Source organism: Pseudomonas sp. B16(2017) (assembly GCF_002113205.1).
Taxonomy (GTDB): domain Bacteria; phylum Pseudomonadota; class Gammaproteobacteria; order Pseudomonadales; family Pseudomonadaceae; genus Aquipseudomonas; species Aquipseudomonas pharyngis.
This window is the reverse complement of the sequence record NZ_NEKA01000001.1, coordinates 510,909-566,815: the sequence shown is the minus strand read 5'-3', so window position 1 is coordinate 566,815 and position 55,907 is coordinate 510,909. Positions and strand designations below refer to the sequence as shown.

Below are 55,907 nucleotides of genomic sequence, written 5' to 3'. Positions count from 1 at the left end.
TGTACGCGCAACTCGACATCGTGCCGACCCTGCCGATCCGTGGCGCCAAGACCCTGCCGGCCAAGCTCGAAGAGCACAAGGAGATGGCCTTCCTCTCCTATCAACTGGCGACCATCAAGGTCGACGTGCCGCTGGACATCGGCCTCGACGACCTGCAAATGGGTCCGGAAGACCCGGCCAAACTTTACGAGCTGTACACCCTGCTGGAGTTCAAGAGCTGGCTGAATGACCTGGATCGCGATGCCAAGCGCCAGGAACTGAGCGCTGCCGCCGAGCCTGCGCCGGCCGGCGATCTGTTCAGCGCGCCAGAAGGCGAAGCGCCTGCAACATCCGCTGAAGCCGCTTACGAAACCATCCTCGACCAGGCGCGATTCGACGTCTGGCTGGAAAAGCTGAAGAACGCCAAGCTGTTCGCCTTCGACACCGAAACCACCGGCATCGACGCGCAGCAGGCGCAACTGGTCGGGCTTTCCTTCGCGGTACAGGCCAACGAAGCGGCGTACATCCCGCTGACCCATTCCTACATCGGCGTGCCGGAGCAGCTGGATCGCGACACCGTGCTGCGCGCACTCAAGCCGATCCTTGAAGATCCGAACAAACTCAAGGTCGGCCAGCACGCCAAGTTCGACATGAACATCCTGGCCAACTGCGCCATCGGTGGCGACCAGAACGAAGGCATCACCGTGCGCGGGATTGCCTTCGACACGATGCTTGAGTCCTACGTGCTCAACTCCACCGCCACCCGTCACGACATGGACAGCCTGGCGCAGAAATACCTGGACCACACCACCGTGAGCTTCCAGGACATCGCCGGCAAAGGCGCCAAGCAGCTGACCTTCGACCAGATCGCTCTGGAGCAGGCCGGGCCGTATGCCGCCGAAGATGCCGACGTGACCCTGCGCCTGCACCAGACCCTGTTCGAAAAACTCAGCGCCATCCCGAGCCTGGCCAGCGTGCTGACCGACATCGAGATCCCGCTGGTGCCGGTGCTCGCTCGCATCGAGCGCCAGGGCGCGTTCGTCGATGCTGACCTGCTCGGCATCCAGAGCATTGAGCTGGGCAACAAGATGGTCGCGCTGGAGCGTGAAGCCTTCGAGATTGCCGGTGAAGAGTTCAACCTCGGCTCGCCGAAGCAACTGGGCGTAATCCTCTACGAAAAGCTCGGCCTGCCGGTGCTGAAAAAAACCGCCAAGGGCCAGCCGTCCACCGCCGAAGAAGTGTTGGCGAAACTGGCCGAAGACGATCACCGCTTGCCGAAAGTGCTGATGGAGCACCGCTCCATGAGCAAGCTGAAAAGCACCTATACCGATCGCCTGCCGGAGCAGATCAACCCACGCACCGGGCGTATCCACACCTCGTACCATCAGGCCGTCGCGTCGACCGGTCGCCTGTCGTCGAGCGATCCGAATCTGCAGAACATCCCGGTGCGCACCGCCGAAGGCCGACGCATCCGTCAGGCGTTCGTCGCGCCGAAAGGCTACAAACTGCTGGCGGCGGACTACTCGCAAATTGAACTGCGAATCATGGCCCACCTGTCCCGCGACGAAGGGCTGATGAATGCGTTCCGCAACAATCTGGACGTGCACACCGCCACCGCGGCCGAAGTATTCAAGGTCGAGCTCAACGAAGTGACGTCCGACCAGCGCCGCAGCGCCAAGGCGATCAACTTCGGCCTGATCTACGGCATGGGCGCGCAGAAGCTGGGCAAGGACATCGGCGTCGACACCAAGACCGCCAAGGCCTACATCGACACCTACTTCGCGCGTTACCCGGGCGTTCGCGAGTACATGGATCGCACCCGCGCCCAGGCAGCAGACCAAGGCTTCGTGGAAACGATCTTCGGTCGTCGTCTGTATCTGCCGGAAATCAACTCCAACAAGCCGCAGGAACGCGCGGCCGCCGAACGCACGGCGATCAACGCGCCGATGCAGGGCACCGCAGCAGACATCATCAAGAAAGCCATGGTGGCGGTGGACAACTGGCTGAGCGCTTCAGGGCTGGACGCCAAAGTCATCCTGCAGGTGCACGACGAACTGGTGCTGGAGGTTCGCGAGGATCTGGTCGATCAGGTTCGCGAAGAGATTCGCGTGCACATGAGCGAAGCGGCAAAACTGGACGTGCCGTTGCTGGTGGAAGTGGGGGTTGGCAACAACTGGGACGAGGCGCACTGAGGCCTCTGGGGCGGGGTTTTGCCGCGACAGAGCGTCGCGGCAAGGCATCGAAAAACGCTTAGGTCTGATCGTTCTTGAGCTTATTCCAAAGTTTTTTGAAAAGATTCTGAACTAATCTTGCGCCAGGGCACTCAGAGATACTGAATGGCTGGTGAAGCCCTTCGATGCTCCTATGTTGTGTTAAGTGTTGGCAGATATCTGAACCCCGCCCTAGCGGTTCGGAACTTAAACCCCGGAACTTCTCCCTCCCCATACGAAGTCCGGGGCTTTTTTTTGCCTCAAAATTGGCTGTAGCGCGGTCATGCTGCGTTAAAAGCGTTAGTAAAAATGCTCATTTAGGTCCCCTAAACTCCGCTTTTTACTAACACTTTTGCCTTGCCTGACCGCACTACAGCCAATTTTCCATATCCTTATTATTCAGCCGCTGCTTCCGCGCCTTTATCGGCCAGTTCCATCCAGCCTGCCAACACAGTGTAGGCCTCTTCCAGACCCATGCGTTTTGGGGCGGAGAACAGCTGGATCGTCACTTGATCGCCCCAACCCTTACGGATTTCCGACTGCACCTTGAGCAGCGTGTTCTTGGCTGCGCCGTAGGTCAGTTTGTCGGCCTTGGTCAGCAGGATGTGCATCGGCATGCCGGCGGCAACGGCCCAGTCGAGCATCAGCAGGTCGAAGTCGGTCATTGGATGACGGATGTCCATCATCAGAATCAAACCCTTCAAACTCTCGCGGCCACCGAGGTAAGCCTCGAGGTGACGCTGCCAGTGCTGCTTGAGCGGGATCGGTACTTTTGCATAACCGTAGCCCGGGAGGTCGACCAGACGCCGTTCATCGTCTAGCTTGAAGAAGTTCAACAGCTGTGTGCGACCCGGTGTTTTCGAGGTGCGCGCCAGGCTGGCGTGAGTCAGGGTGTTCAGCGCGCTGGATTTACCGGCGTTGGAACGACCGGCGAACGCCACTTCGAAGCCTTCGTCGTCGGGGCACTGATCGACTTTGGCGGCACTGAGCATGAACGTGGACTGTTGGCACAGGCCGAGGATGGGATTCTTGAGTTGCATGGGATTTCCGATGTGGGCGGCGCCGGGATTAGGCGCGGAACGCGGTGTCGCTTCCGTTTCAGTGACGCCAGTATATAATGCCGCAGATTTTGTGTGTGCTTTGTCCCAGCGAAGGATGAAGTTCACGAGAGCGACAGACCTTGATTGCGCATTAGAACGCAGAACGCTCTCAACCCTGAAAAGGTCGTTTTATGACGAAATGGCTGCTGGCTGCCGGAGTCTTGATGCCGCTTTACAGCGCACAGGCTACACAGGATCCGGAAGCCGTGTACAACCGTGTTTGTGGAGCCTGTCATTCCGGCCAACTACCCATGGCGCCCAAAAGAGGCGATCAGGCAGCTTGGACGCCGAGGTTGGCGAAAGGTATGGAGACGCTGGTGCAACACGTGACCCAGGGTTTCAAGGCGATGCCGCCGCGTGGTTTGTGCATGGACTGCAGTGCCGAGGATTACCAGGCCCTCATCCTCTGGATGAGCGAGAGTAAGCCCGGTCCATAACTCTTAACCCTTAGCCGTAGTTGGATTAGCTGATGAACAAACTGATCGTGAGTCTGCTGTTGACCGTGGGAATCTCAGGCTTCGCCCATGCTGCCGGTGATGCAGCCGCAGGCCAGGCAAAAGCCGCCGTATGCGGCGCCTGCCATGGCCCGGATGGCAACAGCATGGCGCCAAACTTTCCAAAGCTGGCCGGACAGGGTGAACGCTACCTGACCAAGCAATTGCACGACATCAAGTCGGGCAAGCGCACCGTTCTGGAAATGACCGGCCTGCTGACCAACCTGAGCGATCAGGACCTGGCCGATATCGCCGCCTACTTCGCCAGCCAGAAAGGCAGCGTCGGCGCCGCCGATCCGAAGATCGTCGCTCGCGGTGAAGCCCTGTTCCGTGGCGGCAATATCGAGAAAGGCCTGCCAGCCTGCACCGGTTGCCACTCGCCGAACGGCGCCGGCAACGCAGCCGCCGGCTTCCCGCACCTGGGTGGCCAACACGCTCAGTACATCGCCAAGCAGCTGACCGATTTCCGCAAGGAAGAAGCCGGTCGCAACAACGACGGCGACGCAATGACCATGCGCACCATCGCCCGTAAGCTGAGCGACGAAGACATCGCGGCAGTCTCCAGCTACATTCAGGGCCTGCACTAAGACGCGCGATTCGAGCGTCGAGTGCGATGGCAAACGCCTGCCACGTTAACGCTCGATTAATCCGTTGCACGAAGTATAAAAAGGGTGGCTTTGGCCGCCCTTTTTTGTGGCCGCTGCCGTTACACTACAGAACTCATGCCCGCCAGGATCTGTCTGAAAACAGGTCGCGCGAGGCGACCAAAATTGTCCAGGAGTAAAGCATGCGTAATCTGATCATCAGCGCCGCCCTCGTCGCTGCCAGCCTGTTCGGCGTGACCGCCCAGGCCGCCGAAGCCCCTGCTGCCCCTTACGTCGAACTGAGCAACCCGGTACCGGTCGCCGTGCCTGGCAAGATCGAAGTGGTCGAGCTGTTCTGGTATGGCTGCCCGCACTGCTACGCGTTCGAGCCGGTGATCAATCCGTGGGTTGAAAAACTGCCGTCCGACGTCAACTTCGTGCGCATTCCTGCGATGTTCGGTGGCCCGTGGGACGCTCATGGCCAGATGTTCCTGACGCTGGAAGCCATGGGCGTCGAGCACAACGTGCACGCTGCCGTATTCAACGCCATCCAGAAAGAACACAAGAAGCTGACCGACAAGAACGACATGGCCGACTTCCTCGCCACTCAAGGCGTGGACAAGGATAAGTTCCTGGCGACCTTCGATTCGTTCGCCATCAAAGGGCAAATCGTGAAAGCCCGCGAACTGGCCAAGAAGTATGAAATCTCCGGTGTTCCAACCATGATCGTCAACGGTAAGTACCGCTTCGACATCGGCTCTGCCGGCGGTGCCGAACAGGCGCTGAAACTGGCTGACCAACTGGTGGCCAAAGAGCGAGCGACCAACAAGGCAGCTGCCAACTAAGCGCGGCAATCGCCATGCGCCGCTGGGGAACCGAACGCGTCGTTGGCCTGCATGAACCGCAGGTCAACGAGCATCACCTGGAATCGACGGGCCTGCCCGCAGACAGCCGTCTGCGCTTGCTCAGCTTCAATATTCAGGTCGGCATCAGCACCGAGCGCTATCGGCACTACCTGACCCGCAGCTGGCAGCATCTGCTGCCGCACCCCGGGCGCTCCAGCAATCTGCAAAAGATCGGCAATCTGCTCGGCGACTTCGATCTGGTCGCCCTGCAGGAAGCAGATGGCGGCAGCCTGCGTTCAGGCTACGTCAATCAGGTCGAACACCTGGCCCAGCTCGGCGCCTTCCCCTACTGGTATCAACAACTCAATCGCAACCTTGGCCGACTGGCCCAGCACAGCAATGGCGTGCTCAGTCGCCTGCGGCCGTGGGCGATTGAAGACCACCCGCTGCCGGGTCCGAAGGGACGCGGGGCGATTCTCGTGCGCTTCGGCGAGGGCCCGGAAGCGCTGGTGGTGGTGATGATGCACCTGGCGCTCGGCGCCCGGGTGCGCAGCATGCAACTGGCTTACATCCGCGAGCTGATCGGCGGCTACAAGCATCAGGTGCTGATGGGCGACATGAACACCCACGCCAGCGATCTGCTGCAACATTCGCCGTTGCGCGACCTCGGCCTGCTGGCCCCGCAACTCGAAGCGACATTCCCCAGCTGGCGCCCGCAGCGCTGCCTGGATCATATTCTGCTCAGCCCGACCCTGACCCTGGAAAAAGTCGAAGTGCTGGCACAACCGATTTCCGATCACCTGCCGGTCGCGGTAGAGATTCGTCTGCCGGGTTCGCTCACGGCCGATGCATTGCCCGCGTTGAGCACTGCCCTTCGCGGAACCCCTGAATGAGCGACGAAGCCCAGCGCTGGAAAGAGAAATACCTCAAAAGCATCGAACAACAGGAAAAGCTCGAACGTCGGTGGGACGCCCGGCTCGACCTGCTGCGCCGCGGCCTGGTGCGCAGCACCCTGGCGGCGGAAGGCACCGACCGCGTGGTCGATCAGTGCATGAAAGAGATGCGCGACGTAGTGCGCACCGACGACATGGACGCCGGCCTCGCCGCCCTGCTGCCGCGACTGGAAAAAGCCGTGCTCGATTCCGAGCAGCGCCGGGAAACCCGGATCGAACAGGTCAGCACCGCACTGACTGCGCTGGTCACTCAGTTGCAATCTCTCCCGCTGCCTCGCGATGTGGCCCAGCCGCTGAAGAAATTCGCCAAGCAGCTGGATGGCCGGGTGAGTCAGGCCAGAGAGATGCCGCTGCTGCTCAGCGAACTCAGCGGCCTGCAGGGCAAGGCCTTGAGCCAGCTGGCAACGCCGGCGGAACCGGGACGCCCGGGCTTGTTGCAGCGCCTGTTCGGCAGTCGCGACAGCGAGGAAACGCCTGTGACGGCGACCCAGCCTGCTGTGGCTGCACCACCCGCACAGCCAGAGCCAGAGCAACTGCCCGTCACTCATCAAACCGCGCCCTTGCAGGAAGCGCCTGTCACGACCGCCGAACCGGTCGCCCCTGCGCCCGTCAGCCAAGCGCCGATCGCCGCCCCCGTGGCCGAGCCCTTCAAAGCGCCAGAACCAATCCCCGAATATCTTGCGGAACTGGAGGTGGCGGCCTTTGAGCCTGCCAGAATCCTCACCGAATCCCCCTCCGCCCCCAGCGAACCAGAAACCGCCGAGCCAGAACCGGAGCCGCAGACCTTCACGCCTCCTCCGGTTTTCGCGCCGGCAGTGCCCACGGCCATCAACCCCGACGAACTGATCCACCCCGGCGATACCCCGCCGCCCGTGATCCTCGACAGCCTGCCCCTGCCCGAGCCCATCGCCCAGGCATTGGCCGCCATCGATCCGGAACAATCCGAGCACGACATCCTCTACGCCCTGCCGGACTCGCCGGAGCCGTCGTACAGTTCGGTCGCCAAACACATCGAAGACACGCTGATCGGGCTGCTGGATGACCTGACCTTGCCGGAGCGCCATCGCCCGCAAGCCGAGGCCATGCGCGATCGATTGAAAAACGGCCTGAACTGGTACGAATTGCTACCGATCCTCGACGATCTCGCGACCTTGATGCTGGCCATTACCGACAGTGGCCAGCACGAATTCGAAGCCTACCTGCAGCAACTCAACGAGCGCCTCGAAGCGTTCCAGAGCAACTTGCAGGCCGCCAGCGAAGGCCACGCTGACAACAGCTCTGCGGCGCGAGCGATGGACACGCAGATCCGCGAACAGGTCGACGGCCTGCAGAACAGCGTGCAGGAAGCGGCCGATCTGGATGATCTGAAGCAAGTGCTGGAAAACCACCTCGAAGGCCTGCTCGGCACCATGGATCAGCACCAGAAGCAACGTGACGCCCGGGAACAGGAAGTGGCTGGACGCCTGAAAAGCCTCGCTGAACGCGTCGCACACATGGAGCAGGAAGCGCAGGGATATCGCGAACACCTCGAAGAGCAACGCCAGAAAGCCCTGATCGATCCGCTCACCGGCCTGCCCAACCGCGCCGCCTGGACCGAACGGCTCGAATATGAAATCGCCCAATGGCAGCAGCACGGCAATACCTTGAGCCTGGCCATGCTCGACCTCGATCACTTCAAACGAATCAACGACAACTACGGGCATCTGGCCGGCGACAAGGTCTTGAAAATCATCGCCACGGTGCTGCGCAAGCGTCTGCGGGGCAGTGATTTCATCGCCCGTTTCGGCGGGGAAGAGTTTGTCCTTCTGCTCCCGGCCACCCCGCCGGCGGTCGGCGCCAAACTCCTGGAAACCCTGCGCGCCGCCATCGAAGCCTGCCCGTTTCACTTCAAGGGCGAGCGCGTCACGATTACCGTTTCCATGGGGCTGGCGGCGTTCAGGCCAGGAGAACACAGCGATCTGGTGCTCAAAAGAGCCGATCAGGCGCTTTACCGGGCGAAAAACGCAGGGCGTAACCGGGTAGAGCTGGGCTGAGGCAATTGTTCCATATTGTTTAAATCAGCCCTTTAAGCGTCGAAGCGCAAGGCGATACGTTACACTGTTGCATTATCGTCTTGCGTGTACTGCCCTCTGCCATGAAATTTTTCACCCTCCTCGCGTCGCTCCTCTTACTGGCCGGTTGTGCCAGCGGCCCGCGTTTTGACACCAGCCATCCTTCGGTCAATCACGACAGCCGTGTGCAGTTCGTGATCGTGCACTACACCTCCGCCTCGCTCGAACGCTCACTGCAATTGCTGACCCACGGCGAAGTCAGCAGCCATTACCTGATCGGCGATGACAAGAACGCCACCATCTACAAGCTGATGGACGAAAACCTGCGTGCCTGGCATGCCGGTGAAAGCGAATGGCAAGGTCGTACCTGGCTCAACTCCAGCTCGATCGGCATTGAAATCGTCAATCCGGGTTTCAAGGACACGCCGACCGGTCGCCTCTGGTATCCCTACAGCGAAGCCCAGGTGCAATCGTTGATCGTCCTGCTCAAGGACATCAGCAAACGCCAGGGCATCAGCCCGCGCCACATCATCGGCCACAGTGACATCGCCCCGTTGCGCAAGCTCGACCCGGGGCCGCTGTTCCCCTGGAAGCGACTGGCGGCCGAGGGGCTGGGGCTCTGGCCCGACGAGCAAGCCGTGGCACGCCAGCAAGCGCAGTTCGACGCCGAGCTGCCGAGCATCACCTGGTTCCAGAGCCAACTGGCACGCCTGGGCTACTCGACGCCGCAAACCGGTGAGCTGGATGTAGCGACCCGCCATGTGCTCGCGGCCTTCCAGATGCACTACCGCCCTGCGCGCTTTGACGGCACGCCGGATGCGCAAACGGCAGCGTTGCTGCTGGTGCTGAATCAGACAAAATAATGACGCCCGCCCGACGGTCAGGGCGAAATCGCAATCAGCAGCTATAACTCATTGGTAATTCTTCGGATATCCATGATGGTTGCTACCCGAGAGACGCTGCGTAGCTGGTTTTATCGCCCTTGGTTTCTGGCGATGATCGCGGCTGTCCTCAGTGCGAGCCTGCTGATCACCGGCGGGCTGTTCGTGGCCGTGCGGCAGGTCGAGCAAAGCGAAAGCCAGGAAATGAACGCCCAGGGCGAGCGGTTCCTGGCACGTCTGGAGCAACTCTTCGGCCAGTTGCGCGAAAGCCTCGACGACCTCGAAGCCCAGCCCTTGCGCAGCTGCGACGACGAAATGATCGCCACGTTGCAGCAAGTGACGTTCAACTACCGCTTCGTCTATGAAGCCGCCTACATGGACGCCACGCGGATTTGCTCCAACCGTCCGCGCCAGGAAGGCCTGTCGGTGATCCGTCCTCCGGACATCAAGGGCCCGACCTACAGCTACTGGCTGAACACCACCACCGAACCCGATGAAAACCGCGCAGCGCTGATGCTCGGGCGCGGCAACTTTCGCGTAGCCACCTCGCGCGGACATCTCACCGACATGGTCGACCTGTTGCCCGGCAGCAGCCTGTTGGTAGTGCTGGATCACGGGACCCGGGCGATTCCGGTGCTCGGCGTTCCACAGGTCTGGCCGCCCACCGAGCCCTGGCCGCCGAAAACCCCGAACGCACTGCAAGTCACCCAGTCACACCTGATCTACCGCATGCCCACTGACAACCCGGAATACCAACTGGTGCTGATCAGCCCGCGCACGGGCATGCACATTCCGGAGCTCTGGTGGTGGATGGTGCCTTTCTGTCTGGTGCTCGGTGCGCTGGTGGGCGTTCTGGTGTTCTGGGTCGTGCGCCAGCGCCAGTCGCTCGACGCCGAGCTGCACGGCGCCATCCGCCGTGGCGAGTTGCAGGTGCTTTATCAGCCGATCTTCGATCTCGACAGCCGCAACTGCGTCGGTGCCGAAGCCTTGCTGCGCTGGCGCCGGCCGGACGGCACGCTGACCAGCCCCGACCTGTTCATCCCGATGGCCGAGAACACCGGACAGATTCGCCAGATGACCGACTTCGTCCTGCAACGCCTGCTCGAGCAGTTGGGTCAGTTGCTGCGGGCCAATCCGCAGCTGTACATCTCGGTGAATCTGGCCGCCTGCGACGTGATGGTGCCGCGCATCGGCCAGGTCATGGCGCGGCTGCTGACCCTGCATCGGGTGGCGGCGCGGCAGATTGCTTTCGAGGTGACCGAGCGCGGCCTGATCGATGTGGTAGTAGCCCGGGAAAACCTGCAGGCGCTGCGCGATGTCGGGCATCAGGTGCTGATCGACGATTTCGGCACCGGCTATTGCAGCTTGGCGTACCTGCAAACCTTGCCGGTGGACTGCCTGAAGATCGACAAGGCCTTCATCGACGCCCTCGGTCATGACGCCGCCAGCAGCGGTGTCGCGCCGCACATCATTCACATGGCCCAGGCGTTGGACCTGAAGGTGATTGCCGAAGGAATCGAATTCGAGTCACAAGCGGCGCTGCTGAGCAGCGAAGGGGTGAAGTTCGGTCAGGGCTGGTTGTTCGCCCACGCCTTGAGCGCGGTGCAGTTCATCGAACTGATTACCCGTGGACGGCGACTCGCCGGCCGCCGGATCGACGACGAAGCCTAAACCGCCAGCGCCATATAGAACTGCGTGCCCTGCCCCGGCCGCGAGTAAACGCCCATCCGCCCACCGTGCAACTGGACGATTTCCTTGCACAGCGCCAGACCCAGCCCGGCCCCACCCTTCTTGCGGCCCACCTGAACGAAGGGTTCGAAAATCCGCCCTTGCTGACCGTAGGCAATCCCTTCGCCGTTGTCTTCGACGCTGATGATCACCCGTTCGCCATGGCGACGGGCCTGCAAGCGGATCAGCCCATCGCGCGCCGTGTGGCGTAAGGCGTTGTCGATCAGGTTGTCGAGGACTCGATCGAGCTGCGCCTGATCCGCCTGCAAGCGTGGCAGCGGGCTCTGCGCTTCGACGGTCAAGGTAACGCCCTTCTGCGCTGCGGAATCGGCGAAACGCAAACGCGCCTGTTCAAGCAGGTCCTCGATGGAACACGGCGCCAGTGTGAGTTTCTGCAAACCGCTCTGATAACGCGAAAAGTTGAGCAGATCGTTGATCAACTGCATCAGGCGCTGCATTTCTTCATTGACCGTGTCGAGCAGGTCGGACTCACGCGACTCCGGAGGAAACTTCGCCCGCTCGCGGAACAGTCCGAACGCCATGTGCATGCCCGTGACCGGTGTGCGCAATTCGTGGGAAGCACGCAACACGAACTCGCTGCGCACCCGTTCGAAGGCGCGCTGCTCGGTGACGTCGTGCAGGACCATCACGGCGCCGAGGATATGCCCCTGGGTATGGCTGACCGGCGTCAGGCTGTAGGTCAGCAGGCGCGTTTCGCCGTCGACCTCAATGCTCAAATCTTCCGGCGCCCGCTCAAGGTTGCCACCGCGCAACACCAGTTGCAGCTGTGCATCCAGCTCCGGTCGCTGAAGCGCCGTGCCGAGGCCCTCGCCGAAACGGTCGCTGTCCCAGCCCAGTTGTCGCTGGGCCACCGGGTTCAAGTGTTCCAGACGACCCTGACGGTCGATCATCAGCAAACCGTCATCGATGCTGTCGAGCACCGCTTGCAGGCGCTGCTGGCCGGCGAGCAATTCGTCGACATTGGTCGCCTGATGTTCGCGCAGGGCTTCGGCCATCAGCCCGAAGCGCCGGGTCAGCAGGTTGATTTCCATGGCCGAGGACACCGGCAGGGTCACCTCGAAATTGCCTTGGCCGATATTGTCCGCCGCTTTGGCCAGCGCTTCGATCGGCGCACCAAACCGCCGGGCAATGCCCTGGGCGGTAACGAAGCCAATGATCAGCACCGCCAGCCCCACCAGTCCCAACAGGCCAGCGATCAGCAACGCGCGGTCGCGGGCGGCATGCTGGACAGAATTGATATTGTCCAGTGCGTGCTTGTGCTCGGTAATCAATCCGTTGCGCAGGGTGTTGAAGCGCTCACGCAAGTCGCCACCGCCACTCAGGGCAGCAGCCGGGTCGCGGGAGATGTCGAACGCCTGGAGGAAGCTCAGGTAATCGGCTTTAGCCTGACTGAATCCATACTGGCGATCGTCGTCTTTCTGCTCCTGGGCGATGCCCTCTTCGAGCAACTGGAAGTAATGCTGTTTGGACGCCTCGAACGCCACGGGGTCGGGCTTTTCGGCGAGCATCATGATCAGTTGATCGCCGAGGGTCTGGCGCAGCTTGAGCCCCAGATCGAGGGTGACGAAGTTGTTGCGGATCAGCGCCTCCTGAGTGCCGGCCATCTGCATCACACTGACCAGCCCGAGCATCAGCCCGAGCAAGGCCACGGTGATCAGCGCGGAAATGCTCAGGAACAAGCGAGTCCGCAACTTCATCGCCAGTTTCATCCGCGGATGCTCACAGGTTGTACTGCTTGCGCTTGCGATACAGGGTCGAAGCGTCGATCCCCAAGGTCTTGGCGGCCTGATCGAGAGTTCCGGCGGTCGCCAGTACCGCGCCGATGTGGGCTTTCTCCAACTCGTCGAGGCTCAACGCAGCGCCGACCCGTGGCGCATTGTTCGCCGGTTGTTCGGCCATGCCGAGGTGGCTGATTTCCACACGCTCCTGCGGGCAAATGATGCTGGCCCGCTCGACCACGTTACGCAGCTCGCGGATGTTGCCCGGCCAGCGATAGCCCAGCAGCGCCTCGCGAGCCTCATCACTGAAGCCCCGGGCCGGACGCGCGTATTCCTTGACGAAGCGGGCGAGGAACCGGTCGGCCAAGGTCAGGATGTCTTCGGCCCGCTCGCGCAGCGGCGGCAAATGCAGGGTGATGACGTTCAGACGATAGAGCAGGTCTTCACGGAAACGGCCGTCGCGCACCATGTCCTCAAGATTGAGGTTGGTGGCGGCGAGGATGCGCACATCGGCGCGGCGGGTGACCGGATCGCCTACCCGCTCGTATTCCTTGTCCTGAATGAAACGCAGCAACTTGGGCTGCAATGTCAGCGGAAAATCGCCGATCTCGTCGAGAAACAGCGTACCGCCATCGGCCTGATTGACTCGACCCAGCGTGCTTTCACTGGCCCCGGTGAACGCGCCGCGACTGTGACCGAACAACTCGCTTTCCATCAGTTCGGCGGTCAGCGACGGGCAGTTGATGGTGACGCAGGATTTCTTCTCGCGCTTGCTCCAGCCGTGAATGGCTCGGGCCAGCTCACCTTTACCGGTGCCGGACTCACCGAGGATCAGGATGTTGGCGTCGGTGCCCGCCACTTGCCGCGCCGTTTCCAGGACGACTTTCATCGCCGGGCTGTGGGAATCGAGGCCGTCCTTGGGTTTGCGGATCTCGCCTTCGAGGGCTTCCAGACGCGCCGACAGCTGGCGCACTTCAAGCTGTTTGGCGGTCGCGAGGCGCAATTGATCCGGGCTGCACGGCTTGACCAGATAATCGGCAGCGCCGGCCTGAATGGCGTCCACCGCGGTGTCGACGGCCGAATGGGCGGTGACGATCACCACCCGCATCCACGGCGCCTGAATGCGCATCTGCGCCAATACATCCAGGCCGTTATCTTCGCCCAGACGCAAATCCAGAAAGCACAGATCGAACACCTGGCGTTGCAACAGCGCTTCAGCCTGGGCCGCACTGTTGGCAGTGGCGACAGAATAACCTTCGTCTTCGAGGCAATAACGAAAGGTTCGCAGGATGGCGGATTCATCATCCACCAGCAGAATGCGGCCTTGGTGCTCAGTGGCTGATTCCATTTTTCCTACGCTCCATAAATGAATGTCTTGGGTTAGTCCCGGAAAAATCGGGCAAGTTGCATGGTTGATTCTGATCGATTCCAGTCATAGCAGGGTAGCTCTCTCCTGCCCTCACGGCTAATCCACTGATTTTGTTGATTTTTTAAACATCGCACAGTTTCAGGACGGTTTCCTGCCTCCTTTTCTGACATCCGCACCCTGCTCTCAATTCAAAAAGAATGATTCCTCCTACGAAATAATCGTGCATTACGCACGACGCTGCGAGGGTCATCGTGCAGGATGCGTCGTCAGTAACTTTTGCAGCATCTATAACTAACTGATTTTATTAGATTTTTTTAAACAAAAAAGCTGGCATGCGGGCTGCAATACATCATTCAGCCCGGGCAGAAATGCACTGCCCCCACCGAACAAGAGTGAGGAACCCAGGATGACTCGCCAACGTGCCGCCCAAATGCGTATTTCGCCACTGCATCTGCAGCAGGCCCTGTTTGGCGCACTTGCGCTGCTGATCACTCTGATCGCCTGCCAGCAATATCTGCGCTGGGAGCAGAGCCAGCAGCCTGAGCCCCTGATTTCCATGCAACACGCGACGCAGACGCACTTCAGCGCCGTCAGCAGCAGCCAGGCCGACAACGGCGCGATGCGCATGATGGACGTCGACCAGCCACAACCGCTGGGCGACATGCCCCGTGAAGAACGCTGGGTTTTCTGATTCACGAATCTGGGCGCCCCTGCGCCGAGACCGGCAACATCCCTAAATAGAAGCAAGGAGAATCACCATGTTGAGCTGGGCAATCACATTCCTGATCATTGCCATCATCGCCGCAGTACTGGGCTTCGGTGGTATCGCGGGCACCGCCACGGGTATCGCCAAGATTCTGTTTGTCGTGTTCCTGGTGATGTTCATCGCTTCCTTCTTCTTTGGCCGTCGCGGTCGAGGTTGAACATGAAGGGGTTAAAGACACTGGCAGCCGCCCTGCTCCTGGGCGGTAGTGCCATGGCAATCGCGGCCAATGACGGCCAGGCGCGGGTCAACGAACTGTTGAGTTCCGACCCGCAATACAGGGAAACCTGGGAAGGCGTGGTGAAGAAGGAAGAGCGCCTGCCGGAATGGGTGATGAACCTGTCCGGCACGCCTGACCAGCAGATGAATGCCGTGACCGAAGATGGCGACAAGTATCTGGTCGGTCCGCTCTGCGAATCCGCAGACAAGTGCATGAACCATCGCTTGATCGTCGCGTTCAGTTTCGACAAGAAAGACGCTTACGCCATGCTTGTGGATGTGCCCGAAGGACTGCCGGCGGACAAGTCGCCAACGCGACATGCCACCTACCGCTTCCTCGGCAAACCCGATCAGGGCATGCAAAACCTTCTGATGGAAACGCTGAAGAAAGATCCGAACTGGTATTGAACACGAGGGCAGCCGAAAGGCTGTCCTCCATTGCGTCGGCCCGAGGAAGGCCGGTGCATGACCAGGGGGCCGGGACGTTCTGACTGTTGCAGGGTCGGAGTGACCTACGGGTACAGGGAGTGCCTGCGATGAGGGCCGGGTCAGGGTAAAAGCTGCGACGCAAGTTCGCCAACCGGAGTGGTTCGACGGACTTGCGCTGGGCTTTCAACGTGACAAAACGTTGATCCAGAGCGTTCTGCTCAACTTTTTTATCGCTCACACTGCATGCGAAAGCATTTCGCGGTGTTTCCTGGCGACCGTATATCGAGAAAGAGTCGATCGAGTAAGTCGGACATTTAGTATCCGAACGTAGGCTTTTTCCTAAATTTTTCGTCGAAATCACTCGTTCAAAAAATAACCAACCTACGCTGTAATGGCCGGTTCACGGCACTTATGCCTGCCGAAATGTCGTATTCGAACCGGTTGGGACGCCAGTTTCATAAAAAAAAGCTCATGCCGATTCGGCATAGGGTAGGCGTTTACGGCATTAGACGGCGCAACCTTGCATCGGAATAGTTGCGCCTTTTTTCGCCTGCCGGAGAGCCGTAAATACGCGCTTCGGGGCACCTTATACGGAGGCAGATGCACAGACTTTTCCGCTGATGAGCGTTCCAGTTCCTGCATGTGCCTGAGTCAAACGCAAGTAAGGGTAAAGATAATGAAGAAGGCAAAGCTTAGCCTCGCCTGGCAGATCCTCATCGGTCTGGTATTGGGGATTGCAATCGGCGCGTTGCTTAACCATTTCAGCGCCGAAAAGGCCTGGTGGATCAGCAACGTCCTGCAACCGGCAGGCGATATCTTTATCCGTCTGATCAAGATGATCGTGATCCCGATCGTCATCTCTTCCCTGATCGTCGGCATCGCCGGCGTGGGCGACGCCAAGAAACTCGGGCGCATCGGCCTGAAAACCATCATCTACTTCGAAATCGTCACCACCATCGCCATCGTCGTCGGCCTGCTGCTGGCCAACCTGTTCCATCCGGGTGCCGGCATCGACATGAGCACCCTGGGCACTGTGGACATCTCCAAGTACCAGGCGACCGCCGCCGAAGTGCAGCATGAACACGCGTTCATCGAGACCATCCTCAACCTGATCCCGTCGAACATCTTCGCGGCCATGGCACGCGGCGAAATGCTGCCGATCATCTTCTTCTCCGTGCTGTTCGGTCTCGGTCTGTCGAGCCTGCAGTCGGACCTGCGCGAGCCGCTGGTGAAGATGTTCCAGGGCGTATCGGAAAGCATGTTCAAAGTCACCCACATGATCATGAACTACGCGCCAATCGGCGTGTTCGCCCTGATCGCGGTGACCGTGGCCAACTTCGGTTTCGCCTCGCTGCTGCCGCTGGCCAAGCTGGTGATCCTGGTTTACGTCGCCATCGCCTTCTTCGCCTTTGTGGTATTGGGCCTGATCGCCAAGATGTTCGGTTTCTCGGTGATCAAGCTGATGCGCATCTTCAAGGATGAGCTGGTCCTGGCCTACTCCACCGCCTCCTCGGAAACCGTGCTGCCACGGGTGATCGAGAAGATGGAAGCCTACGGCGCACCAAAAGCCATCTGCAGTTTCGTAGTGCCGACCGGTTACTCGTTCAACCTCGACGGCTCGACCCTGTACCAGTCCATCGCGGCAATCTTCATCGCGCAGTTGTACGGCATCGACCTGTCGATCAGCCAGCAACTGCTGCTGGTCCTGACGCTGATGGTTACCTCCAAAGGTATCGCCGGCGTACCGGGCGTGTCCTTCGTGGTGCTGCTGGCCACCCTGGGCAGCGTGGGTATTCCGCTGGAAGGCCTGGCCTTCATCGCCGGTGTCGACCGTGTGATGGACATGGCGCGTACCGCCCTGAACGTGATCGGCAACGCCCTCGCCGTACTGGTCATCGCTCGTTGGGAAGGCATGTACGACGACGCCAAGGGCCAGCGCTACTGGAACTCGCTGCCGCACTGGCGCAGCAAGGAAAAACTGCCGGCCGGTGACGTTTCGAAAAACTGATCCCCGCCCGCAAGGCACCCTGACAAACCCCGGAGAAATCCGGGGTTTGTCGTTTCTGGCGACCCCGCTATCATTCGCCGCATCTTCCGGGGGATTTGACTGATGCTTAATGGCCTGTGGCTTGGCTTCTTCATCGTGGCAGCCGTTTCGGCGCTGGGGCAATGGCTGATCGGCGGCAACGCCGGGATCTTCGCGGCGATGGTGGAAAGCATTTTTGCCATGGCCAAGCTGTCGGTCGAAGTCATGGTGCTGCTGTTCGGCACGCTGACCCTGTGGCTGGGCTTCCTGCGCATCGCCGAGAAGGCCGGGATTGTCGAGTGGCTGGCCAAAGCGCTGGGCCCGCTGTTCCTGCGGCTGATGCCGGAAGTGCCGGCGGGCCACCCGGCCATCGGCCTGATTACCCTGAACTTCGCCGCCAACGGCCTGGGCCTGGATAACGCCGCCACGCCGATCGGCCTCAAGGCCATGAAGGCGCTGCAAGAGCTCAACCCCAGCTCGACCATCGCCAGCAACGCGCAAATCCTGTTCCTCGTACTGAATGCCTCGTCCCTGACCCTGCTGCCGGTGACGATCTTCATGTATCGCGCCCAGCAAGGCGCGCCGGACCCGACGCTGGTGTTCCTGCCGATCCTGCTGGCCACCAGTTGCTCGACCATCGTCGGCTTCCTGTCGGTGGCGTTCATGCAGCGCCTGCGGGTTTGGGACCCGGTGGTGCTGGCCTACCTGATTCCCGGCGCGCTGATCCTCGGCGGCTTCATGGCGTTGCTCGCGACAATGTCGGCCACCGCACTGGCGGGGCTTTCGTCGATTCTCGGCAACCTGACGCTGTTCGGCCTGATCATGCTGTTCCTGGTGATCGGCGCATTGCGCAAGGTGAAGGTCTACGAAGCGTTCGTCGAAGGTGCGAAGGAAGGTTTCGACGTTGCCAAGAACCTGCTGCCGTATCTGGTGGCGATGCTCTGCGCGATCGGCGTATTGCGCGCATCGGGCGCGCTGGACTTCGGCCTCGACGGCATCCGCCATCTGGTGGAGTGGGCAGGGTGGGACACGCGCTTCGTCGATGCGTTGCCGACCGCCATGGTCAAACCGTTCTCCGGCAGCGCCGCCCGGGCGATGCTGATCGAAACGATGAAGACCTCGGGCGTGGACAGCTTCCCGGCGCTGGTGGCCGCAACGATTCAGGGCAGCACCGAAACCACGTTCTACGTGCTGGCGGTGTACTTCGGCGCGGTGGGCATCCAGCGCGCCCGGCATGCCGTGGGTTGTGCGCTGCTGGCCGAGCTGGCGGGCGTGCTCGGCGCTATCGGCGTCTGCTACTGGTTCTTCGGTTAAGGCTCAAGGCCGGGCAGGTGGGGCAACTCTCTGCCCTTGCTCCACCGCCCACGCCACGACTTTCGCGGTGAGACGATCACTGGCCTGCCCGAACCCGGCCACCACCGCCGGAACCTTCACATCACTGAGCGGCTGACGTTCTTCGAAGCGGCGACTGGCGAGAATCCGCTGGTCGTATCCGCGAACCAGCAACGCATCGACCCGCACCACCACGCTGGCCTGATTGCCCTGATACTCGGTCTGAAACGCCTGCAGGCTGCCGCCCAATTCCAGGTCTGCCTGGAAGTTGCTGTCGTCGGTGCTCAACAGCGATACCCGGCCATCGCGCTGGAATCCATCAAGCAACCGATTACGCATCAGCACCGGTGCCGGATCGCTCCAGCGCGAGGCCTTGTAGCTGCTGATCACATCGCCCTGAGGAATCACCGCAATGCTCGGCCGGTTCAGCGCTTCGCTGGCCTGCAGTTTGTTCAGGCGCAGCGACCAGTGCTGAGCAGCCGCCGAACCGGCCGAGGCGGGTGCCTGTGCCGCCGGCAGGCGATAGACATCCGACGGTTCGGACTTGGGCAGGATCGAGCACGCGCTGATCAGCGTGAAGCCGGCGAAGAGGGCGAGGCGAGTCAGCTTCATGGCGTGAACTCCTTGTTCTTGTCACTGCCCAGCAGGTAACCGCTGGGGTTGGCCTCCAGGCGTTGGGAAATGGCGCGCAGCGAATTCAGAGTCTCCCTCAGTTCGCGGATCGCCGGGGCCAGGCCGTTGAGGCCCTGCATGCCGCTGTCGAGGGAATTCTGATTCTTGCTGAGCAGGCCGTTGATGGTGACGCTGCTTTGCTCCAGGGATTTCATCGCCTGTTCGGCACTGCCGAGCGCCTGTTTGCCCTGATCGTTGAGCAGGCCGTTGGCGTTGCGCATCAGCGCGGACGTCTGTTCGAGCATGTTGCCGGCCTGTTTGCCGACCGTCGCCAGTTGCTGCATGGCCTGACGCAGGTCGCCGCGCTGATCGTTGATCGAGCCGGTGGTCTGCTCCAGATGCTCGAGGGTCTTGCTCACGCGCTCGATGTTGTCGGCAGAGAACATCTGATTGGCATTACTGAGCAACGTCGTGACCCCGCTCATCAAATCGTTGCTGTCGCTGAGCAGCCGCGAGATGGGCGAGGGCGAGGCGACGATGGTCGGCAGGTTGCCGTCATGGCCCTTGAGTTTCGGACTTTGCGGCGTGCCTCCGCTGAGCTGGATGATCGAGGTGCCGGTGATCCCGGCCAGGGCCAGTTTGGCTTCGGTATCTTCCTTGACCGGCGTGTCGCCGGCCAGACGAATGCGTGCCAGCACCCGACGTGGGTCCTGCGGGTCGAGGCGCAGGCTGACCACGTCGCCGACCTTGATCCCGCTGTACTGCACCGGGCTGCCCCGGGACAGGCCGCTGACCGCCTCGTTGAACACGACTTCGTAATCCTTGAACTCGGTGTCGACACTGGACTTGGCGAGCCACAGACCGAAGAGCAGGGCGCCTGCCACCACAATCACCGTGAACAGGCCGATCAACACATGATGGGCTCGGGTTTCCATGTCAGACCTCGTTGAGCTGTTTGGCGGCGTCCAGCGCCGAGCGGCCGCGAGGGCCGTGGAAGTATTCGTGAATCCACGCGTCGTCGGTTTCCGAGACCACGTCGATGGGACCGGCCACCAGCACCTTCTTTTGCGCCAGTACCGCGACGCGGTCAGTGATGGTGTAGAGCGTGTCGAGGTCGTGAGTCACCAGAAACACGCTCAGGCCCAAGGCATCGCGCAGGGTCAGGATCAATTGGTCGAACTGCGCCGCGCCAATCGGATCGAGGCCGGCGGTGGGTTCGTCGAGAAACAGGATGTCCGGGTCCAGCGCCAGCGCCCGGGCCAGTGCCGCGCGCTTGATCATGCCGCCGGACAGCGAAGCCGGGTACTTGTCCGCTGCCGACAGCGGAAGACCGGCCAGCGCCAGCTTCACCGCCGCCAGATGCTCGGCGTCGTCGCGGCTCAGACCGGCGTGTTCGATCAGGGGCAGGGCGACGTTCTCGGTGACGGTCAGCGACGAAAACAGCGCGCCTTTCTGAAACAGCACGCCAAAGCGCCGCTCGATCAGCGAGCGCTCATGCTCCGGCAGGCTCGGCAGGTTCTGGCCGAACACCTTGACCATGCCTTCGCTGGGCTGGCGCAAGCCGACGATGCTGCGCAGCAACACCGACTTGCCGCTGCCGGAGCCGCCGACCACGGCCAGGATTTCGCCTTTGTACAAGTCGAGATCGAGGTTCTCGTGCACGCTCTGGCTGCCGAAGCGATTGCACAGGCCACGAACTTCGATCACCGCCTCGGAGGGCGCGCGGGGTAGACGACTCACCAGCCCATCTCCATGAAGAACAGCGCGGCGACCGCATCAAGCACGATCACCACGAAAATCGATTGCACCACGCTGGAGGTGGTGTGGGCGCCGACCGATTCGGCGCTGCCGCTGACCTTGAAGCCTTCCAGACAGCCGATGGCGGCGATCAGGAAAGCAAAGATCGGGGCTTTGACCAGGCCCACCAGGAAATGTTGAATCCCTATGTCGCTTTGCAGCAGCGACAGGAACATCGCCGGCGAGATATCCAGCGACACCGCGCAGACCACCGCGCCGCCGACGATCCCGCAAATCATCGCCAGAAAGGTCAGCATCGGCAGCGCCACCAGCAGCGCCAGCACCCGTGGTACCACCAGTAATTCCATGGGGTCGAGGCCAAGCGTGCGAATCGCGTCGATTTCCTCGTTGGCCTTCATCGAGCCGATCTGCGCGGTGAAGGCACTGGCCGTGCGGCCGGCCATCAGGATCGCTGTGAGCAACACGCCGAACTCGCGCAGGAAGGCGAAGCCCACCAGATCCACGGTGAATACGCTGGCACCGAAACTGGCCAGCACCGTCGCCCCGAGGAACGCCACCACCGCGCCCACCAGAAAGGTCAGCAACGCCACGATGGGCGCGGCGTCGAGGCCGGTCTGTTCGATGTGGGCGATCATCGGCGTGATCCGCCAGCGCTTGGGCCGGAACAGGCTGCGGGCGATGGTTTCGAGAATCAGGCCGACGAAGCCGAGCAATTGCAAGGTGTCTCGCCAGACCGTGTCGACAGCCCGACCGATGCGCGTCAGCAGTTGCACACTGACGCTGATTTCCGGTTCCTTGATCGGCACGCAGAAATCGGTCAGCGAGCGATACACGGTCTGCAGCAGGGCGCGGTCGGCGCTGGAAATCGTGCAGTCGGGGTGTTCGGCGGACTTGCCCAGCCGCTCCGAGCCGAGCAGTTCCACCAGCAGCGACGCACCGGCGGTGTCGAGGGCGCCGAGGCCGTTGAGGTCGATGGGAGTGTTGGCGTCGTACTGGCCGTGGAGCGTTTCGCTCAGTTGCTTGAGGTCGGCGTAATGGGCAAGCGTCCAGTCCCCGGTGACCCGCAGGCGGGCAGGGGTGATCGAGGTGTCCAGGCGGGCACTGCCGGTCATTGGGCTGCTGGTCATAAGCTCCGTGCTTGTTCGGCTATCGAGACGAACCTACGTAATAGCACGAACCCGGTTACTTTTCTTTGGTCGGTGTGCTGTCCGTGACCTCGAAGCGCAGCACGCCAATCACCTGACCGTCTTCGGTCAACACCCGCACCTGCCACTTGCCTGCCGGGTTGCCGGGGAAGTTCTGCTTGTGGGTCCAGGCCCGGTAGCCTTCCTTGCGCCCGCCGTGGATGTCGAGGGCGATGCGGTCGACCTCTTTGCCGTTGAACTGCCAGACGTGATAAATCCGCTCGTCGAGCCCGCGCGGCGCGTTGATCGCGGTGTAGGCGTAGAGCCCGCCGCCACGGATCTGTTCGGCGCTGACTTCCTTGAGGCTGGCCCCCGGCACCCGGTCCTGCACCTGGGTGCTGATCGCCACGTCGGTCATCCACAGCGTCGCCGGCGGCACCCACGAACGCAGGACCCAGCCCACGCCACCGATGCCGACCGTGATACACAGGATCGCCAAGGCATTGCGCACGGTGCGGATCGGGAAGATCGACGCCAGGCTCGGGAACGACAACACCACCGCAATCCCCAGCGCCCATTTGAAGCTCTGCGAAGTGGTCAGGTGCATGATCACCGGCAGCGCGGTGAGCAGGGCGGCGAACAGGGTCAGGGTGTGCAGCGCGAGGAACGCCCAGCGCCGTGGCGCCAGCCACTTGTAGTACAGCGGGTCGACGATCGAGATCAGCGCCGCGATGCACAGCAGCCCGGTGAAAAACAGCTGACCGCTGTTCCAGGTGGTGGTGATGAAGAAGAACGGCAGGACGAAAAACAGGCTTTCCTGGTGGATCATCTGCGTCGCGTAACGCAGCAGCGGCTGAGGGATTTCCCGTTTGAAGATGCGCGTGAACAGTTTGGTCAGGCTGTTTTCCAGCATCAGCCAGATCCAGCTCAGCAGCATGATCGTGGTGATCCAGCTCGCCAGCCCCTGCTGCCGGTCGACCAGAATGAAGCTGCCGACTCCGGAGATGAAACCACCGAGCGCAATGACCCCGGGGTAGCGCTTCATCAGTTCGAGAATGCGCTGGATCAGGAGGGTCAATTTAGACATGGGGGCGGTTCACGACTGGATAGGAAAAAAACCTCGACAGAGTACCGCCCGCCGGGCCGTGTGGCGAGGCTGCCGGTCAGTCTGGATGCACGGACTTGCGCCGATGCAGGCGCCAGCCGAGCAGAATCAGCACCAGCACGCCCAATCCGCCCGCCAGCAGCCACAACACCTGATCGTCGCTGAGCAGCGGTTTCTCGATCCGCAGATAGCCCGGTTGCAGCAACAACTCGCGCATGGCCTTGTTCGCCGCCTCCAGCGTCACGCCTTGCAGCTCCCGCGCAGGATCGGCAAAGCGGCCATCCTCGTAGTCGCCCAGCGCGCTCCAGTAATAGTCGGCCATGGCGCTGGTGCCTTGCACGGCCCAGGCCTGGTGGGCAATGGCGGCTTGTTTCAAGCGATTGAAGGTGTCGGCGTCGAGGCCGTTTTTCAGCAGGTCGGCCTTGAGGTCTTCCAGCACCTGCTCGGCTTCGGCGATATCGCCGCGATCCAGGTCGGCGTTGAGGCTCATGAAACCGACGCCGCCAAACACTTCGCGCTCGGCCCACGGCCCGTAGGACAAACCGTGGTTCAGGCGCAGTTGGCGGTACAACGCCCACTCCAGGTATTCCTTGAGCAGGTCGAAGGTTTCGTCGTACTGATCGTCCAGCACCGGCTCCGGCACCAGCCAGTGCAGCTTGGCGCTGTTGCCGATGAAACCGCGAGTGATCGTGCGTTCGTGAGCGGCGCTGGCGCGGATGTCCGGCAGCGGACGGTGTTCGCTCGGCTCGACCGCTTCCAGCGCGCCCCATGCCCGTTCCAGATAGGCCGGCAGCAGTTTGTCGAGGTCGCCGACGACAATCAGGGTCATGTTGTTCGGCGCGTACCAGGCCTTGCGCACCTTCTCCAGTTGTTCGCGAGTCAGGCCATCGACTTCGGCCCGCTGCGGGCATTTCAGACCCAGCTCGACCGCCAGCTGATTGCTCGCGGTGTGGCCCAGGTCCTGCCGGTCGAGGAAGCGTTGCAACCGGGTGTAATGGCCGCCGTCCTCGCGCTCGACCACCCGTTTCGCGGCGTTGATCGCGTTGTCATCGAAGCGGGTCTGGGTCAGCAGTGCCAGCAGCAGGTCGAGGACCTTGCGCTGGTTTTTCGCCGGGGCTTCGATGACGAACGTGGTGTCGGCGTTGCTGGTGAAAGCGTTCCAGTCGCCGCCGAGGGCCTGCATGCGTTCTTCGAGGCCACCTTCGCCGGTGGCGTCGATGCCGCTGAACAGCAAGTGTTCGAGCAGGTGCGGCAGCTCCTTTTCATTGCAGTCGAAATCGTCGAGACCGACGCCGATCACCAGCCGGATAGCCACGTGCCCACGCTCGGTGCCGGGCTTGAGCAGCAATTGCAAACCGTTGGGCAGCGCATAGCCTTCGACCTGAAAACGATCCAGGGCGAAGGCGGGCAGGGAACCGAGCAGCAGACAAGCGAACAACAGGCAACGCATAACGAGCTTCCATACGGCTGAATTGGAGATCCGTGTCGTCAGTCCGGCCGCGAGGCCAAACCTTGAGTTACTGACTGACCACAACCCCAGACGTTCAAGGCGAATGCGTGATGTCCGCCATATCGTCCGCCGCCAGCGCGCCGGTATCGGAAGTTTCCAGCACCACATAGGCGCTGCTGCAGAACAGCGAATTCAAACGTTTCATGTCGGCAATCAACTCCAGGTGCAACGAACTGGTCTCGATACTCTGCACGATCTTGCGTTGCAACCGGCTGACATGGGCGTGGGCCAGACGCCGCTCCTGGGCGCGAAAGCGACGTTTCTCGCGCAGCAACTGACGGGCGCTTTCCTTGTCGCCGCTGAGGAACACCGACAGCCCCAGCCGCAGATTCGCAATCAACTGCTGTTGCAGGCCGGCGAGTTCTTCCAGACCGTCTTCGGAAAACGACCGGCGTTGCGAAGTCTTCTGCTGCTGCACTTTGCGCAGCATGCGTTCGATCAGGTCGCTGGCGAGTTTGAGGTTGATCGCCAGCTCGATGATTTCCGCCCAGCGCCGACTGTCCTGCTCGCCGAGATCCTCGCGAGGCATCTGCGCCAGGTACAGCTTGATCGCGCTGTACAGCGCTTCGACGTCATCGGTCAGCTTGCGCATTTCCTGGGTGACGGCGGTCTGTTTGCCGCGCAGCACGTCGAGGGTCGCATCGAGCATGTTGTCGATCAGGTCGCCCATGCGCAGGGTTTCCCGGGCGGCGTTGGCCAGTGCCAGGCTCGGCGTGACCAGCGCGGTGGGATCAAGGTGGCGGGGCTTGGCGGTGCCGTTGACCTCCGGCCGCTCCGGCAGCAGCCAGGCGCACAGCCGCGCCATCGGCCCGACGCTCGGCAGCAGGATCAGGCAGCGCGCGGTGTTGTAGAGCAGGTGAAAGCCGATGACCATTTCCTGGGGGCTGAAATCCAGGCTGTCGATCCAGTGCACCAGCGGATCGAGTACCGGAATGATCAGCAACAGCCCGATCAGTTTGTACAGCAGGCTGCCCAGCGCCACCTGCCGGCCGGCGGCGTTCTGCATGCTGGTGCTCATGAACGCCAGCACGCCGCTGCCGATGTTGGCGCCGATCACCAGACCGATCGCCACCGGCAGGCTGATCACCGCAGCGCCGGCGAGCGTCGCGGTCAGCAGCACGGCCGCCAGGCTGGAGTAGGAAATCATCGCGAACAGCGCGCCGACCAGGGCGTCGAGCAGGATATCGCCGGTCAACGAGGCGAAAATCACCTTCACCCCTTGGGCATGGGTGATCGGCGCAGCGGCCTCGACGATCAGTTGCAGCGCCAGAATGATCAGCCCCAGCCCAATGGACACGCGGCCCATCTGCCCGAGCCGCGTCTGTTTGCGCGACAGAAAGAAAATCACCCCGATAAAAATCAGCAGCGGCGACAGCCACGACAGGTCGAACGTCAGCACCCGCGCCATCAGTGCCGTACCGACGTCGGCACCCAGCATGGTCGCCAGGGCCGGGGTCAACGCCATCAGGCCCTGACCGACAAACGACGTCACGAGCATGGCGGTGGCGTTGCTGCTCTGCACCATCGCGGTCACGAGGATACCGGCGACAAAGGCCAGCCCGCGTTTGGACATGTTCTGGCCGATCACGTGGCGCAGATTGGTGCCGTACACCCGCAGGATGCCGGTTCGAACGATGTGCGTGCCCCAGATCAGCAGGGCCACGGCAGACAGCAAATTGAGCAGGGTGAGCATGCAGACCCCCTGTAATGGCAGCGCCCCAGAGGGGCAAGTTGACGGTACCGCGCAATTTCTACGTTCTGATACTTAAGCTGTAGTTGGCTAACGGTCTGGGCGCCAGCATTGCACAGCTAAAGCGGGGATTGAAACAAAAGTGTCATGAAAACAGGTTCATGCAGCCATGAAAAAAGGGCCCGAAGGCCCTTTGATTATCAGCGCAGCGTTCGGGTTACTGACCCGGAATATCCTTGCGCAGTTTCACCGGGTCCTGCTGTTTGCGTTTTTTCGCGATAGCGGTGCGCATCTTGATGTTGATCGCTTCGACCGCCAGCGAGAACGCCATGGCGAAGTAGACGTAGCCTTTCGGTACGTGCACGTCGAACGATTCGGCAATCAGCACGGTGCCGACCACCAGCAGGAACGACAGCGCGAGCATTTTCAGCGACGGGTGCTTGTCGATGAATTCGCTGATCTTGCCCGAGGCCAGCATCATCACCAGCACGGCCACGATGATCGCCGCGACCATGACCGGAACGTGGGACACCATGCCGACGGCGGTGATCACCGAGTCCAGCGAGAACACGATGTCGATGATTGCGATCTGGATGATGGTGTAGAGGAAGTTGCCGCCCTTGCCCGAAGGCTCGTCGTCGCTTTCATCTTCACCTTCCAGTGCGTGGTACATCTCCTGGGAGCTTTTCCACAGCAGGAACAGGCCACCGAAGAACAGGATCAGGTCGCGACCGGAAATGCCCTGGCCGAACACTTCGAACAGGTCGGCGGTGAGGCGCATGACCCAAGTGATCGACAGCAGCAACAGGATCCGCGTGATCATGGCCAGGCCAAGACCGAAGATCCGGGTGCGCTGCTGCATGTGTTTGGGCATGCGGCTGACCAGGATCGAAATCATGATGATGTTATCGATGCCCAGAACGATTTCCAGGGCGGTCAGGGTGAAGAAGGCAACCCAGATCTCAGGGTTGGTCAGCCATTCCATGTGTATTCCTTTGAGCGAGTGTTAAACCAGGACGCCAGCAATCAGCTGGCGTCCGGGTGAGTTTGGTGCCGTTACAACGTGCTGAACAGCGGGAAAGTCCCCAACAGCAAGGCGGCGACCAGTATGCACAGGCAGACCAGCACTGCCCACTTCAGGGTGAAACGCTGGTGATCGCCGAACTCGATGCCCGCCAGTGCCACCAGCAGGTACGTCGACGGCACCAGTGGGCTCAGCAGGTGAACCGGCTGACCGACGATCGAGGCACGGGCCATTTCCACCGCGGTGATGCCGTAATGGCTGGCCGCTTCGGACAACACCGGCAACACACCGTAGTAGAACGCGTCGTTCGACATGAAGAACGTGAACGGCATGCTTACCAGCGCTGTGATCACCGCCAGGTACGGGCCGAGGAAATCAGGGATCACCGCCAGCAGGCTTTTCGACATCGCATCGACCATGCCGGTGCCCGACAGGATACCGGTGAAAATGCCCGCCGCGAAGATCAGACTGACCACCGACAGCACGCTGCCGGCGTGGGCCGCGACGCGATCCTTCTGCATTTGCAGGCAAGGGTAGTTGACGATCATGGCAATACTGAACGCCACCATGAACAGCACCGGCAGCGGCAACAGGCCGGCAATCAACGTGCACATCAGCGCCAGGGTCAGCAGGCCGTTGAACCAGATCAGTTTCGGACGGCGGGCATCCGGGAATTGCGAGACGCTGATTTCGCTGTGATCGATTTCGTCGCCGATCAGGTGCAGCTCACCCAGACGCGCACGCTCACGTTTGCCGTAGAAGTAGGCAATGATCAGGATCGCCACCACACCGGCAGCCATCGCCGGGATCATCGGTACGAAGATGTCCGACGGGTCCACATGCAGCGCACTGGCGGCACGGGCGGTCGGGCCACCCCATGGGGTCATGTTCATCACGCCACCGGCGAGGATGATCAGACCGGCCATGATCCGCGGGCTCATGCCGATGCGGCTGTACAGCGGCAGCATGGCGGCCACGCAGATCATGTAAGTGGTCGCGCCGTCACCATCGAGGGAAACGACGAGCGCCAGTACGGCGGTGCCGACCGAAACCTTCAGCGGGTCGCCCTTGACCAGTTTGAGGATCTTGCGCACGGCCGGGTCGAACAGGCCGGAGTCGATCATCAGGGCGAAATACAGAATCGCGAACATCAGCATCACGCCGGTCGGCGCGAGCTTGGTAATACCTTCGAGCATCATCGGGCCGATCTTCGGAGCAAAGCCACCGAACAGGGCGAACAGGATCGGGATGATGATCAGAGCGATCAGCGCAGACAGGCGCTTGGTCATGATCAGGAACATGAACGTGATGACCATGGCGAAGCCAAGGAAAGTCAGCATGGGAATACTCCAGGCGTAGCGCGGCTAAGTAAGTGAGCGGATCGGGCGGGATCAGCGCAGAACGGGAAGCACGAGGCGTACGGGCGGAGTTGCAGCGAGGAGGCGGGTTGCAGAGGACATCAGAATCACCATTGTTGTTGTTAATTGGGCCTGTCGTGCGAGCAATCACACGCGTTGGCCAACCGGTCTGTTGCCGGCAGTGGGGGCGATCCTAATCGGGGAACCTTTCAGCTACCTTTCGCGGATGAAAGGTCTGACGGGAGGCTCGGACAGTTTCGTGCAACAAGTGAATCTGCAATAGAACGTGATCGTAAGATCCTTCCGGAGATTTTGAAGGGCCATGTTCACCGCTGTATGGAAGGCATTCGCAATGCTAGGCTTGCGACTACGGCAAAGTTTGAGAGGAGCTCCAACCAATGCTCAACAGCGTTGATTTAGACAATTTCGGCCCATTACAGAAAATTCGCTGGAGCAAGCTCTCAAACCTGAATCTGATCATCGGTGCAAACAGTGCTGGCAAAACCTTTTTGCTCAAGGCGCTGTATTGCACGATGCGAACACTCGAAGAGTATCAGCGGGGAAATGATCAGCGTTCGGCAGCAGAAATCCTGACTGACAAGCTTTATTGGACATATCAGGCCGACAAGATTGGCGATCTGGTAACCAAAAGTGCAGACGGCCCTTTGTCCTGCAGAGTCAAGGTGGATGCGCGTGAATTTCGTTACAGCTTCGGCAAAGATACGACGAAGAACATCACTTCTTTAGAGAACCACGTCCCACCTCGGAGCAGCAATTCAATTTTTCTTCCTCCCAAGGAAGTGCTTTCGCTGCAACACATCATTCTAAAAAGCCGCGATATTGATAAGGACTTCGGATTCGACGACACCTACTACGACTTGGCCAAAGCCCTGCGCCTCCTTCCTACGAAAGGAAGAAACCACGCGCACTTCGCAAAAGCCAGAGAGAACCTGGAAGAGATGTTCGGGGGAAAAGTCGAATTCGATAGCAGTTCAAATCGCTGGCAATTCAAGAAGGGCAACCAGAAGTTCCAGATCGGATCAACGGCTGAGGGCATCAAGAAAATTGCCATTCTCGATACCTTGCTGGGCAACCGTTTTTTGACGAAAGACTCGATGGTATTCATTGACGAACCGGAGTCAGCTCTTCACCCGGTTGCCATTACCAAACTGGTAGAAATCATCGTATCCCTGGCCGGAAGTGGCATTCAGTTTTTCATTGCCAGTCACTCGTATTTCGTCATCAAAGCTTTGTATCTGGCGGCTCAAAAACAACAAATATCCATTCCGGTCTTGTCGTCTATTGATGGTGAATGGATGGGTGATGATCTGCTCAAAGGCATGCCGACAAATCCGATTGTTGATGAATCAATTCGACTCTATGAGGAAGAAGTGGAGTTGGCATTGGGATGAGCATTTCAATCCAGGAATCCGGAATGAATTTCGGACCTTACCCTAAGGACAAGTGCTTCCCGATTGAGACCAGCCCAATTTTCACCAGATTGGGAGAAGGGTTAAAGGTCTCTGAGTTTGTTCTATTGCGAGATGCACCAAATAATACTCAGGCAGCTTGGTTCATAGAGGCAAAATCAAGCGCACCACGAGAGCATGCGATCTACGTTGAGGAAATCCGACAGAAATTTACAAACTCGGTGCAACTGACATTCGCTGCCTGCCTCAAGCGTCATGATGATGCAGAGGATCTTCTTCCTGCAGAGTTCAGGAAGCTGAATCTTGGCAACTGTCCGGTAAAGTGTGTTCTGGTGATCCGCAATTTTCGTAAAGAATGGATTGCCCCTCTGCAGGAGTCATTGAGCAGAGAAATGAGAACACTGGTAAAGACTATGGGCTTCAGCCCTACGTCGGTCGTAGTCATCAACGACGAGAAGGCGCGAGAACTCAACCTGATCACCTGACGCGACGGTGGAATCACTATGACTGATTTGCACGGCGGTGGCTGCCACTGCGGACGTATCCGCTATCAGTTCAGCGGAGCATTGCACGACATCGCCCACTGTCATTGTTCGATTTGCCGAAAAGTCAGCGGTGGCATCGTCACCACCTGGATCACGCTGCCGGCAGCGAACTTCCTGTGGCTGGCCGGAACACCTTCGCGCTACGACTCTTCAGACAGCTGCGCACGGTTCTTCTGCCCGAACTGCGGCGCACAACTGGCGCTGGTGACGCTGCTCAGCCCCGAGAGCATCGATCTGACGGTCGCCACACTGGATCATCCGGAGCAGGCCGCCGCAGAGCGGCATATCTGGACCGACAGCCAGTTGCCATGGCTGCACCTGGACGAGCATTTACCTGGCGAACCCGAAGAAACCATCTGATTAAAAAACAGACAGATCCAGCGGCCGCATCGCGCCCATCCAGATTGCATGGTCGGTGTGGTCGAGCAAGTCATCGCCGGTGTCCGGGTGCAGGAACACCACCAATCCCTTGCGATTGAGCGCCAGCCACGGCAGCACATCGCCGATCAGCTCCGGGCCGAAGGCCAGCTGGCAGCTCCAGTCCGGGTGCGGGCCGACCGGGCGTTCATGCACGCGGCCCATCTTCAATGGAAATAATTGCGCGGCCTGCTCACACAGTGCCCGCGCCTGTTCGATCGTGCTGGCGTCGTAATAAACGTGGGCGTGATAACCCTTGATCGTCTGCATCGCAAACCCTCTGAATCGGTTCGAACCCTCGGCGTTGCCCGTATGTCACACGCCATACAAGGGAAAACAAAAGGGACCTCAGCCATGAAAAATGCCGAAACCCCGGCGGTGAAAGTGGTGCTCTATGGTGCCATGAGTAGCCTGGGCAGCGCGTTGATGGCTGAACTGCTGCGTCGCCAGCATGAAGTCATTGCCATCCTCGACGATTTGACGGCGCTCGCGCCACGGCCGGGGCTGCGCACCAAAAGCGGCGACCTGCTCGATGCCGAGCGGGTCAACCAGAGTGTCGCCGGCAGCTCGGCAGTGATCTGCCTGCTGAATGCGCCGGGCTTGCCGCTGAGCAGCGATCATGTCGAAAAATCCGTGGTGCTGGGGCCGGTGGAACAGGTGCTGGCGGTGGATGCGCTTATCGATGGGCTACAGGCGGCAAACGTCTCGCGGCTGTTTGTCATCGGCGAATTCGAAGCACTGGACGATCCGGAAAACGCCGACCCTCTGCAACGCCACGCCGCTCTGGAAGTACGCGAAGCCCTGCAAAGCAGCCCGCTGCACTGGACGCTGGTGAACGCACCGCGCAGCGTCGCCGGGCTGACGATCGAGCATTTCAGTCAGGTCGGCCGCACGCTGGAACCGGGTCTGGCCGAACCGCTGGAACGCCTGAACCGGGTGGCGGTGGGGATTGCCGATGAGCTGCGACTGAATCTGCATATCCATCAACACGTGGATTTTGTTGCCGCTTCCTGAGCCGTCAAACCGCAATCGCCGGCAGCGGCAGCCCGGCCAGGGATTCGGCGCTGCTCGCCTGTTCGGCCATCAGCCAATCGACGAACGTCTGGATTAACGCGCCCCGGCGCTTGCGCTGCGGCAGCACCACGTAATAACCGAGTCGCGACAGGGTGGTCTCGGCGATCGGCCGGCACAACAGCCCTTGGGTGAGCAAGTTATCCACAAGGTGCCGCCAGCCGATGGCCACGCCCTGCCCGCCAATCGCCGCTTGAATCAGCAGGGTGTAATTGTCGAAGCGCAGCTGGCCCGGCGCTGGCGGCGCGCTGATGTTCAGCGCGCGGAACAGCCCGCTCCAATCGAACCAGTTGCTGCTGTTTTCCCCGCGCAGGTGCAGCAGCGGAAACTCCATCAGTGCCTGGGCCGGCAAGGGCAGGGGACGATCCTTGAGCAATTGCGGGCTGCAAACAGGAAACACTTCTTCGCTGAACAACCAGTGACTCTCGCCCTGTTTGAAGCGACCGTCGCCGAATAGCACGGCAACATCGACATCCGGACGCAGCATGTTGTGATTGCGCTCGCTGGTGACCAGGCTCACATCCACCTGTGGATAAGCTTCATGGAAGCGGTGCAGGCGCGGCATCAGCCAATACGCAGCGAAGGCGAAGTCGGTAGCGACCTGCAGCACTTCGTGCTGCTGTTGTGAGCTGATCGCGCTTAATCCCGCGTCGATATTCTGTAAACCAAGGGTAACTTGCTCGAACAGGATCGAGCCGACCTCGGTCATTTCGATGCCACGGTAGATACGATCGAACAGCCGCGTGCCGAGCTGTTCTTCCAACCGTTTGATTTGTTGGCTGATTGCCGGTTGCGTCGTACCCAGTTCAACAGCGGCGGCGGTAAAACTGTGATGACGAGCCGCCGCCTCGAAGGCGCGCAGCAGGTCCAGCGACAAATCACCGAGGGCTTGATACATAAGCTGTGCTTATCCTAGTCATTGTCCGGCGCGGGCTTTACCGGAGATTGCGGGGAATCCATGCTCGATCGCAGCAATATCGCATAAATATTCACTATGGAATGCCGCGATCACATGAAGCGCAAGAACATTCTTTTCATCATGGCCGATCAAATGGCCGCGCCAATGTTGCCGTTCTACGGCCCGTCGCCGATCAAACTGCCGAATCTCAGCCGCCTCGCCGAACAAGGCGTGGTGTTCGATGCCGCGTATTGCAACAGCCCGCTGTGTGCGCCGTCGCGTTTCACCCTGGTCAGTGGCCAGTTGCCGAGCAAGATCGGCGCCTACGACAACGCCGCCGATTTCCCCGCCGACATTCCCACCTACGCGCATTACCTGCGCCGCCTCGGCTATCGCACCGCGCTGTCGGGCAAGATGCATTTCTGCGGCCCCGATCAACTGCACGGTTACGAAGAACGCCTGACCAGCGACATCTATCCGGCCGACTACGGCTGGGCGGTGAACTGGGACGAGCCTGATGTGCGGCCGAGCTGGTATCACAACATGTCGTCGGTGTTGCAGGCCGGCCCGTGCGTACGCACCAATCAGCTCGACTTCGACGAAGAGGTGGTGTTCAAGGCTCAGCAATACCTGTTCGACCATATCCGTGAGGATGGCGATCAGCCGTTCTGCCTGACCGTGTCGATGACTCACCCCCACGACCCGTACACGATTCCCAAGGCGTTCTGGGATTTGTACGACGATGCGGATATCCCACTTCCGACGACGCCGGATCAGCATTCACTCGATCCGCATTCCCAGCGTTTGCTCAAGGTCTACGACCTGTGGGACAAGCCGCTGCCTGTGGATAAAATCCGCGACGCCCGTCGGGCGTACTTCGGTGCATGCAGCTATATCGACGCCAACGTCGGCAAACTCCTGCAAACCCTCGAGGATTGTGGGCTGACGGACGACACCGTCATCGTGTTCTCCGGTGACCATGGCGACATGCTGGGAGAGAAGGGCCTCTGGTACAAAATGCACTGGTACGAAATGGCCGCGCGAGTGCCCCTGTTGATAAGTGCACCTGGCCAGTTCCAATCAGGCCGTGTCAGCGCCGCGGTGTCCACCGCCGATCTGTTGCCGACCTTCGTCGAACTGGCCGGCGGCAGCCTGGAGCCTGACCTGCCGCTGGACGGCCGTTCGCTGGTTCCGCACCTGCAAGGGCAGGGCGGTCACGACGAAGTGTTCGGCGAATACATGGCCGAAGGCACCGTCAGCCCGCTGATGATGATCCGCCGTGGCGCCTTCAAATTCATCTACAGCGAAACCGACCCTTGCCTACTCTTCGATGTGGATAACGATCCACGCGAGCAGGAAGAACTCAGCCAATCACCGCAACATCGCCAGCTGTTCGACGATTTTCTTGCTGAAGCACGGGCCAAGTGGGACATCCCGGCAATTCACCGCGAAGTCCTCGAAAGCCAGCGCCGTCGGCGTTTCGTCGCCGAGGCGCTGACGATCGGCAAGCTGAAGAGCTGGGATCACCAGCCGCTGGTAGACGCCAGTCAGCAATACATGCGCAACCACATCGACCTCGATGACCTGGAGCGCAAGGCCCGTTATCCACAACCCTGCCAAAACCAATAACGTTAAGGGGAAGTCCATGGTCAAGTTATCCACAGTCCTGACGGTCAGCCTGCTGGCACTGGGCAGCGCATCCGCGTTCGCCGAGAGCTGCGACACGGTGAAAATGGCCGACCCCGGCTGGAGCGACATCGCCGCGACCAATGCCATCACCGGGTTTCTGCTGGATGGCATGGGCTACAAGGCCAAGGTCGACACCCTCGCGGTGCCGATCACCTTCGGCGGCTTGAAGGATGGCCAGGTCGACGTGTTCCTCGGCAACTGGATGCCGGCGCAGCAGGGTTTCTACGACAAATTCGTCGCCACCGGTGACGTCACCCAATTGGCGAAGAACCTCGACGGCACCGAATTCACCCTGGCCGTGCCGGATTACGTGTGGGACGCGGGTGTGCATAGCTTTGCCGACCTGAATAAGTACGCCGATAAATTCGAGAAGAAGATTTACGGCATCGGCTCCGGCGCGCCAGCGAACATCTCGCTGCAAGAGATCATCAAGAAAAACGACTTCGACCTGGGCCAGTGGAAGCTGATCGAGTCCAGCGAACAGGCGATGCTGGCTGAAGTCTCGCGGGCGGTGAAGAAACAGAAATTCGTCACTTTCCTCGGCTGGACCCCGCACCCGATGAACGTGCAGCTGAAAATGCATTACCTCAAGGGCGGCGAGAAGTACTTCGGCGACACGGGTAGCGTCTACACCCTGACCCGCAAGGGCTACGCCGAGGCCTGTCCGAATGTGGGTAAATTGCTGACCAATCTTGCGTTCACTCAAGAGATGGAGAACAGCATCATGGCCGAGGTGGTGAACAAGAAAGTCAGCAATGCGGAGGCGGCGAAGGCTTGGATCAAGGCGAATCCGGCGGTGTTGGACAAGTGGCTTGATGGTGTGAAGACGGTGGATGGCAAAGATGCGTTGGCGGCTGTTAAAGCCAAACTGTAACTGCGCGGGCCGATCGTTCCCACGCTCTGCGTGGGAATGCCGCAATGGACGCTCCGCGTCCAGGGCTGCGTACAATGCGCAAAATTTCACCCGAGAGGATCCATGGCCCTCCCCAGCCGTCGCTCACTTTTCCCCTTCCTGACCTGGCTGCCCCGGCAGACCCGCGCCAGCGTCGGGCGGGATCTGGTCGTCGGCCTCAGCGGGGCGATTCTCGCGTTGCCCCAGTCGATTGCCTACGCCCTGATCGCCGGTCTCCCACCGGAATACGGGCTTTACGCCGCGATCGTTCCGGTATTGATCGCCTGCCTGTGGGGCTCGTCGTGGCATCTGATCTGCGGCCCGACAGCGGCCATTTCGATTGTGCTGTTCGCCAGTGTCAGCCCACTGGCGGTGCCTGCATCACAGGACTACATCACCCTGATCCTGCTGCTGACCTTCCTCGCCGGGATTTTCCAGTGGTTGCTCGGCCTGCTGCGCTTCGGCGCGCTGGTGAATTTCGTCTCGCATTCCGTGGTGCTGGGCTTCACCCTCGGCGCGGCGGTGGTGATTGCCATCGGTCAATTGCCGAACCTGCTGGGGCTGGATCTACCAGCCAAGGCCACGGCGCTGGCCAGCCTGATGGATCTGCTGCGCCATCTCGGGGCTGTGGATAAACCGTCGCTGATCCTTGGTGTAGCCACGGTGGTGGTCGGTGCGCTGCTCAAACAATGGCTGCCACGCTGGCCGACGCTGTTGATGACCTTGGTGCTCGGCAGTCTGGCGGTGTGGCTGTGGCCGGCGATGTTCGGCCACGTTCAGTTGGTCAGCGCGTTTGTCGGGCGCCTGCCGCCGTTCAGTGGATTGCCGCTGGATATGGACCTGATTCTGCGCCTGCTGCCCAGCGCCGTGGCGGTGGGCATGCTCGGGCTGGTCACCAGCCTGTCGATTGCCCGTTCGATTTCCGCGCGCTCACAACAGCTGCTCGATGCCAATCAGGAAGTCCGCGCGCAAGGGCTTTCGAACATTGTCGGGGCGTTCTTTTCGGGATCGTTGTCCGCCGGCTCGTTCACCCGTTCCGGGCTGAGCTATGAGGCCGGGGCCTGTTCGCCATTGGCCGGGGTGTTTTCGGCGTTGTGGGTGGCGTTGTTCGCGATATTCGGTGCGGGGCTGATCGCGCATATTCCGATCCCGGCCATGGCCGGCAGCATTCTGCTGATCGCCTGGGGACTGGTGGATCATCGCGGCATTCGTGCGCTGCTGCGGGTCAGCCGGGCGGAATTCGTGGTGATGGGCCTGACCTGCATTGCCACGTTGCTGCTGGAATTGCAGACGGCAATCTATGCCGGCGTGCTCGCCTCGCTGTTTTTCTACCTCAAGCGCACCTCGCAGCCGAGAGTGCAGCACTGGCGTGATGGCGAAGATGATGTACTGCGGGTCGGCGGCTCGATCTTCTTCGGCGCCAGCCACTATCTGCAAGTGCGCCTGCAACGCATGCACGGCGCGCGAGTGGTGATCGAGGCGCAGCAGATCAACTTCATCGACTATTCCGGCGTGGAAATGCTCCATCAGGAAGCCCGGCGCCTGCTGCGCCAGGATCGCAGCCTGACCTTGCGTCAGGCGCGACCGCAGGTGGTGGAGGAGTTGCGCAAACTCGAAGGGCCGGAGAAATGTCCGATCCGCTTTGAAGATTGAAGAAGAACCCATTGCTGGAGCGAGCTTGCTCGCGATGGCGATCTGTCTGTCAGATTGATGCTGGATCTGGCGACGTCATCGCGAGCAGGCTCGCTCCTACAGGGGTTACTGCGCCAACTGCCGACGCAATTCCGTCAGGACCGGCGCAGTGTCCGGACGTACGCCGCGCCACACGAAAAAGGCTTCGGCAGCCTGTTCGGCCAACATGCCCAACCCGTCCATCACCACGCCCGCGCCATGCTCGCTGGCCCAGCGGCAGAACACGGTCGGTTCCTTGCCGTACATCATGTCGTAGCACAGGGTCTTGCCGGGCTCGATCAGGCTTGGGGCAATCGGCGGCACATCGCCGGTGAGGCTGGCGGACGTGGCGTTGATGATCACGTCCACCGGCTCACGCAACCAGTCGTAACCACTGGCCGACACCGGCCCCAGGTCGCAGAACAGTTCGGCCAGTAGCTCGGCCTTGTCCACCGTGCGATTGGCGATGATCACCGAGGCTGGTTTCTCCGCCAGCAACGGCTCCAGCGCACCGCGCACCGCGCCACCGGCGCCGAGCAGCAGAATGCGTTTGCCGGCGAGGCTGAACCCGGCGTTGACCGTCAGATCGCGCACCAGCCCGGCGCCGTCGGTGTTATCGCCGAGCAGGCTGCCGTCGTCGAGCTTGCTCAAAGTATTCACCGCACCCGCGCGTTTGGCGCGGGCAGTCAGGCTGTCGGCCAGGCGATAGGCGTCTTCCTTGAACGGCACGGTCACGTTGGCGCCGCGACCTTCCTGGAAAAACGCCGTGGCGCAGCCGGAAAAGTCCTCGAGCGGCGCCAGCAGGGTGCTGTAGTCGAGACGCTGCCCGGTCTGTTCGGCGAACAGTTTGTGAATCATCGGCGACTTGCTGTGACCAACCGGGTTACCGAAAACAACGTAACGATCCATCAGAAGTCCTCAGGCCTGAGCCAGCCAGTCGCGGTCTTGCAGGAAGTACTCGGTCAGGCGCGCTTCTTCGCTGCCCGGCTCGGCTTTCCAGTCGTAGGCCCAGCGCACTTGCGGTGGCAGCGACATCAGGATCGACTCGGTGCGCCCGCCCGATTGCAGGCCGAACAGGGTGCCACGGTCGTAAACCAGGTTGAATTCGACGTAGCGGCCACGGCGGAATTCCTGGAACTCGCGCTGTTTGGCGGTGAAGGCGTCGTTCTTGCGCCGTTGCACGATTGGCAGGTAAGCGTCGATGTACGCATCGCCGATGGCGCGCATGAAGGCGAAACTGGTGTCGAAGTCCCACTCGTTCAGGTCATCGAAGAACAACCCGCCGATACCGCGCGGTTCGTGGCGATGCTTGATGTGGAAGTAGGTGTCGCACCAGGCCTTGTAGCGCGGGTAGACGTCCGGGCCGAACGGCGCGCAGGCCTGCTCGGCGACGCGGTGCCAGTGGATGCAGTCTTCTTCGTTGCCGTAGTACGGGGTCAGGTCGAAGCCACCGCCGAACCACCAGACCGGTTCTTCACCTTCCTTCTCGGCAATGAAAAAGCGCACGTTGGCGTGGGACGTCGGTACATGCGGATTGTGCGGGTGGATCACCAGCGACACGCCGAGGGCTTCGAAGCCACGCCCGGCCAGCTCCGGCCGATGGGCACTGGCGGACGGTGGCAGGCCACTGCCGAAGACGTGGGAAAAGTTGACGCCGCCCTTTTCGATCACCGTGCCATTCTCGATCACCCGGGTCCGACCGCCACCGCCGGCCGGACGGGTCCATGCGTCTTCGACGAAGCGCGTGCCACCGTCTTCGGTCTCCAGCGCGGCGCAGATGCGGTCTTGCAGGTCGAGCAGATAGGCCTTTACGGCGTCGGTGCGGGTCGTCATGGCTTCACCTTGGATCGGGCGGAACTGCGCGGCGCCCCGCGCAAATGGGCGCGTAGCATACCATCGCAAACCAGCACGCCGCAGTTGACGAAGATCAAGCATGAGCGTTCGATAGGGACCTTCCCAAATGACCCAAGGAGTAGGCAGATGGCCAAGCGAATCCAGTTCCGCGCCCACGGCGGCCCCGAAGTGCTCGAGTACGTTGACTATCAACCGTCCGAACCCGGTCCACAGCAGGTTCGCGTGAGCAACAAGGCCATCGGCCTGAACTTCATCGACACCTACTACCGCAGCGGTCTGTACGCGCCACCGGCGTTGCCTTCGGGCGTGGGCGCGGAAGGCGCCGGCATCGTCGAAGCAGTGGGCAGCGAGGTCACCCGGTTCAAGGTCGGTGACCGTGTGGCGTACGGCAGCGGCCCGTTGGGCGCGTACAGCGACGTTCACGTTCTGCCGGAAGCGAATGTGGTGCAACTGCCGGACGCCATCAGCTTCGAAACCGCCGCCGGCGTGATGCTCAAGGGCCTGACCGTGCAGTACCTGCTGCGCCAGACCTACGAACTCAAGGGTGGCGAAACCATTCTGTTTCACGCAGCGGCCGGCGGCGTCGGTTTGCTCGCCTGTCAATGGGCCAAGGCCTTGGGCGTGAAGCTGATCGGCACCGTCAGCTCGAAAGCCAAAGCCGATCTGGCCAAGGCCCATGGCGCCTGGGAAACCATCGATTACAGCCACGAAAACGTCGCCCAACGAGTGCTGGAATTGACCGATGGGAAAAAAGTCCCGGTGGTCTACGACGGCGTTGGCAAGGACACCTGGCCGGCTTCGCTGGACAGCGTGGCGCCCCGTGGCTTGCTGGTGAGCTTCGGCAATGCGTCGGGCGCGGTGGACGGGGTGAACCTGGGGATTCTGGCGGCGAAAGGTTCGCTGTACGTCACCCGTCCGACCCTGGCGACCTACGCCAATAACGCCGAAAACCTGCAGCGCATGGCCGACGAGCTGTTCGGGATGATCACCAGCGGCAAGCTGAAAGTGGATATCAGCCAGCGTTATCCACTGGCTGATGCGGCGAAAGCGCAGACCGAGCTGTCGTCACGGCGCACCACGGGCTCCACTGTCCTGCTGCCCTGACCACCAATGACCTCGGCGCATCTTCATGACGGTACCGGGGTCTTTTCCGTCGTCACGAAAAACGGCGTCTTGCCGGCCAGGGTAGTTTCGAATTCCTGACGGGCAAGACGCTTCACCTCCAACCCCAAAACGCCCGGCAGCCTGAGCAATGCACTGGCCTGTCCTTCGACTTGCAACGCATCTTCAATGACGCTCTGTGTGTTGGCTGTCAGTGCGTCCTCGGCTATGACCAGACGCATGCGTGCCCCCTCGGGCTGTCGATCAATCTGCACCTGGACATCGGTGTTCTGCAGCTGCGGCAAAAGCTGTCGGAGTACGTGCAACACCTGTGACTGAGTGATGATCGCGCCCCCCAGTTTGATCGATGTTTCCACCCGCCCCTCAAGCGCCAGTACCGGCATGGAACTGCCACAGTCGCACTTCGTCACTGTGCGCAGGATTCGCCCACGATCGCCGATCCGGTAACGCAACAACGGCACATGATCAGGAAGCAATGGCGTCAGCAGAAACTCACCGGCTTCCCCTTCAGTTACAGCTTGCAGGGTCAGAGAATCAACCACCTCGAGCAGCATGGCGTCCGCATGCAGGTGAAAAAAACCGTGCTCCAGATGGGCACACTGAAAACCGATGGGACCGGTCTCCGTCGAGCTGTAGCCCAGCGAGCGGATCTTCAGCATCGGCCAGTCCCGGGCCAACTGGTCGCGCAGCGTTTGACTGCAAGGTTCTCCAATGTAGTAAAGCCACTTCAGGCTGCACAATTGCACAGCGCCGACTTTCTCATGATTGAACAACGCGGCGGCGAAGGAGGGAGTGCATATCAACGCATCAGCCTTGTGTGCCTCAATAAGCTCGGCAACGCGCTGCACGCCCACCTGTGAACCGGCAGGCAGCAGGCGTGCGCCAATGTGCTGGACGATAGCTGCCGCGTATTGAAAGGCACCCTGCATTTCCCCGGCTGTCAGGCAGTTGACGACCACCTCGGGGCGTTCGTCCGTCGCACCGAACATCCGTGCCCCCAAGGGCACGATTGCAGTGTTGAACGCCCAGGAATGGGTGATCTGTTTGCGATTGCCGGTGCTGCCTCCCGAGGTCAGGGTCAGCCCGCCGCCCGGTGCTCGATGGGAGGCTTCACCGAGGGTGGAAAACAATACGCCGCCGGACTCGTCTTCCACCGCCAGAACCGGCAATCGATGGAGATCGGCCAATCCCCGCACTTCCAGGATTCGCGGATACAGCCCACGGAACCACGACAGTGAGCGTGCGTGAGCCAATTTATTCGCAAACGCCTCGGCCAAAACATCGGTGATCGGTTCATTGCTCATTGCCGCGCCCTCCCTGACGAATGCCCAACTCATCGAATCCGCTACGGACAGCGTTCGCCAGAGACTCCAACTGGAGCTGACTGTGGCTCGCGCTGATGGCCAGACGCAAAATGGCCTCGCCCTTGGCCACCACCGGAAACACCGCGGTGGTGACCGCCATGCCCTGCCGGCGCAAATGCTGCGCCAGGCTTATCGCATCTCTCTCGGCCCCGACACGGATAAAACGAATGGGAGACGCGACGTGATGATTGCCCAGCACTGGCCCCAGCAACCTGTCGACCGTGGCGATGTTTCGCCACAGCGCTACCTGCAAATGACCCAGCTCCGGCGACAAATGAACGTTCCCCGAAGCGACTGCCGCGCCCACCCCGCCAACGGATAATGGTCCGCCAAACGTATAGGTCGATGCATGGCGCCGAATCATCTCGGCATCGGCTTCGGTACGCACAGTGATTGCCCCACCGGTTGCGCCGAACGCCTTGGACAGCGATGACAGGAGGATCAGTCGGCCGCGGTGTCGTTCATCTGCCGCGTCCAGCGCGTAACCACCTCCGGCCACGCCATGGATCGAGGTACCGTGGGCGTCATCCGCATAGAGATAACCGTCGAAACGCTCCGCCAGTTGCAGCAGGCGATTGATCGGGTAAACACCGCGCATCGAGCCAATGCTGTCGGTCAGGATGATGGGCGTATTACCCGCCGCGACTGCCGTTGAACACGCTTCTTCGACCTGCTCTACATCGCTGCAATCGCGGCGCTGTATCGGGCCGAATTGCCAGAGAATGCCTTGCAGCACTTGCATCGAAGCATGAGCGGCACGGTCGACAATCCAGCACGGGCCACGACGCATGGGATAGGAGGGCATCTCACCGGAGCCAAGCAGCGGCAGACAGCCAAGATGTGCACTGCCCACCGAGTTGAAGGTGACTGAATGCCCCTGAAATATCCGGTTCAGCAGTTCATCCAGCTCACGCATGGGTGGCAACAGCGCTCGGGTCCGTGCGGCGGCGAATTGCACGCCGAAGGACTCGACGGAGTGCATCGCCCCCTGAATCAAGCGAGGATCACACTCCAGCCCCAGATAAGAACACGAGAGAAACTCGGTCAGCCGCTCGCCGCTTTCGAGTTCGATCTCTTTGCCTTCACGTTTAGCCAGCTTCAGGCCATTCAGCCCTGCATCGAACAGCTGCTGCTGATCGTCACGCGCTTGCCGGACACGGTTTTTGACCCAATTGACGGTCGGTTGAAAGGTGTTCATCGGGATACCTGCGAAGAGGGAGAGCGGCGATAGACCTGGACATGCCAAAGCTGGGTTCTTTCTCGTGCAATGTCTGCCTGGTACTGGTGGGTGATATCGCAGAAGCCTGCGCAATCAGGCCGCACTACATGCAAATGCCCCCGCATGACCACCTGTGCATTTTCCGAAAGGACCGGTGCCAGGCGCAGCAAAACGTTCTTGCCGGCCACTTCGGGCATGAAGGAAGGCACGTCCGACAGCGATACGAAATCGATGGCGGTTTCCCCGGCAGCACAGTCGAGGATGTCAGCCTGCACCACGCGTAACTCGCACTGCCGAAGCCCCTCACGGGCCTGCTGGAAAATTGCCGGATCACACTCCAGCGGAAAGCCTTGTGGATAACGCAGCTCACCAAAAAACAGCATTTGCAGGAAAAAGCTCTCTCGGACCACCTGAGTGGTGAACAACGTATGGAAAATTTCCAGATACGCCGCGCGGGAACTGATCCCCAGGTTGTTGGGTGGAAACGCGCCCTTGTACAGCAGCGAATTGAGGACTGCTGCGTTTCCCAGCAACGCGATCATGGCTTTCCAGCGCTTGAGCGGAAAGCGGTTTCGGTAATATTCCGTTTGTTCGTCAAGCTGACTGAACTGAAAAATGCCCCGGCCGGCCTTGCCGGTAAACAGTCCGGTGATCTTCGCCAACCGCTTCAGGGTCTGCTCGAATGCGCCCATGTAAATCGGCGCTTCCCAGTGCCGGGCCTGGAACAACCCGGACAACCAGCGACGATCCTCCGGCGGTAAAACCAGTTGCTGGAAAATGGATCGGCGTTTCGACCTCAGGCCTTCCGTTCGATAGCCCATGAACGCCATGAACGACTCGTGATCGGTCTGTTCCAGCAGGGCAAAACGCAATCGGGTGAACGCCAGTTGCGGCGCACTGATGTCGGTACAGGTCATGCGTGAAGGGGCAGCCGCCAGCAACGGCAACAACCGGCCGCCACATCCGGCGATACCCAGCACGTGCCCGGCATGTCTGGGCAGGATCGCGTATTCAAGCGCGGTGTCCTCGTCCCCAAGCGTGTAGTTGAGCCGGTCGAAATAATCAGCCATGTCTGCCTCCAGCCATCTGATCGGAACATCGGCGGGCGGCCTTCATTGGTTGGCCAGGGCGTGGAGGAATTCATAACGGGGCGCCAGCCCGTTTTGCCAGGCCTCGAACTGCTCATAAACCGCCTCGAGCATGTTGCCGGTCAGACGCAGGCTGGTTTCCATCACAGTGGCTATCGCATCCCAGTCCTCCTGACGCTTGCAGGTGCGCTGCAGCATCAGTTTGATTTCGTTGAAGTGCTCGATATCAATGTCGGAATGTGCAATGAAGAATGTAAGTTGAGCGGGTTTTAGCGACAGTGTTTCACTCAGGCTATCGATGAGCGGAGTAATGAACTGGTAGGCATTTTCTGCCCAATAACTATAACCAAGCCGTTGTAACGGGTTACCGGTAAAGGAGATCCAATATAAATAAGCGATCAGCACATCAGTGGCCGGAAGTGCAGGCGGAATATCAAACACTTCATTCTTCAAACCAAGACTCATGACATCGTGCAGTGCCATTTTTTCATGGCCGACTTCTTGTGCCGCATGTTCAAAACAGAACTTGGCATACACCGGATTATCCGCATGTCGGACACCGACCAATCCTTGATTTCGCGCATTGTGCGCCGTGTAGTGAAAAGTCTGAATCATATAGATCGCGTACAAGGCTTTGGAAACGCTGCCCTCACGGATGGCTTTCACCAGCCGCGAACTTTCCAGAATATCGGTCCATGACTTTTCGATTCGCTCATCGAGCAGGCTTAATTGTTGTTCAAAACTGAGAGGCGTATTCATCAACGGGGGTCTCCAATGGGTTGGCGAGCAGGTGGGCAGACTGTTGAAGTGCTGTGAGGATTTGCTGCCATTGAGCCGAGAGCAGCCAGTAATCGCCGCGTTGGCGCTGTTCGATGCGAAGGGCGTCGGTGGTGATGGGCGTCAGGCCGAAGCGCTGGAACAGTCGCCGCTGCGGTGATCGGCACAGCGCGGTAACGCCCTCATAACCCCGCGTGACCGCCCATTCCGTGGCAGCCGCCAGCAGGCTGTTGATCGACAGGGGGAACTGAGTTTGCGAGTGACTGATCAAGCGACTGAACTCGACATGGCGCGACAGCGTCGTGGCGGGAGACAGTTGCTGCTGCGCCAGTGAGGCCCATTCGAACGGCGCAGGGGTCACTCTCAATACGGCCGTGGGCCTGTCGTGCTGATACAACAGAAAGTGGGTACTGCGCGAAATAATCGCCAGGCGTGTTTCAAGTGACCTGGCTCTGGGTGTCAACATGTAGTGTTGCAATCGCAATCGAAAATGACGGGAAACAAACCGTTCAAACTCTCGTGTGTCTGATCCTGCTTCAAGAATAACGATGCGATAGTTTTCATGACGCCTTTTAAAGGTCGTCTGAATCTCCTGCAGATAATCCGTTAATTGCGAATTCCTGATATCCATTTCTTCTCCGCAGCCGTTAACTTTTCGAAGTTTTCTGAGCGCATTGAAATAATGAATGGTTTTAGAAAAATCGCCACTGTGTGGCTTCTGAGAATAACGTCGGAAAAATTACAACAATTGAATACTTAAAGATTCATCTGACGTAGAAAGGAGAAATTCAAAGCAAAAACCGGGCTGTAACTTCAGCCATATGAAGGAAAAATCGTAGGCGCGCGTAGTACTCCTCGCCATGGAAGCCGAGGAGTACTCACAGAATCAACCAAGGGTGATATCAGGCCGGGCGCACGATCTTGCCGGTGGCCAGATCCCGAATCAGACTCGGATTCTTGCGACCGCCAAGCGCTCCGCCAAGCACCAGATCGACCTGACCACGGAAATACTGCTCGACCCGCAAGCGCGTGCGCGCTGCCGGCCGCCCCTGCGGATTGGCCGACGTCGAAATCAACGGCCCTACCAGCGAGCACAGATCCCGCACCTGCGGATGATCGCTGACCCGCAGCGCCACGGTGTCATGCACCCCGGTCACCCACTCCGGCAACAGGTTCTGATGCGGCACCAGCCAGGTGTTCGGGCCCGGCCAGGTGCTGGCCATGCGGTCGATCCAGTCCTGCGGGAAATCCTCGAACAGAAAATCGAACTGACGAATGTTGTCGGCGACGAGGATCAAGCCCTTGTCCACCGAACGGTTCTTGATCGCCAGCAGGCGATCCACCGCTTCTTCATTCCAAGGATCGCACCCCAGCCCCCAGACGGCTTCGGTTGGATAGGCAATCACCGCCCCGGCGCGAACCTCTCGTGCGGCTTGTTGCACACGCCAACTGTTGACCATGAAAAACTCTCCGCAAACAGGTTTCGCGCAGTTTACCGATCTTCAATGTAAAACCTAGCTTACGCGCGCAAACCAGCGGCCGTTTTCGCACACGGCGCGGCCATCCATCTCCAGTTCGGTCAATGCCGCCAGCACTTTGGGCAACGCCCAGCCACTGCTGTCGGCCAGACCCTCGCTGGTGTGCGGTGCGGCGTGCAACAGATCCAGTAGAGGATGATCGGGATCCGGCGCCGAGGCGGACAGCGGCAACTGCTGCCAGCCGCGCAGGGCTTCGAGAATATGCTCGATGGTTTCCACCAACACGGCTCCGTCACGTATCAGTTGATGACAGCCCCGAGCGCCGGGGTGATGGATCGAACCCGGAATGGCGTACACCTCGCGCCCCTGTTCCGCCGCCAGCCGTGCGGTGATCAAGGAACCGCTGGCGACACTGGCCTCGACCACCAGCACGCCGAGGGACAAGCCGCTGATGATGCGGTTGCGTCTCGGGAAGTTGCTCGCCGTCGGCCCGGTGTCCAGAGGAAATTCCGAAAGCACCGCACTGCCAGACGCAATCATCGCGTCCGCCAGCCGACGGTTGCGCTGTGGATAAAAGTTTTCCAGGCCGGTACCGAGCACGCCGACCGTTTGCCCACCGACATCCACAGCGGCTTGATGCGCAGCCGCATCGATGCCCAGCGCCAGGCCACTGGTGATGACAAATCCGGCCCCCGCGAGACTGCGGGAAAACGCAGCGGCAGTGTCCATGCCCGGGCGGGAAGCGCGGCGACTGCCGACCATCGCCAGTTGCGGCTTTTCCAGAATCTGCGGGTCGCCAGCGACGAACAGCAGGGGCGGAGGGTCAGGAATCTGCGCCAGCAAGGCCGGGTAATTCGCTTGGTCCCACATCAGTAAATGTTGATCCGGACGCTCTAGCCAGCGCAATGCGTGGCTGGCGCCGTCGCGAACTTCAGGACAGCGTCGGGCCTCGGCGCAAGACGCCGGCAAACCCAGCGAGCGCCAGGCGCTGGCCGGCGCGCCGATCGCCTTCGAGGCAGAGCCGAAGGCTTCGAGCAATTTGGTGAAACGCTTGGGACCGATTTCCGGCAAGCGGTGCAGGCGCAGGCGCGCTTCCAGTTCTGCCGGCGAAACCGACGGGGAGACAGGCATCATCATGGATCATCCTTGATCGTTATAAGGCCCGAACCTTTCGGAACAAGCTGTGGATAACTCTGTTGGTAACTTGTGAAGCCAGCTAAGGATTTCGCACCTTGTCCAGCACCGCCAGCGAGCGCGATGCGTTCAGCACGAGGCCGTAACTGAGTTTGTCGTAGGTGCGGAACACCATCAGCAATCCGGCACGTTCATCCGGGATTTTCAGCGGCTGGCCGGTGATCCGGTCGCGCACGGTTTCCCCGGTTTTCATCACCACCAGCACGTTGCCTTCGGCCAGACCGTCGCGTTTGCCTTTGTTCAGGGTCACCACGTCCATCGCGCCGATCTGCGTGACGCCGCGCGGCACATCGATGATCAGGCCGTTGATGTCGGTGGAGGGCGCGCTGGGCATGAAGGTCGAGTTGATCGAACGCTCTTCGCCGCTGAACAAGCGGTCGCCGAGGCGCACTTCCTGGGTCGTGCGTTGCAGGGCGAGGGTGGCGACGTCGCCTTCGGTGGCGACGATCTCACCACCGCCGATGTCGTCGGCGTTGATCCCCAGAAACTCCTTGCTCTGCGGATCGGTGTAGACCTTGCCCTGGCGGAAGATGCCGTAGACCGGCTGGTTCGGATCGAAATGGCCACGGGCGAAGATCCGGTCACCGGTGCCGCTGAGCACCCGTTCGGCATCGCCGGCGACGATGTACGGCGCCTTGTCGAAGTCCTCGACCTTGTCGACGATGCGGTTGCTCAGCAGAAAGCTGTTGATCGATTTGAGCGGAATGCTCGGAATCGCATCGGCCACCGGACTGGTGCGGATGCGCGGCGACAGCTTGATGGTGCCGCGTGACTCGCCGCGATTGACGGTCAGGCGCGGCTGGCCGTTGACGTAACTGAGCGTCAGCGTGTCGCCCGGATAGATCAGGTTGGGGTTTTCGATCTGCGGATTGGCCCGCCACAACTGCGGCCACTGCCAGGGTTCGCGCAAATATTTACCGGAGATGTCCCAGAGCGTATCCCCCGAAACCACCGTGTATTGCTGTGGAAAACCTTCCTTGAGTTGCACTTGCCCGTGCGCGGTACTGGCCGAGGCCAGAAACAGCAGGGCGAGTAGTGATTTCCTCATGCGGTGAATCCCTTTATTATGTGCGTTCGCGTGAAACGCCAGAGCCCCCGTGGCTCGCTCCCTGCTCTATGCTGAAAATCAAGGAGCTACGTTTCACAACGGTAGCCTGCATCTTCGGACCCGCCAGGCCATCGCCCGACTTTACCTCACACGTGCAGCAATCAAGCTTATGGCCATTTTGAACATCCTCGAATTTCCGGACCCGCGTCTGCGCACTATCGCCAAACCTGTGGCTGTAGTGGACGACGAAGTGCGTCAGCTGGTCGATGACATGTTTGAAACAATGTATGAAGCGCCGGGCATCGGCCTTGCCGCGACCCAGGTCAACGTGCACAAACGTATCGTCGTGATGGACCTTTCCGAAGACCGCACCGAACCGCGGGTGTTCATCAACCCCGAGTTCGAATCGCTGACCGACGAAATGGAGCAATACCAGGAAGGTTGCCTCTCGGTGCCGGGTTTCTACGAAAACGTTGACCGCCCGCAGAAGGTCAAAATCAAGGCTCTGGACCGTGATGGCAAGCCTTACGAACTGATCGCCGAAGGCCTGCTCGCAGTATGCATCCAGCATGAATGCGACCACCTCAACGGCAAGTTGTTCGTCGATTACCTGTCCACGCTCAAACGCGACCGGATCAAGAAGAAACTGGAAAAGCAGCACCGCCAGAACGCTTGATGCCCCTCTCCAAAGGCTTGCTGCGGCAAGCCTTTTTCTTTTTATGAGACTCCCCCATGACTGAGCCACTGCGCATCGTTTTTGCCGGCACCCCGGAATTCGCCGCCGAACACCTCAAGGCCCTGCTGGACAGCCCTTATGAGATCGTTGCGGTCTACACCCAACCGGATCGTCCGGCCGGTCGTGGGCAAAAACTGATGCCGAGCCCGGTCAAACAGCTCGCCCTGGAAAACAATATCCAGGTGTTGCAGCCGCCGACCCTGCGCAACCCTGACGCTCAAGCCGAGCTCGCGGCGCTCAAGCCTGACTTGATGGTGGTGGTCGCCTACGGCCTGATCCTGCCGCAAGCGGTGCTGGATATTCCGCGCCTGGGCTGCATCAACAGCCACGCCTCGCTGCTGCCACGCTGGCGCGGAGCGGCGCCGATCCAGCGCGCCGTGGAAGCGGGCGACGCCGAGAGCGGCGTGACCGTCATGCGCATGGAAGCAGGCCTCGATACCGGGCCGATGCTGCTCAAAGTCGTGACCCCGATCAGCGCCGAAGACACCGGCGGCAGCCTCCACGATCGCCTCGCTGAAATGGGCCCGCCAGCCGTCGTGCAGGCGATTGCCGGTCTGGCCGCTGGCACCCTGGAAGGCGAAGTGCAGAACGACGAGCTCGCCACCTACGCGCACAAACTGAACAAGGACGAAGCACGCCTCGACTGGAGCCGCCCGGCCGTTGAGCTGGAACGTCTGGTCCGCGCCTTCAATCCATGGCCGATCACCCACAGCACGCTCAACGGCGAAGCGCTGAAAGTGCTGGCGGCGACACTGGCCGAAGGCAAAGGCGCACCGGGCACCATCCTCGGCGCCAGCAAGGACGGTCTGCTCGTCGCTTGCGGCGAACAGGCGCTGTGCCTGACCCGCCTGCAATTGCCCGGCGGCAAGGCGCTGAACTTCAGCGATCTGTTCAACAGCCGTCGTGAGAAATTCGCCACCGGCACCGTGCTGGGCGCAGCGGTGGACGCGCAATGAACCCGCGTCTGGCCGCCGCCAAGGCACTCGCCGCTGTCTTGAGCGGCAAGGCTTCGCTCAACAGCTCCCTGCCGACGCAACTGGACAAGGTCGAAGATCGCGATCGCGGTTTCACCCAGGACCTGGCGTTCGGCACCGCCCGTTGGCAGCCACGCTTGTCGGCGCTTGCGGAGAAACTGCTGCAGAAACCGTTCAAGGCGGCGGACGCCGATGTCGAGGCGCTGCTGCTGGTGGGTCTCTATCAACTGCTCTACACCCGCGTCCCGCCACACGCCGCCATCGGCGAAACCGTCGGTTGCGCCGACAAGCTGAAAAAGCCGTGGGCCAAAGGTTTGCTCAACGCCGTACTGCGCAATGCGCAGCGCGAACATGAGGCGATCTTCGCCGAACTGGAACGCGATCCGGTGGTGCGCACCGCTCACCCGCGCTGGCTGCAAAAATCCCTCAAGGCCTTCTGGCCCGAGCAATGGGAAGCGATCTGCGAAGCCAACAACGCGCATCCGCCGATGATCCTGCGGGTCAATCGCCGTCATCACAGCCGCGATGCCTACCTGAGTCTGCTGACTGAAGCGGGTATCGCCGCACAGCCATGCACCTTCAGCCGCGACGGCATCATCCTCGACACTGCCGCCGATGTGCGCAGCCTGCCGGGTTTCGCCGAAGGCTGGATCAGTGTGCAGGACGAAGCCGCGCAACTGGCCGCCGACCTGCTCGACCTCGCGCCGGGCCAGCGAGTGCTGGACGCCTGCTGCGCGCCGGGCGGCAAGACATGCCACATCCTCGAAGCCGAACCGGCACTGGTCGGCGTGGTAGCAGTGGATCTGGAAGCCAAGCGGCTGGTGCGAGTGAAGGAAAACCTCGAACGCCTCGGCTTGAGCGCCGAACTGATTGCCGCCGACGGTCGCGACACGGCAGCGTGGTGGGACGGCAAACCGTTCCAGCGCATCCTGCTCGACGCGCCATGCTCGGCCACCGGAGTGATCCGCCGCCATCCGGACATCAAGCTGACCCGTCAGGCCGACGACATCGCCGCCCTCGCGCAACTGCAAGGCGAGTTGCTCGACGCGATGTGGAAAACCCTCGAAGTGGGCGGCATCCTGCTCTACGCCACCTGCTCGACCTTGCCGACCGAAAACACCGAAGTCATCGCTGCGTTCCTTGAGCGTACGCCGGGCGCGCGGGAGCTCGATCTGGCCACCGCCGCCGGGATCAAGCAGCCCCATGGTCGCCAATTGCTGGCCCAGCAGGGCGGGCACGACGGGTTCTACTACGCCAAGCTGATCAAGATCGCTGCCGCGCGCAGCTAAACGGATTCAATGGAGTGACTGGATGAAAATCATCATCCTCGGTGCGGGACAGGTCGGCGGTTCGCTGGCTGAACATCTGGCCAGCGAGGCCAATGACATCACGGTGGTCGACACTGACGGCGACCGTCTGCGCGACCTTGGCGATCGCCTCGACATCCGCACCGTGCAGGGCCGAGGCTCGCTGCCGAACATTCTGCGTCAGGCCGGTGCCGACGACGCCGACATGCTGGTCGCGGTGACCAACAGCGACGAAACCAACATGGTTGCCTGCCAGGTCGCTCACACCCTGTTCCACACCCCGACCAAGATTGCCCGGGTGCGCGAAGCGTCTTATCTGACCCGCGAGGAGCAGCTGTTCCAGAACGAGGCGATTCCGGTCGACGTGCTGATCAGTCCCGAGCAGGTCGTCACCAACTACATCAAGCGTCTGATCCAGCACCCCGGCGCCCTGCAGGTGATCGATTTCGCCGAAGGCCAGGCGCAACTGGTCGCGGTGCGCGCCTACTACGGCGGGCCGCTGGTAGGCCAGCAGCTGCGCCAGTTGCGCGAACACATGCCGAATGTGGAAACACGGGTGGCCGCGATTTTCCGCCGCGATCGACCGATTCTTCCCCAGGGCGACACGGTGATCGAGGCCGACGACGAAGTCTTCTTCATTGCCGCCCGTGCGAACATTCGCGCGGTGATGAGCGAAATGCGCCGGCTCGACGAAAGCTACAAGCGTATCGTCATCGCCGGTGGCGGGCAGATCGGCGAACGGCTGGCCGAGGCCATCGAAAGCCGCTATCAGGTGAAGATCATCGAGATGAATCCGGCGCGCTGTCGTTATCTCTCCGACACCCTCGACAGCACCGTGGTGTTGCAGGGCAGCGCGTCGGATCGCGACCTGCTGCTGGAAGAGAACATCGCCGACGCCGACATCTTTCTCGCCCTGACCAACGATGACGAAGCCAACATCATGTCGTCGCTGCTGGCCAAGCGCCTGGGCGCGAAGAAGGTGATGACGATCATCAACAACCCGGCCTACGTGGACCTGATCCAGGGCGGTGACATCGACATCGCCATCAGCCCGCAACTGGCAACCATCGGCACCTTGCTGGCGCATGTGCGGCGCGGCGATATCGTCAGCGTGCACTCATTGCGCCGTGGCGCGGCGGAAGCCATCGAAGCGGTGGCCCACGGAGATTCGAAGTCGAGCAAGGTCATCGGCAAGACCATCGACAACATTGCGCTGCCGCCGGGAACTACCATTGGCGCGATCATCCGCGATGAAGAAGTGATCATCGCCCATGGCGACACGGTGATTGCCGCCGGCGACCATGTGATTCTGTTCCTTGTGGATAAAAAGCATATTCGCGATGTGGAGAAGCTGTTCCACGTGGGCCTGAGTTTCTTCTGATCGACCTAGAGGCGAGACCGATGATCGAATCCCTGGAAAAAATGCTCGCCAAGGGTGTGGATAACTCGCTGCTGCGCTTCGGCTTGGGCAAGGGTTATCTGGATCTGGGAGAGAACGCGAAGGCGGCCGAGCATTTCCAGCATTGCGTCGGCTTTGATCCGAAGTATTCGGCGGCTTGGAAGCTGTTGGGCAAGGCGCAACTGGAGCTGGGTGATCTGGCGGCTGCTCGCCAGGCGTGGGAGCAGGGGCTGGAAGCGGCGCGGGCCCATGGCGACAAGCAGGCCGAAAAGGAAATGACGGTGTTTCTGAAGAAGCTGGATCGGCGGAAGCCATGACGGCTGTGGATAACCCGTTTGTTCAGGTTATCCACAAACGCCCATCGCCGATCAGTACCAGCGCGCCTCGCCCGGCGGACGCTTCTTGAAGCGTTTCATGCTCCACATGTACTGGCTCGGATAAGCCGCCACATAACGCTCGACCACCTGACTCATCGCCGCGCAGGACGTTTCGGTGTCGGTGCTGTACATCGCTTCCGGCGCCGCCTCAAGGATCACCTTGTAGCCGGAACCGTCCGGCAGGCGCAGGGCATGCAGGAACACGCCGACAGCTTTGCCACCGGCGAGCATGTTCGGCACGAACTTGCTGGTCAGGGCCTGTGTGGCGAAGAACGGCACGAAGATCCCGGCGGATTCCGCCGGTTCCGGATCCGCAGGAATCCCCACCTGACCGCCCTTGCGCACTTCCTTGATGACACTGAGGATGCCTTCCTTGGTCGACGCCGCCACGCGGTTGCCCAATTGCACCCGCTGCTTGCGCAGCAATTCATCCACAGCCTTGAGCTTTGGTGGCCGGTAGAAAATGATCGGTTTGCACTGGCTGCAATAGAAGTGGTTGAGCACTTCCCAGTTGCCCAGGTGACTGGTGATGCCGACCACGCCCTTGCCCGAGGCCAGCGCTTCTTTCAGCACCTCGAGGCCTTCGACTTCGCGCACCAGGTCGATGGAGCGCTGGGCCGGCCAGATCCAGGCGCAGGCGCTTTCGGTCAGGGACTTGCCGATGTCCTTGAGGCTCTGGCCGACCAGACGCTCGCGTTCGGCCGGGTCCATCTGGGGAAAACATTTGGCCAGGTTGATCCGCACCACATCGCGGGAACGGTTGGGGGTTTTCCACATGATCCAGCCGATCGCCGAACCCACGGCCTGCACGGCCCGCCAAGGCAGCAGGGCAAACAGCCGCAGAGCGCCAACCAGCATGGCGCCTTTAAACTTTTCCACAGGTCACTCCTGATCTTGTGCGGTGCGCGAGGCGGCCATTCTAACCGCCGTTGACGAGCTGCGCGTAGCGGTCGCAGTCCTGAGTGTGATCCATGACCATGCCCGAGGCCTGCATCAGCGCGTAGCAGATGGTCGGGCCGACGAAGGTGAAACCGGCCTTTTTCAGGCCTTTGCTCATGGCCACTGCCTGCGGGGTGATGGCCGGGACTTCGCTGCGATCCTTGAAATGATTGATCACCGGGCGGTTATCCACAAACGACCAGAGAAACGCCACCGGATCTTCCAGCGCCAGCCAGGCCTGGGCGTTGCGCCGGGCGGCATTGAGTTTGAGACGGTTGCGGATGATCCCCGGATCGAGCATCAATTCGTCGATTTCCGCGTCGCTCATCTGCGCCACACGCTGTACGTCGAAGCCGAACAGCACCTCGCGATATCGCTCGCGCTTGCGCAGCACGGTGATCCACGACAGCCCGGCCTGGAACCCTTCGAGCAAAAGCAACTCGAACAAACCCTGCGCATCGCGTAGCGGCGTACCCCACTCCTGATCGTGGTAAGCCATGTACAGCGGATCTTCGTTGCACCAAAAGCAGCGTGGCATAAGGCTCCAGGGGGTGGAGGTGCGACTGAATCGGGTATACTCCCGCTCTTTAAATCGCAGCCCAAGAAACAGGTGAATTTCGTGAGCCAGCCTACGCCAGCCGTGCGTACCTTCCAAGACTTGATCCTCGCGCTCCAGCAGTACTGGGCCGAGCAAGGTTGTGTGGTACTTCAGCCCTACGATATGGAAGTAGGCGCCGGCACTTTCCACACCGCGACATTCCTGCGCGCCATCGGCCCGGAAACCTGGAACGCCGCTTACGTGCAGCCAAGCCGCCGTCCGACTGACGGCCGTTACGGCGAAAACCCGAACCGTCTGCAGCACTACTACCAGTTCCAGGTGGTCCTGAAGCCGAACCCGGACAACTTCCAGGAACTGTACCTGGGCTCCCTCAAGCATGTCGGCCTGGACCCGCTGGTCCACGACATCCGCTTCGTCGAAGACAACTGGGAATCGCCGACCCTCGGCGCCTGGGGTCTGGGCTGGGAAGTCTGGCTGAACGGCATGGAAGTGACTCAGTTCACCTACTTCCAGCAAGCGGGCGGCATCGAGTGCTACCCGGTGACCGGCGAGATCACCTACGGCCTCGAGCGTCTGGCCATGTACCTGCAGGGCGTGGATTCGGTCTACGACCTGGTCTGGGCTGACGGTCCGTTCGGCAAAGTGACCTACGGCGACGTGTTCCACCAGAACGAGGTGGAGCAGTCCACCTACAACTTCGAACACGCCAACGTCGACAAGCTGTTCGAACTGTTCGACTTCTATGAAAGCGAAGCCAAGCGCCTGATCGAACTCGACCAGCCGCTGCCGTTGCCAAGTTACGAAATGGTCCTGAAGGCCTCGCACACCTTCAACCTGCTGGATGCGCGCCGGGCGATCTCGGTGACCGCGCGTCAGCAATACATTCTGCGCGTTCGCACCCTGGCGCGTTCCGTCGCCCAAGCCTACCTGCTGGCCCGCGCCAAGCTGGGCTTCCCGATGGCAACCCCGGACCTGC

The 55,907-nt window shown here is 60.8% G+C and carries 53 protein-coding genes (2 of these 53 cut by a window edge); 27 read left to right on the top strand and 26 right to left on the bottom strand.

All coding sequences use genetic code 11. From position 1 onward, the window contains the following. Nucleotides 1-2,171 carry the 3' portion of a DNA polymerase I gene (gene polA, locus CAG25_RS02635; protein ID WP_085612515.1) on the top strand. Its footprint begins 634 nt before the window's first position, so 2,171 of the gene's 2,805 nt are visible here — the last part of the coding sequence; its start codon lies beyond the left edge, outside the window; the stop codon is at nucleotides 2,169-2,171. A gap of 413 nt (nucleotides 2,172-2,584) precedes the next feature. Here the strand turns inward: polA and yihA are convergent, their stop codons facing one another. Continuing rightward, nucleotides 2,585-3,229, bottom strand: coding sequence for a ribosome biogenesis GTP-binding protein YihA/YsxC (yihA, locus tag CAG25_RS02630; RefSeq protein WP_039764859.1), 645 nt, complete (start codon nucleotides 3,227-3,229; stop codon nucleotides 2,585-2,587). A gap of 191 nt (nucleotides 3,230-3,420) precedes the next feature. Here yihA and CAG25_RS02625 point away from each other — a divergent pair, with 191 nt between their 5' ends. The 7 genes from CAG25_RS02625 to CAG25_RS02595 all read left to right on the top strand — a co-directional run bounded on the left by CAG25_RS02625 (nucleotide 3,421) and on the right by CAG25_RS02595 (nucleotide 10,768). After that, complete coding sequence (locus tag CAG25_RS02625) at nucleotides 3,421-3,726, top strand: cytochrome c5 family protein (protein WP_041475093.1); 306 nt, start codon at nucleotides 3,421-3,423, stop codon at nucleotides 3,724-3,726. A 32-nt stretch (nucleotides 3,727-3,758) separates the two neighbouring features. Next, nucleotides 3,759-4,370, top strand: coding sequence for a cytochrome c (locus CAG25_RS02620; protein WP_085612514.1), 612 nt, complete (start codon nucleotides 3,759-3,761; stop codon nucleotides 4,368-4,370). A 200-nt stretch (nucleotides 4,371-4,570) separates the two neighbouring features. Next, nucleotides 4,571-5,212, top strand: a complete 642-nt coding sequence (locus CAG25_RS02615; RefSeq protein WP_007954043.1) for a thiol:disulfide interchange protein DsbA/DsbL — start codon at nucleotides 4,571-4,573, stop codon at nucleotides 5,210-5,212. Between the two features lie 14 nt (nucleotides 5,213-5,226). After that, nucleotides 5,227-6,105, top strand: a complete 879-nt coding sequence (locus tag CAG25_RS02610; protein WP_011331775.1) for an endonuclease/exonuclease/phosphatase family protein — start codon at nucleotides 5,227-5,229, stop codon at nucleotides 6,103-6,105. Next, nucleotides 6,102-8,198 (top strand): GGDEF domain-containing protein, encoded by a 2,097-nt coding sequence (locus CAG25_RS02605; protein ID WP_085612513.1) that lies wholly within the window; start codon nucleotides 6,102-6,104, stop codon nucleotides 8,196-8,198. Before CAG25_RS02610 ends, CAG25_RS02605 begins: the two co-directional genes overlap by 4 nt. 101 nt (nucleotides 8,199-8,299) lie before the next feature. Beyond that, entirely contained in the window at nucleotides 8,300-9,079 is a 780-nt protein-coding gene (locus CAG25_RS02600; protein ID WP_039764871.1) for an N-acetylmuramoyl-L-alanine amidase, read from the top strand. 75 nt (nucleotides 9,080-9,154) lie between these two features. Continuing rightward, nucleotides 9,155-10,768, top strand: coding sequence for an EAL domain-containing protein (locus CAG25_RS02595; protein WP_170928281.1), 1,614 nt, complete (start codon nucleotides 9,155-9,157; stop codon nucleotides 10,766-10,768). Here CAG25_RS02595 and CAG25_RS02590 read toward each other — a convergent pair. Continuing rightward, the gene (locus CAG25_RS02590; protein WP_085612512.1) at nucleotides 10,765-12,555 is read right to left on the bottom strand and encodes a KinB sensor domain-containing domain; all 1,791 of its coding nucleotides are present in this window, start codon (nucleotides 12,553-12,555) and stop codon (nucleotides 10,765-10,767) included. The genes CAG25_RS02595 and CAG25_RS02590 overlap by 4 nt on opposite strands. A gap of 10 nt (nucleotides 12,556-12,565) precedes the next feature. Continuing rightward, entirely contained in the window at nucleotides 12,566-13,912 is a 1,347-nt protein-coding gene (algB, locus tag CAG25_RS02585; RefSeq protein ID WP_039764876.1) for a sigma-54-dependent response regulator transcription factor AlgB, read from the bottom strand. Between the two features lie 427 nt (nucleotides 13,913-14,339). Here algB and CAG25_RS02580 point away from each other — a divergent pair, with 427 nt between their 5' ends. From CAG25_RS02580 to CAG25_RS02555, 5 genes are all read left to right on the top strand, one after another. Then, nucleotides 14,340-14,624 carry a hypothetical protein gene (locus tag CAG25_RS02580; protein ID WP_039764878.1) on the top strand — a complete coding sequence of 95 codons (285 nt, stop codon included), beginning with the start codon at nucleotides 14,340-14,342 and terminating at the stop codon, nucleotides 14,622-14,624. Nucleotides 14,625-14,691: 67 nt separating this feature from the next. After that, on the top strand, nucleotides 14,692-14,856 hold the full coding sequence (locus CAG25_RS02575; RefSeq protein WP_003177151.1) for a DUF1328 domain-containing protein: 165 nt from the start codon (nucleotides 14,692-14,694) through the stop codon (nucleotides 14,854-14,856). Nucleotides 14,857-14,858: 2 nt separating this feature from the next. Continuing rightward, entirely contained in the window at nucleotides 14,859-15,323 is a 465-nt protein-coding gene (locus tag CAG25_RS02570) for an inhibitor of vertebrate lysozyme family protein (protein WP_039764879.1), read from the top strand. 697 nt (nucleotides 15,324-16,020) lie between these two features. Then, nucleotides 16,021-17,352 (top strand): glutamate/aspartate:proton symporter GltP, encoded by a 1,332-nt coding sequence (gene gltP / locus CAG25_RS02560; RefSeq protein WP_085612511.1) that lies wholly within the window; start codon nucleotides 16,021-16,023, stop codon nucleotides 17,350-17,352. A gap of 102 nt (nucleotides 17,353-17,454) precedes the next feature. Beyond that, complete coding sequence (locus CAG25_RS02555; protein ID WP_007954056.1) at nucleotides 17,455-18,684, top strand: nucleoside recognition domain-containing protein; 1,230 nt, start codon at nucleotides 17,455-17,457, stop codon at nucleotides 18,682-18,684. 3 nt (nucleotides 18,685-18,687) lie between these two features. Here the strand turns inward: CAG25_RS02555 and CAG25_RS02550 are convergent, their stop codons facing one another. The 9 genes from CAG25_RS02550 to CAG25_RS02510 all read right to left on the bottom strand — a co-directional run bounded on the left by CAG25_RS02550 (nucleotide 18,688) and on the right by CAG25_RS02510 (nucleotide 28,865). Beyond that, nucleotides 18,688-19,314, bottom strand: a complete 627-nt coding sequence (locus CAG25_RS02550; protein ID WP_085612510.1) for an ABC-type transport auxiliary lipoprotein family protein — start codon at nucleotides 19,312-19,314, stop codon at nucleotides 18,688-18,690. Beyond that, nucleotides 19,311-20,249 (bottom strand): MlaD family protein, encoded by a 939-nt coding sequence (locus tag CAG25_RS02545; protein ID WP_039764886.1) that lies wholly within the window; start codon nucleotides 20,247-20,249, stop codon nucleotides 19,311-19,313. Before CAG25_RS02545 ends, CAG25_RS02550 begins: the two co-directional genes overlap by 4 nt. Before the next feature lies 1 nt (nucleotide 20,250). Next, nucleotides 20,251-21,054, bottom strand: a complete 804-nt coding sequence (locus CAG25_RS02540) for an ABC transporter ATP-binding protein (protein ID WP_039764888.1) — start codon at nucleotides 21,052-21,054, stop codon at nucleotides 20,251-20,253. Beyond that, nucleotides 21,051-22,199 (bottom strand): ABC transporter permease, encoded by a 1,149-nt coding sequence (locus CAG25_RS02535; RefSeq protein ID WP_064592455.1) that lies wholly within the window; start codon nucleotides 22,197-22,199, stop codon nucleotides 21,051-21,053. Before CAG25_RS02535 ends, CAG25_RS02540 begins: the two co-directional genes overlap by 4 nt. A gap of 55 nt (nucleotides 22,200-22,254) precedes the next feature. Then, nucleotides 22,255-23,283 carry a DUF5924 family protein gene (locus CAG25_RS02530; protein ID WP_039764894.1) on the bottom strand — a complete coding sequence of 343 codons (1,029 nt, stop codon included), beginning with the start codon at nucleotides 23,281-23,283 and terminating at the stop codon, nucleotides 22,255-22,257. Between the two features lie 76 nt (nucleotides 23,284-23,359). After that, nucleotides 23,360-24,751, bottom strand: a complete 1,392-nt coding sequence (locus CAG25_RS02525; protein ID WP_085612509.1) for a pitrilysin family protein — start codon at nucleotides 24,749-24,751, stop codon at nucleotides 23,360-23,362. Nucleotides 24,752-24,845: 94 nt separating this feature from the next. Then, entirely contained in the window at nucleotides 24,846-26,504 is a 1,659-nt protein-coding gene (locus CAG25_RS02520) for a Na/Pi cotransporter family protein (RefSeq protein WP_085612508.1), read from the bottom strand. 214 nt (nucleotides 26,505-26,718) lie between these two features. Then, nucleotides 26,719-27,486 carry a TerC family protein gene (locus CAG25_RS02515; protein ID WP_064592444.1) on the bottom strand — a complete coding sequence of 256 codons (768 nt, stop codon included), beginning with the start codon at nucleotides 27,484-27,486 and terminating at the stop codon, nucleotides 26,719-26,721. Between the two features lie 71 nt (nucleotides 27,487-27,557). After that, entirely contained in the window at nucleotides 27,558-28,865 is a 1,308-nt protein-coding gene (locus tag CAG25_RS02510) for a CitMHS family transporter (protein WP_007954069.1), read from the bottom strand. 416 nt (nucleotides 28,866-29,281) lie between these two features. Between CAG25_RS02510 and CAG25_RS02505 the strand changes: the two genes are divergently transcribed. From CAG25_RS02505 to CAG25_RS02495, 3 genes are read left to right on the top strand one after another with little or no spacing between them, the layout of a single operon-like run. Continuing rightward, a complete protein-coding gene (locus CAG25_RS02505; protein ID WP_085612507.1) occupies nucleotides 29,282-30,295 on the top strand; it encodes an AAA family ATPase in 1,014 nt (337 codons plus the stop codon). Continuing rightward, nucleotides 30,292-30,798 (top strand): hypothetical protein, encoded by a 507-nt coding sequence (locus tag CAG25_RS02500; RefSeq protein WP_143492957.1) that lies wholly within the window; start codon nucleotides 30,292-30,294, stop codon nucleotides 30,796-30,798. Before CAG25_RS02505 ends, CAG25_RS02500 begins: the two co-directional genes overlap by 4 nt. A gap of 18 nt (nucleotides 30,799-30,816) precedes the next feature. Further along, nucleotides 30,817-31,218 (top strand): GFA family protein, encoded by a 402-nt coding sequence (locus CAG25_RS02495; RefSeq protein WP_085612505.1) that lies wholly within the window; start codon nucleotides 30,817-30,819, stop codon nucleotides 31,216-31,218. Here CAG25_RS02495 and CAG25_RS02490 read toward each other — a convergent pair whose 3' ends face one another. Next, nucleotides 31,219-31,545: a DOPA 4,5-dioxygenase family protein gene (locus tag CAG25_RS02490; protein ID WP_039764906.1), complete on the bottom strand. Its 327-nt coding sequence runs from the start codon at nucleotides 31,543-31,545 to the stop codon at nucleotides 31,219-31,221. 84 nt (nucleotides 31,546-31,629) lie between these two features. Here CAG25_RS02490 and CAG25_RS02485 point away from each other — a divergent pair, with 84 nt between their 5' ends. Next, nucleotides 31,630-32,289, top strand: coding sequence for an NAD(P)-dependent oxidoreductase (locus CAG25_RS02485; RefSeq protein ID WP_085612504.1), 660 nt, complete (start codon nucleotides 31,630-31,632; stop codon nucleotides 32,287-32,289). Nucleotides 32,290-32,293: 4 nt separating this feature from the next. On the opposite strand, the gene CAG25_RS02480 is transcribed toward CAG25_RS02485, so the two are convergent. Next, nucleotides 32,294-33,244, bottom strand: coding sequence for a LysR family transcriptional regulator (locus tag CAG25_RS02480; RefSeq protein ID WP_085612503.1), 951 nt, complete (start codon nucleotides 33,242-33,244; stop codon nucleotides 32,294-32,296). A gap of 114 nt (nucleotides 33,245-33,358) precedes the next feature. Here CAG25_RS02480 and betC point away from each other — a divergent pair, with 114 nt between their 5' ends. The 3 genes from betC to CAG25_RS02465 all read left to right on the top strand — a co-directional run bounded on the left by betC (nucleotide 33,359) and on the right by CAG25_RS02465 (nucleotide 37,478). Then, complete coding sequence (gene betC, locus CAG25_RS02475; RefSeq protein ID WP_085612502.1) at nucleotides 33,359-34,873, top strand: choline-sulfatase; 1,515 nt, start codon at nucleotides 33,359-33,361, stop codon at nucleotides 34,871-34,873. Nucleotides 34,874-34,889: 16 nt separating this feature from the next. Next, nucleotides 34,890-35,807, top strand: a complete 918-nt coding sequence (gene choX, locus CAG25_RS02470; RefSeq protein WP_085612501.1) for a choline ABC transporter substrate-binding protein — start codon at nucleotides 34,890-34,892, stop codon at nucleotides 35,805-35,807. Nucleotides 35,808-35,909: 102 nt separating this feature from the next. Then, complete coding sequence (locus CAG25_RS02465) at nucleotides 35,910-37,478, top strand: SulP family inorganic anion transporter (protein ID WP_085612500.1); 1,569 nt, start codon at nucleotides 35,910-35,912, stop codon at nucleotides 37,476-37,478. Between the two features lie 105 nt (nucleotides 37,479-37,583). Here CAG25_RS02465 and aroE read toward each other — a convergent pair whose 3' ends face one another. Together aroE and hemF are read right to left on the bottom strand one after the other, a co-directional pair. Beyond that, the gene (aroE, locus tag CAG25_RS02460; protein WP_085612499.1) at nucleotides 37,584-38,405 is read right to left on the bottom strand and encodes a shikimate dehydrogenase; all 822 of its coding nucleotides are present in this window, start codon (nucleotides 38,403-38,405) and stop codon (nucleotides 37,584-37,586) included. Between the two features lie 9 nt (nucleotides 38,406-38,414). Beyond that, a complete protein-coding gene (gene hemF, locus CAG25_RS02455; protein WP_007954079.1) occupies nucleotides 38,415-39,329 on the bottom strand; it encodes an oxygen-dependent coproporphyrinogen oxidase in 915 nt (304 codons plus the stop codon). Between the two features lie 147 nt (nucleotides 39,330-39,476). Between hemF and CAG25_RS02450 the strand changes: the two genes are divergently transcribed. Beyond that, on the top strand, nucleotides 39,477-40,454 hold the full coding sequence (locus CAG25_RS02450; RefSeq protein WP_085612498.1) for an NADPH:quinone reductase: 978 nt from the start codon (nucleotides 39,477-39,479) through the stop codon (nucleotides 40,452-40,454). A gap of 23 nt (nucleotides 40,455-40,477) precedes the next feature. Here the strand turns inward: CAG25_RS02450 and CAG25_RS02445 are convergent, their stop codons facing one another. The 8 genes from CAG25_RS02445 to CAG25_RS02410 form a co-directional block, all read right to left on the bottom strand. Then, nucleotides 40,478-41,776 carry a phenylacetate--CoA ligase family protein gene (locus CAG25_RS02445; RefSeq protein WP_085612497.1) on the bottom strand — a complete coding sequence of 433 codons (1,299 nt, stop codon included), beginning with the start codon at nucleotides 41,774-41,776 and terminating at the stop codon, nucleotides 40,478-40,480. After that, on the bottom strand, nucleotides 41,766-43,034 hold the full coding sequence (locus tag CAG25_RS02440; protein WP_085612496.1) for an aminotransferase class I/II-fold pyridoxal phosphate-dependent enzyme: 1,269 nt from the start codon (nucleotides 43,032-43,034) through the stop codon (nucleotides 41,766-41,768). The genes CAG25_RS02445 and CAG25_RS02440 overlap by 11 nt, the downstream gene beginning before the upstream one ends. After that, nucleotides 43,031-44,125, bottom strand: a complete 1,095-nt coding sequence (locus tag CAG25_RS02435) for a DUF3419 family protein (RefSeq protein WP_085612495.1) — start codon at nucleotides 44,123-44,125, stop codon at nucleotides 43,031-43,033. The genes CAG25_RS02440 and CAG25_RS02435 overlap by 4 nt, the downstream gene beginning before the upstream one ends. A 42-nt stretch (nucleotides 44,126-44,167) precedes the next feature. After that, complete coding sequence (locus tag CAG25_RS02430; RefSeq protein ID WP_085612494.1) at nucleotides 44,168-44,902, bottom strand: iron-containing redox enzyme family protein; 735 nt, start codon at nucleotides 44,900-44,902, stop codon at nucleotides 44,168-44,170. Continuing rightward, on the bottom strand, nucleotides 44,880-45,551 hold the full coding sequence (locus CAG25_RS02425) for a hypothetical protein (protein WP_085612493.1): 672 nt from the start codon (nucleotides 45,549-45,551) through the stop codon (nucleotides 44,880-44,882). The genes CAG25_RS02430 and CAG25_RS02425 overlap by 23 nt, the downstream gene beginning before the upstream one ends. A gap of 271 nt (nucleotides 45,552-45,822) precedes the next feature. Next, a complete protein-coding gene (locus tag CAG25_RS02420; RefSeq protein WP_085612492.1) occupies nucleotides 45,823-46,380 on the bottom strand; it encodes an L-threonylcarbamoyladenylate synthase in 558 nt (185 codons plus the stop codon). A gap of 54 nt (nucleotides 46,381-46,434) precedes the next feature. Next, on the bottom strand, nucleotides 46,435-47,535 hold the full coding sequence (gene dprA, locus CAG25_RS02415) for a DNA-processing protein DprA (RefSeq protein ID WP_085612491.1): 1,101 nt from the start codon (nucleotides 47,533-47,535) through the stop codon (nucleotides 46,435-46,437). A gap of 79 nt (nucleotides 47,536-47,614) precedes the next feature. Then, on the bottom strand, nucleotides 47,615-48,640 hold the full coding sequence (locus CAG25_RS02410; protein ID WP_064592411.1) for a LysM peptidoglycan-binding domain-containing protein: 1,026 nt from the start codon (nucleotides 48,638-48,640) through the stop codon (nucleotides 47,615-47,617). Nucleotides 48,641-48,809: 169 nt separating this feature from the next. Here CAG25_RS02410 and def point away from each other — a divergent pair, with 169 nt between their 5' ends. Genes def through CAG25_RS02385 form a run of 5 tightly spaced genes read left to right on the top strand, consistent with a single transcriptional unit; the run spans nucleotide 48,810 to nucleotide 53,373 of the window. Further along, nucleotides 48,810-49,316, top strand: coding sequence for a peptide deformylase (gene def / locus CAG25_RS02405; protein ID WP_007954104.1), 507 nt, complete (start codon nucleotides 48,810-48,812; stop codon nucleotides 49,314-49,316). A gap of 56 nt (nucleotides 49,317-49,372) precedes the next feature. Then, the gene (fmt, locus tag CAG25_RS02400) at nucleotides 49,373-50,332 is read left to right on the top strand and encodes a methionyl-tRNA formyltransferase (RefSeq protein ID WP_085612490.1); all 960 of its coding nucleotides are present in this window, start codon (nucleotides 49,373-49,375) and stop codon (nucleotides 50,330-50,332) included. Further along, nucleotides 50,329-51,639: a 16S rRNA (cytosine(967)-C(5))-methyltransferase RsmB gene (rsmB, locus tag CAG25_RS02395; RefSeq protein WP_085612489.1), complete on the top strand. Its 1,311-nt coding sequence runs from the start codon at nucleotides 50,329-50,331 to the stop codon at nucleotides 51,637-51,639. Before fmt ends, rsmB begins: the two co-directional genes overlap by 4 nt. A 22-nt stretch (nucleotides 51,640-51,661) precedes the next feature. Beyond that, nucleotides 51,662-53,038 carry a Trk system potassium transporter TrkA gene (trkA, locus tag CAG25_RS02390; RefSeq protein ID WP_039764938.1) on the top strand — a complete coding sequence of 459 codons (1,377 nt, stop codon included), beginning with the start codon at nucleotides 51,662-51,664 and terminating at the stop codon, nucleotides 53,036-53,038. Nucleotides 53,039-53,058: 20 nt separating this feature from the next. Beyond that, on the top strand, nucleotides 53,059-53,373 hold the full coding sequence (locus CAG25_RS02385; RefSeq protein ID WP_085612488.1) for a tetratricopeptide repeat protein: 315 nt from the start codon (nucleotides 53,059-53,061) through the stop codon (nucleotides 53,371-53,373). Nucleotides 53,374-53,424: 51 nt separating this feature from the next. On the opposite strand, the gene CAG25_RS02380 is transcribed toward CAG25_RS02385, so the two are convergent. Together CAG25_RS02380 and tag are read right to left on the bottom strand one after the other, a co-directional pair. Continuing rightward, the gene (locus tag CAG25_RS02380; RefSeq protein WP_085612487.1) at nucleotides 53,425-54,312 is read right to left on the bottom strand and encodes a lysophospholipid acyltransferase; all 888 of its coding nucleotides are present in this window, start codon (nucleotides 54,310-54,312) and stop codon (nucleotides 53,425-53,427) included. Between the two features lie 40 nt (nucleotides 54,313-54,352). Beyond that, nucleotides 54,353-54,910 (bottom strand): DNA-3-methyladenine glycosylase I, encoded by a 558-nt coding sequence (gene tag, locus CAG25_RS02375; RefSeq protein WP_064592405.1) that lies wholly within the window; start codon nucleotides 54,908-54,910, stop codon nucleotides 54,353-54,355. Between the two features lie 81 nt (nucleotides 54,911-54,991). Here tag and glyQ point away from each other — a divergent pair, with 81 nt between their 5' ends. Further along, a protein-coding gene (gene glyQ, locus CAG25_RS02370) for a glycine--tRNA ligase subunit alpha (RefSeq protein WP_003187265.1) crosses the window boundary here: on the top strand, nucleotides 54,992-55,907 show its 5' portion. The gene runs 38 nt beyond the window's last position; only the first 916 of its 954 coding nucleotides appear in the window; it begins with the start codon at nucleotides 54,992-54,994; its stop codon lies beyond the right edge, outside the window.

What these genes read in the sequence shown, in the direction of transcription:
- CAG25_RS02595 (WP_170928281.1), top strand. Translation starts at nt 9,155, where the DNA reads ATGGTTGCTACCCGAGAGACGCTGCGTAGCTGGTTTTATCGCCCTTGG.
- CAG25_RS02550 (WP_085612510.1), bottom strand. Translation starts at nt 19,314, where the DNA reads ATGAAGCTGACTCGCCTCGCCCTCTTCGCCGGCTTCACGCTGATCAGC.
- CAG25_RS02615 (WP_007954043.1), top strand. Translation starts at nt 4,571, where the DNA reads ATGCGTAATCTGATCATCAGCGCCGCCCTCGTCGCTGCCAGCCTGTTC.
- CAG25_RS02545 (WP_039764886.1), bottom strand. Translation starts at nt 20,249, where the DNA reads ATGGAAACCCGAGCCCATCATGTGTTGATCGGCCTGTTCACGGTGATT.
- CAG25_RS02480 (WP_085612503.1), bottom strand. Translation starts at nt 33,244, where the DNA reads ATGTATCAAGCCCTCGGTGATTTGTCGCTGGACCTGCTGCGCGCCTTC.
- CAG25_RS02490 (WP_039764906.1), bottom strand. Translation starts at nt 31,545, where the DNA reads ATGCAGACGATCAAGGGTTATCACGCCCACGTTTATTACGACGCCAGC.
- CAG25_RS02465 (WP_085612500.1), top strand. Translation starts at nt 35,910, where the DNA reads ATGGCCCTCCCCAGCCGTCGCTCACTTTTCCCCTTCCTGACCTGGCTG.
- yihA (WP_039764859.1), bottom strand. Translation starts at nt 3,229, where the DNA reads ATGCAACTCAAGAATCCCATCCTCGGCCTGTGCCAACAGTCCACGTTC.
- CAG25_RS02425 (WP_085612493.1), bottom strand. Translation starts at nt 45,551, where the DNA reads ATGGATATCAGGAATTCGCAATTAACGGATTATCTGCAGGAGATTCAG.
- CAG25_RS02555 (WP_007954056.1), top strand. Translation starts at nt 17,455, where the DNA reads ATGCTTAATGGCCTGTGGCTTGGCTTCTTCATCGTGGCAGCCGTTTCG.
- choX (WP_085612501.1), top strand. Translation starts at nt 34,890, where the DNA reads ATGGTCAAGTTATCCACAGTCCTGACGGTCAGCCTGCTGGCACTGGGC.
- CAG25_RS02570 (WP_039764879.1), top strand. Translation starts at nt 14,859, where the DNA reads ATGAAGGGGTTAAAGACACTGGCAGCCGCCCTGCTCCTGGGCGGTAGT.
- gltP (WP_085612511.1), top strand. Translation starts at nt 16,021, where the DNA reads ATGAAGAAGGCAAAGCTTAGCCTCGCCTGGCAGATCCTCATCGGTCTG.
- CAG25_RS02575 (WP_003177151.1), top strand. Translation starts at nt 14,692, where the DNA reads ATGTTGAGCTGGGCAATCACATTCCTGATCATTGCCATCATCGCCGCA.
- CAG25_RS02505 (WP_085612507.1), top strand. Translation starts at nt 29,282, where the DNA reads ATGCTCAACAGCGTTGATTTAGACAATTTCGGCCCATTACAGAAAATT.
- CAG25_RS02515 (WP_064592444.1), bottom strand. Translation starts at nt 27,486, where the DNA reads ATGGAATGGCTGACCAACCCTGAGATCTGGGTTGCCTTCTTCACCCTG.
- CAG25_RS02420 (WP_085612492.1), bottom strand. Translation starts at nt 46,380, where the DNA reads ATGGTCAACAGTTGGCGTGTGCAACAAGCCGCACGAGAGGTTCGCGCC.
- CAG25_RS02590 (WP_085612512.1), bottom strand. Translation starts at nt 12,555, where the DNA reads ATGAAACTGGCGATGAAGTTGCGGACTCGCTTGTTCCTGAGCATTTCC.
- CAG25_RS02610 (WP_011331775.1), top strand. Translation starts at nt 5,227, where the DNA reads ATGCGCCGCTGGGGAACCGAACGCGTCGTTGGCCTGCATGAACCGCAG.
- CAG25_RS02605 (WP_085612513.1), top strand. Translation starts at nt 6,102, where the DNA reads ATGAGCGACGAAGCCCAGCGCTGGAAAGAGAAATACCTCAAAAGCATC.
- trkA (WP_039764938.1), top strand. Translation starts at nt 51,662, where the DNA reads ATGAAAATCATCATCCTCGGTGCGGGACAGGTCGGCGGTTCGCTGGCT.
- betC (WP_085612502.1), top strand. Translation starts at nt 33,359, where the DNA reads ATGAAGCGCAAGAACATTCTTTTCATCATGGCCGATCAAATGGCCGCG.
- CAG25_RS02495 (WP_085612505.1), top strand. Translation starts at nt 30,817, where the DNA reads ATGACTGATTTGCACGGCGGTGGCTGCCACTGCGGACGTATCCGCTAT.
- algB (WP_039764876.1), bottom strand. Translation starts at nt 13,912, where the DNA reads ATGGAATCAGCCACTGAGCACCAAGGCCGCATTCTGCTGGTGGATGAT.
- CAG25_RS02520 (WP_085612508.1), bottom strand. Translation starts at nt 26,504, where the DNA reads ATGCTCACCCTGCTCAATTTGCTGTCTGCCGTGGCCCTGCTGATCTGG.
- CAG25_RS02625 (WP_041475093.1), top strand. Translation starts at nt 3,421, where the DNA reads ATGACGAAATGGCTGCTGGCTGCCGGAGTCTTGATGCCGCTTTACAGC.
- CAG25_RS02580 (WP_039764878.1), top strand. Translation starts at nt 14,340, where the DNA reads ATGACTCGCCAACGTGCCGCCCAAATGCGTATTTCGCCACTGCATCTG.
- CAG25_RS02535 (WP_064592455.1), bottom strand. Translation starts at nt 22,199, where the DNA reads ATGACCAGCAGCCCAATGACCGGCAGTGCCCGCCTGGACACCTCGATC.
- CAG25_RS02445 (WP_085612497.1), bottom strand. Translation starts at nt 41,776, where the DNA reads ATGAGCAATGAACCGATCACCGATGTTTTGGCCGAGGCGTTTGCGAAT.
- CAG25_RS02510 (WP_007954069.1), bottom strand. Translation starts at nt 28,865, where the DNA reads ATGCTGACTTTCCTTGGCTTCGCCATGGTCATCACGTTCATGTTCCTG.
- rsmB (WP_085612489.1), top strand. Translation starts at nt 50,329, where the DNA reads ATGAACCCGCGTCTGGCCGCCGCCAAGGCACTCGCCGCTGTCTTGAGC.
- hemF (WP_007954079.1), bottom strand. Translation starts at nt 39,329, where the DNA reads ATGACGACCCGCACCGACGCCGTAAAGGCCTATCTGCTCGACCTGCAA.
- tag (WP_064592405.1), bottom strand. Translation starts at nt 54,910, where the DNA reads ATGCCACGCTGCTTTTGGTGCAACGAAGATCCGCTGTACATGGCTTAC.
- dprA (WP_085612491.1), bottom strand. Translation starts at nt 47,535, where the DNA reads ATGATGATGCCTGTCTCCCCGTCGGTTTCGCCGGCAGAACTGGAAGCG.
- CAG25_RS02530 (WP_039764894.1), bottom strand. Translation starts at nt 23,283, where the DNA reads ATGTCTAAATTGACCCTCCTGATCCAGCGCATTCTCGAACTGATGAAG.
- CAG25_RS02600 (WP_039764871.1), top strand. Translation starts at nt 8,300, where the DNA reads ATGAAATTTTTCACCCTCCTCGCGTCGCTCCTCTTACTGGCCGGTTGT.
- CAG25_RS02620 (WP_085612514.1), top strand. Translation starts at nt 3,759, where the DNA reads ATGAACAAACTGATCGTGAGTCTGCTGTTGACCGTGGGAATCTCAGGC.
- CAG25_RS02500 (WP_143492957.1), top strand. Translation starts at nt 30,292, where the DNA reads ATGAGCATTTCAATCCAGGAATCCGGAATGAATTTCGGACCTTACCCT.
- CAG25_RS02385 (WP_085612488.1), top strand. Translation starts at nt 53,059, where the DNA reads ATGATCGAATCCCTGGAAAAAATGCTCGCCAAGGGTGTGGATAACTCG.
- CAG25_RS02485 (WP_085612504.1), top strand. Translation starts at nt 31,630, where the DNA reads ATGAAAAATGCCGAAACCCCGGCGGTGAAAGTGGTGCTCTATGGTGCC.
- aroE (WP_085612499.1), bottom strand. Translation starts at nt 38,405, where the DNA reads ATGGATCGTTACGTTGTTTTCGGTAACCCGGTTGGTCACAGCAAGTCG.
- CAG25_RS02410 (WP_064592411.1), bottom strand. Translation starts at nt 48,640, where the DNA reads ATGAGGAAATCACTACTCGCCCTGCTGTTTCTGGCCTCGGCCAGTACC.
- CAG25_RS02435 (WP_085612495.1), bottom strand. Translation starts at nt 44,125, where the DNA reads ATGGCTGATTATTTCGACCGGCTCAACTACACGCTTGGGGACGAGGAC.
- CAG25_RS02430 (WP_085612494.1), bottom strand. Translation starts at nt 44,902, where the DNA reads ATGAATACGCCTCTCAGTTTTGAACAACAATTAAGCCTGCTCGATGAG.
- fmt (WP_085612490.1), top strand. Translation starts at nt 49,373, where the DNA reads ATGACTGAGCCACTGCGCATCGTTTTTGCCGGCACCCCGGAATTCGCC.
- CAG25_RS02440 (WP_085612496.1), bottom strand. Translation starts at nt 43,034, where the DNA reads ATGAACACCTTTCAACCGACCGTCAATTGGGTCAAAAACCGTGTCCGG.
- CAG25_RS02525 (WP_085612509.1), bottom strand. Translation starts at nt 24,751, where the DNA reads ATGCGTTGCCTGTTGTTCGCTTGTCTGCTGCTCGGTTCCCTGCCCGCC.
- CAG25_RS02450 (WP_085612498.1), top strand. Translation starts at nt 39,477, where the DNA reads ATGGCCAAGCGAATCCAGTTCCGCGCCCACGGCGGCCCCGAAGTGCTC.
- def (WP_007954104.1), top strand. Translation starts at nt 48,810, where the DNA reads ATGGCCATTTTGAACATCCTCGAATTTCCGGACCCGCGTCTGCGCACT.